This window comes from Klebsiella sp. K-Nf6 (assembly GCF_002806655.1).
Lineage (GTDB): Bacteria > Pseudomonadota > Gammaproteobacteria > Enterobacterales > Enterobacteriaceae > Klebsiella > Klebsiella variicola.
Genome location: NZ_PIBN01000013.1, coordinates 55,581 through 111,583, shown reverse-complemented (window position 1 = coordinate 111,583; position 56,003 = coordinate 55,581). Strand labels below are relative to the sequence as shown.

Sequence of the window (56,003 nt, the reverse complement as noted above, 5' to 3'; positions counted from 1 at the left end):
TAACCACATACGGAGCCAGCAGCGGGTTAGTGGTGATCATATGCGCCTCATCGGTCGGGAAGACGATCTCCCGATCCAGAAACTGGTCACGTTCGGCGATGTTGTTGATAGTATTAACCAGTGAGGTATAGGCCACGGCCAGCGGCGCTTCATAGCCTTCACGCGCCAGCGTACCCAGGTCAATCAGCGTGACATCCGCTTCCGGCCAGTTCTGCCCGGGACGGTTAAACAGTTCGCCCAGGAAGCCCTGCATAAATACGCCCAGCGATTCACCCATGTTCTGCGCCCGGGCGCGGCGAACCTCGGGGCGAGACTCATCCTGCGCGAAGGCGTAAAACGCATCCTGAAGGTCACCGGTGATCATCTGCCGGTCTTCATTCCAGGCCTTACGCGCCCCGGCCAGGATCGCCTCGCGCATCATGCCCCGATCGGCACGCTCCAGCCGTGCCTCTTCTTTGGCTTCCCCACCGGTTACCATCAGACGCGCCACAATCTCCAGCTCCCCCAGAATATCTCGCTCTTCCTCCGCATCACCGTCCGTTTCCTCCACCTCGATACGTTCACTCAGCTCACTCTCATCAATATTTTTCACCGGCGTTTCAATCAACTTGTACGCATCGGCAAACGGAGCCAGCGAAATACCACACCCCGGTTTGATACTGACCTTGTTCACCGACAACTCCAGCTCCGCGCAGTAGTCGGCAAACAGGCCAAACGAGTTACCCGCTTCAGCAATAAACAGACGTGGCCGGTGAATAGCCATCAGTTGAGCAAACAGGCTGTTGAGCGTCGCGGACTTACCCGAGCCGGTCGGGCCAAACAGTACCAGGTGCGCATTTTTAGAACGGTCGGCACTATTGAGCGGATCGAACGTCAGCGGCGCACCGCCCCGGTTAAAGAAGGTAAATCCCGGATGACCGGTGCCAGTGTCACGGCCAAACACCGGCAGCATATTTGCCATATGCTGAACAAACGTCAGGCGGGTGTACCAGTTCTTTTTATCCAGCGTCGGGTTAAAGCACATTGGCAGCGCCCGAAGGTAGCCGTTCAGCGGCGCAACGTCGTATTCCGGCTTCACCGGCTGCAATCCGGCGTTCAGGAGAATAGCCGTCAGGTCGCGCTGGCGGCTATTGAGGACTTTCAGTGACTCCCCGGAGAGAAAGAAAGTCATGCTGGCGCGATACAGTTTGTGCCGTTCACCCAGATAACTTTTTGCCGTATCGGCATCGGCGCGGACGCGCTCTGATTCGGTATTCTCGCCAATGGCGTTTTTCGCCAGGTGGTTGAAGCGCTCTTCCAGCACATCCTGCGGCTGCACGACCAGCGTCAGGGAGAACACCGTTCCTTCCGGTAGCAAATCCATCAGCGCGTTGATGTTCTCCCCTTTGCGGGTTTCGCCGGTAAGATGGCCGACCGATGGCGCTCGACGGATGCGATCGATGCTGACCGCTTTATGCGGCCGCTCATCGAACCACCACACACCGTTCTCCACATCGGATCGCGGCGGCGTAAACATCAGCGTTTCGCTGAAATCGTTAAGCACCGGCAGCTCGCCGTTGCGGGTATCAACATGTGCCGCCGTGCTGTACAACGTCTCCTTATCCACCCACTCAGGCTCAGGATTAAACCAGCGCAGCAGCCAGGCATGAATCTGCTCGCCGTTCTGCCTGGCAGTCACAATCCCCGCCCCGGCCAGCGCCGAAGATAACCTCTCGCAAACCTGATTCAGTTGCTCTTCCGGTGAATACGGCTCAGAGACACCTGGATTGACATAGCGATAAATCACCATCCGGGTACGGCGCTGCTGGCCGCGCCACGGTGCGCCGGTGACGGCTTTATCAATAAACAGGCCTTTCGGCACGGCGATGCCGCGCATATGACGCTCCATCTCATGCAGGTACGCAGCGGTGAATGCTGTTCCCTGCGCCCACGGTTTGACATAGCCACGCAGCTTATCGATGTATTCCGTCACATCGGTTTCGTCCTGACAAAAGAACTGAATGACCCACGGATGGCTGTCCCGCTCGTCAAAGCTGTCCTGAAGCGCATCCTCAACGATATCGCGGATCTCTTCCAGGCGTTCTCCGGTACGCCCTTCGGTTCCCACCGGCACCACTTCAAATACGGCGCCCACCGAAACACCATCATCGAGCAGAAGGCTCTGGCTTTCCGGCAGGTATTCCACCCACGGCAGGAAGTCGATGAACGAGGCGTTATTGGGGTACAGTGAGCGCACACCGTCCTGCGTCAGCCTGCCGCTCTTTTTCAGATCAGGGCGGGATGATTCACCGGCAACGGGCTGCGACTGTTTTTTCGTGAACAAACTGAACATCAGAGAGCCTCCAGCCGCTCGCCAGGTAACGCATACTGCACCCGGCTGTAAAAAGAGAAGACAGAGCTGTAACCCGGCACTGGCGCAGGTTCATTACCCGCCATATGCGGGTAGATATAAATCACCATATCCGGGTTTGGCAGGCGCGGGAAAAGCTGCTGGATTTCATTCTGAGCATCGCGGGTATAGCTCTCTTCCAGCGACTGACGGGTTGCCAGATCGGCATCCGTCAGCCCCCGGCGTAACACGCTACGCGCTTCGGTTGTGGTCCGGGCGCTGCTGGCCTTGTTCTGCCACATATCCAGCATGGTGCTGTCGCCGGGCGGCAGCATTTCATCTTTAGAGGTACTGCAACCGCTCAGCAACAACGCGACCAGCATGAATAAACCGTATCCTTTCATGTTCTCTCCTTAATCCAGCTCGTGTTGCTGGCTGACATCAAAATCGTATTTGACCTTACGACCCTTCTCTTCGTAATCAATCGGGATCTGACGGGTGATATGCACAGCAACATTCGCGCCAGGAGGAACGTAAATCGCATCAAACATCTGGCCGTATCGCGCCTTCACCCAGTCGGCCAGCTCGTTCGTGCCACCTGATAACGCTTTCCCCAGCGCAGCCTGTCCGGCACTGCCGGTCAGCGTACTGGTGATAGATGTCCCGTCAGTGGTTGTCGTGGTCTGACTCTCGGCCATCGCGTCCGATGCGGCACCGGCGGCAGAGAGTGCAAACAGCGTAGGGAGATAGGTTGCAGCGTTGGTTTTACGGTCGCCGGAAAGGCAGGGAATGCCGTGCTCATCGGACAGCCAGCCAATACTGCCGCCATTGGATTTCCCGTTACTGCCATCGCTGGATTTTGCCGACTGCGGCACTGTGCGTACCGTGCCGTCAGTGAAAACAAACGTAATGGAGTGAACGTCACCACGTACACAGGACAAAACCCAGTCACCAGTGGCCGTACCGGACACGATAGCGCCTTCAACATCCGGCAACTCGACGCCGTTGGCAGTCAGGTTCTCTTTACCGATAAGTACCTTGAAGGGATAGGGATCGGTGACTTTGCCATCAATCGGCACACGTCCCAGCAATGCAGTCATGGCCTGGCTACCAACCAGCGTGGAGTTCTCCGGCAGGGTATAGACGGGCAGTTCGGTTTCTTCGATGCTCTGCTGGTTTTTTGCGTTACGATCCAGTTCCGCTTTCTGGCGAGTGATCTCGTTATCATTCAGCCCACCAAACGCCGTGGGGAACTGGAATGTGCCGGTGCCATTGGTCGCGGCAGCCGCGCCGGTCACCGGTTTACCGTTACGATCCAGTTGCACACTATCCTGCGGTTCAATCCAGACCGTGCCTTGCGCCACCGTTTCAGCCTGCCCGGCATCTTCCAGCCCCAACCCGACCGGTAAGTCACTGCCGGCGGGAGTATTGCTACCCGCCCCCGAACCGGGAACCGTATTTTTCAATGATTCCAGCAGGCCAGCCAGCCGCTGCTGCTCGGCCTGAAGTTTTTGCTGTGCCTGGGTACTTTCCTGTTTGACGGCGTTAACCGCATCATTAATACGGCCATCCACGTTATTGCCCTTATTTTGCAACCGGGCATTTTCTTCGGCCAACGCGGCATTCTGTTTCTCCAGATTCTCCTGATTGGTCTGGATCGTTTTAATACGCCCGACCAGCGTACGCAGCGTATCCTGCGGCGTATCGCCCTCGATGCCGAGGATGCTCAGTTCTTCCTGGGTCAGGTCGGCAACAGTGGTATTATCCGCCGAATCCTGTGTCTGTTTCGAACCTCCACAGGATTTCACGCCGATCATAACTGCCGACAGCAACACCACCGGCACAATAACCTTCAGCAGGGTATTCGATTTAATCTGCATCGCCCTTCCCTCCTTTGCCTGTTTTTGCCTTCACTGGCTCAGGAAGAAACGCGGCATCAGGACGCCCTTTGGTTACCAGATACACCGTCGTGGTATCTTCCGGCGTTCCGCTCGCGTCCAGCCAGCGATGCTGGAATGTCGCGCTGTAGAAATTGCCCTGAAGACGGCGCGGATCGAGAACCACTTTCTCCACACGCTGATTACGCAGAGTTAGCGCCACCACGCTGTAGCCCTGCAATCCCCATGCGGCCAGCGGTTTCACCTCAACAGACTCGGACGGCAGCAATGACGTAAGCCTGTCCGGCAACGCCAGCGAAATGGAATGTACACCGGGCAGCGGCTCAATCGTGCGCGACGGTGCGTACAGGCTTTGCGCGGCATAGCGGGTTAAGGCTACCGGCAATGGCGTGGTGGATTTTTTCTCTTTCGGTTTCGATGTGGACTGCCGTTCGCCAACTATCGGGGCTTTGCTATCGGTCGTTGCAACATCACCGTTTCCCGTCGAGCTGGAGACTTCCCCCTGATACACCAGGCTTACCGGCTCCAGTACGTTTTTACCCTCTTCGGCGCTGATATCCAGCAGGATCATCTCGCCGTTCTCCACATCCTGAAGCACCAGGCGGGTACGGGCAAACTGTGCCCCGGGTTGCAGGTACACCGCGCCGCCGGTACTTTGTACGCGCAATTTCCCCTTCAGCTCAGGCGGAAATCCGACGCGCACATTGCGGTTCACAAACACAATGCGCTCCTGCCCGACATGCAGGGATACCGGCAGCGGAATACGCTCCCACTTCACCAGTTCAACCGCCTGCGCTGGTAATGCGGCAAGACAGGCCAGCGACAGTAAAAATCGTCGTAAACTCATCAGTTAAACACTCCCTTTTTCTCTTCCTTAACCACCGGGGCCGCCTCCAGACGCTGCGGCGCTTCCGAGAGACAATCCAGCGCCAGACCAAACGGGTTAGCCTCCGGATTTTTATCCCAGCGCACCACTTTCAACGGATAGCGCACCAGTGAGCGTTTAACCGGCTCGGAGTTAACATATTCATCGGTAACCAGATCCAGACGAACCTGCCAGTTATCGCGGTCAATAATGGTGACGCTGTCATCCCGATAGCCCCGCTCAGGGATCTCCGACACGCCGCGTACACGATCCCGCGATTCCCCCAGGTCCTTACGCTGCTTCGCATCCTTATGCAGCAGTTCCTTACAGGTCGGCGTCAGGTAGGCCGACAGCGTCTCGATACGATATGGATAATCAACGTCGCCATCCTTCGGCCAACTGTTCAGTTGCTGGAAGATATAAAAGCTGAAGGCATACACCGTTGAGGGAGGGATTTCCCACCACGGACGGGAGCTGCCGGAGCGGAGATCGGGGGGATTGTGAATGGTCAGATTGCGCGGAGACATCATCCAGCCAAGCATGGACAACACTAACAGTACCAACATAACCCCACACGCAGTGCGGAGCGTCCAGATATGATTGTCCCGGGCATTCAGGGCATTTTTAAACTTACTCATGAACGGCCTCCTGACGGCGAACCACAGAACGCAGACGGCGTAACGCCAGTACCTGGCTGTGTTGTATCAGCCCTTTTGTTCCCATGCCAGAGTGGCTTAACAGCAGATCCAGCCTGCGATAGAGGTAGTTTTCCGGCTTGCCGCGCTTAAAACGCGCCATTAACCTGCCGCCAAAAATAATCGTGACCAGCGGCATCAGCATCGCCACGGTCGGAAAGGCTATCCAGCCGAGAAATGGCAGAACCGGTATGGCGACCACGAGGCCGCCCAGTACGCTGAACAGCGCGGTAAATCCCAGTTCCGGCGTGGTGAAGCCACGGAACACCACCGGCTCAGCATTCAGCCTGTCAGGCATAAATTCGATAGTCGCCATACGCCATCCTTAAAGCAGAACCGTTGCGGCCTTAGACGCCAGCCAGATAACAACGACGATCAGGATCACCCCCACGACACAAAGCATCCCGAATTTAGCCCAGGTTGATTTCCCGTCACGGACTTCGGCAAAGGTCGCAATAATGGCGTTACCGACGGCCAGCATGGCAACCGCCGCAAGAATTAATCCGCCCAGCACGATACCGTCATTGAGATATCCGGAGATCTGACCGTAGAAAGAGCTATCAGTGCTGCTTTTCGGACCTTCAACAGTGGGTAACCCCGCCCGGGCAGCAGAAACCCCAGTCAGGGCAACGGCCAGACCCCGAGTACACCAGAGACGAAGAGAAAAACGCAGAGAAGATAATGCAGAGCAAAACATAGTGATTTCCTTAATAAGAAAAGCCAGGCCTAGCTGGCAAAGAGATAGATAGCGATAATGATGAGAAGGACTGAGCGGATGGCAAAACGTACCAGAGCCTGCTCTTTGATATGACCTGTCGCGTACCCCCGATAAACATGCAGAAAACCCCATCCCACCCACAAAATCAGCAGGGCAATCAGCGCACCAATAAACACGTTGCTCAGCAGTGCGGGATCGGCGTTACCGCTTGCCGCTTTAAATGCGCTGGTCTGGGCATCGTTCACGGGCGACGCTCCATCCGGTACTGACCGGTGAGAGAGGCCGAAGGCACAGGCTGAGCACGGGAAGGTTCCAGGTAGATACCGATCCCCTGGCGAATCGCCTTGATGTCCTGCGTTGCCCTCAGATAATCGAACCAGAAGCGCCCGTTCTGTCCATCCTGAACGGCGACAACACGGGCGCGTTCCAGCGCGGCCTGCACCTGATCCAGTTGCTTCATTACCAGCGCCAGCTCGTCAGACTCAGCGGCCTGAACGCCCGACGTCAGCATAATCCCCAACAGGCACCATGCCCGGGGTTGTGTCATGCGCATGTAAACCTCCTTCAATGCGATTGCATGTACGGAGGAAGAGTGGCGAAAAGCGTCCTGATGGGCAGTAAGAAAACAGAAGTGGAATTTTGAAAATTATGGAAGGGGTAAGGCGTGGCGCAGAATGCGCCATCGGGGTTCTTTGCCACCCCGGCGCAAGCAGGCTTGCGCTCCCGGCAAGGCTCCATAAGCGCAATCGAAACAATGTTTCCATTGCGCTTATGGAGCTGAAATTGCCCCCCTGTTATACTGCGTCACTGCTTCCAGTCAGGTGAATAAAAGTGGGATTAATACTTCAGGGACATAAAGTTATCGTCGATCATGATTGCCGTGACTGGCTAATTACCCGTCCACAGGGCAATCCCACCATAGAGCACTCTGGCGACCTAAAAATTTATTCCGTTTTCAAACGCCAGTTGCTCTCAGGTAAGCGCAGACGTAATCGTGAACAACGGCAACTTGGCGATAACTGCCCTTTGATTTATGCCCTGAAAGGAAAAGAAGAACTTACAACTGACATATCCAGCATTAAGAGGCTGTACGAAAGTTTTGGGATCATCCTGGAGCAGATAGTAAGACAAGAGCCTGATGGCTATCAGCTTACAATTTCCATGCCATCTGCTCATAATATCAGTCATATAGTGGCAAAACGGTTCGCCAGGAGATTTGGATCTGTTCACACGGCAAATCTTTTACGCAAAATAACGGTTGAAGAAGCATTCAGACTCTTAGATCGCGCAGATATTAGCGTCGAAGAAACCAAGAGCCTCGACTACCGTATTAAGTTGCAGGCTAAAGAAGTTGGTTTTAAGGGTAATTTCTCACTTAAAGGTATTCCTGCTGGTCTTCGTGATGCGCTCCCACCGCTATCACTGAATGTTTTACCTGAGCTAAACTTCCGACCAATGCGGATTCTTCTCGTTGACGACCTCATGGCTTCAGGTACAACGTTAGGCACAGCTGCACATATCATTTCACAGCAATATCCTGGCGCAACGATTCATGCCGCATGTTTGTTCAGTTCTATTGGAAGGTAGTACGACTTGATCAAAAATGAGCAAGCGTGTATAAAGGATGTATAGAGTGTGCTTGAGTCTCCCCGCTCTTTAAATCCAGATGAGACCCGCGTAGGCACCCTGACTGGGGTCGGCCTGTAAAGGGCAGATATCAGTTGGTTAGGCAGCGGCTAACCCTTCAACAAAAAATTGTTGTCGTAGAGTGATGTTGAAAGGAGAGCGCAGGCTCTCCTTTCGGCTTTCTGGCATATCATAAATACTTCTTAAAACTTCCCATCGTCACCGAAATCGCCAGCCCCATCAGCAATGCCGCCGGTAGCAGCAGCAAATTCGGATACACTGCGAACGGCGCAGACAGATACAGCACGCACGGTATATACATCGCTGGCTTCACTAAGCGTTTGGCATGATGGTAGAGAAAACTCGACTCATATGCTGCACCGTAGCGACGGAGATCGCGTCGTACCATCCCGTCCGCGATCCCCACAATGGCAACCAGGATAAATAACGGCACTGACAACACCAGAATGGTGACCCGCATCAGAAAGACCAGCGACACATACATTGTCGCCATCAGATATTCATATGCGACCTGCACCGCCCAGGCACTCCAGGCATTTAGCTCATCCGTAACGCCATTGCCGCTTCCGGCAGTCGGCGTCTGAATCGACTGCAACCAGCCAGTAAAGCCGCTGTTTACAAATAACCACTGATAACCCAGCACGATCCAGCTCTGTACGGTCACCACCGGCGATGACAGCAGCAAACTTTGCGTAAATCCTTCAGCAAAATAACCGCTTTCCGTCTGCATAACGGCACGACTATGTTCCGCACCCTGATCCGGCCAGAAGAACGCGATACCGATATATTCCACAATCAGGCTAAACAGCAGCGATACCAGCAGCATCCCGATAATGCGCCACGGCGTATCCCACAGCAGCACGGTGAAAAAACCATGTGGCTTTGGGGGCGTAGTGGATTGTACCGGAGCTGAAGATGTGTTCATCTGCGACATAACATCCCCTTAATGCACCGCCAGCGGCTCCATCTGGCAGTTCAGCAACATCTCTTCCTGCCCAACCCAAATCCACAGGGTAACGATATCCGTGAGCGTATCAACGGTGGCTTCATATCTCGGGCGATAGCCCAACGAAGTCAGACGCTCAATAATTTCCGGGATCTGAAGTGACGAGCAATCCTGCTCGCACAAAACATCCATCACATCACGCGGGACTTGCAGCTTATTTTGTCTTGAAGACGCCATAACCGCTTCAACCCGATAACGTTGTTTCATCATGATTTCCTTTTCAAAAAGTAGCTGCATCGTAATCTCCCGGTAACGCACTCCCCGACCACCAGGCATCGCTGGTCCGGTAATTTCGCTGCATGTAATCTGCAATTTGCCCAATACTATCCGGCATCAGGGCATCCGCGCCAGCAGCGGGCAACGGCATCCGGATCTTCCACAATCGCCCTCCTTCGAGCAAGGCAAATGCCTGTCCTTTCGGCAGATTGATCACGTTCGCGGCAGTGATCAGCGGCGTGCGCACCGTACTGACCCTGTCCTGGGTATTCGAGGTAAAATCGCTGCCCATTTCCGGATTCGAGATATCAGTGACACCGGAAACCAGCGTTTTGGTATAGACCTCCACTTCAGGCAATTGTTTAGTCATCAGCTCCGCTGTTTCCGTATGTCGTACCCGCAGCATCACCAGGCTGTTAAAGTTTCCCACTACCTGCGCCGCTTTCGCCGCATTGCCCAGTCGCGCCTCAATATCCGGCAGCGTCTGGGTATAGGCCGTCACCTCAATACCCGCCCCGCCGCCCTTGTTAATTAGCGGGATAAATTCATCCCCCATCAGCTCGTTAAATTCATCACAGTGCAGGCTGATCGGCGTCTTCTTACCCTCATCACCCGGTAAACCGTCATTTACGCCAAATTTGTAGATATGCCCCGCCACGGAGACCAGATCGGCAAACATCGAATTGCCCACCGCCGCCGCGACTTCCGGATCGGACAACGCATCAAGGCCGATATACACCACGCCCTTTTTACGGATCACCTGCTGCCAGTCAAAGATAGGACGGGGATCGGACATATCGGTGTAGTTTGGCGAAATCAGCTGTGCTGTCTTGCCGGAGGTCAGTTTCTCCAACAACGGCAGCAAGCTGGCGACAATCTTGTCGTAATACTTCTGGTCATAACGTACCGACGAGCGCAGGCCATCGAGCACAGGATCGTAAATCTTCTTCCCTTCGTCGCTGTTCAGCACCTGTTCTATCGCCACCACCCGCAACGAACGCCCTTCCATATGCCGGGGGATATCGCGCTCATCCAGAATTTGCGCCAGATTCTCCACCTGTTGCCACAGCGCCGGAGTGTGCTTCACCATCCAGGTTTCCGCATAAGTCTCAAACAGATCGCCGATATTGTTCACGTAGCGCTGGATAAGGCCAAAATCCGGGCGCTGCCCCAGCGCAACCAGCGCCCGGGCAATGATATTGACGAAACGCCAGGCGAACTCTTTGAATGCGGCGCTGTTACCTTCACTACTGAGCTGACCGGCAACACGCGAAGCCACTTCCGAGATTCGACCAAAACGCCCGACCGCGTTGTAACGGGCGCTGATATCCGGCCAGCCCAGATGGAAAACATGAAATTCACCGGCGCGACCAGCCCGGTGTGCCTCGGCATACATGCGCTTCAGCAGATCGGCATCTCCTTTTGGGTCGAAAACAATGGTGACGTTACCGCGACGGATGTCCTGGGTAATCAGCAGCTCGGCGAGGCGAGTTTTGCCGACGCGCGTGGTGCCCAGAACCAGCATATGCCCGACACGCTCACCCAGACTCATCGAGACATTGACCTCATCCGGTTCGATACCATGCAACGCCGGATGACCGCCGACCGGCGGCAATGGTCGAACGGGATTCAGCGCCGAATCACGGGCCAGCAGCTTGCACAATGCAGGAAAGCGATGCTCATAGTGCTGCTCAAAACGGCGTGCAGCCTGATACAACGCCGGGGGATTCACATACCCCGCCACCTCCGGGCGCAGGGTATCGAGCAGACGCTGGGTATGCTTTTGCTCCCACATGAACCCCTTCCCCAGAAATAACCGCTGATTGCTCACCGGCACCTCACTACTTGTCACAACATACCGCGGCAAACGCCGGATATTGCGCCGGTAACGCAATACCCGTAGTCCCTGCTGCGTGCGTTTCACCGACAGCAGGGCAAACCCTGCCGCCGTGACATAGCTGACTGAAGGTGCCAGAGCCACCGCCCACGGTGCCATCGCACAGATATAGCTGGCACAGGCGGCAACCACAGCGGTATTAAGCTCCACCGCAGGCCGCAGCATGGCTTCGATAACGTAGCGGTCGCTCATTTTTTCCTCCCGTCATTCCCGGCAAGCAAAATTAACCAGACCAGTAAATTCACCGCGATCAGAAAGAGACTGATTTCATCCACAGGTAATCCCCTCATTGCTCCAGACCTTTCTCGCTAATCAGTACCGGATAGTGAGAAATCCCCAGCCGAACGGCCAGATCGCTACCCGAAACCGGAAGCAACTCCAGCCCGTTCGCCTGGTGCTGCAAATCATCCCATGCCGCTTTGCTGACGATATTCACCACATAGCCCACGGCATTAAGCTGAACAAGCCGATCGCGCCGCAAAGCCAGCCAGTGCCGGGAAAGGTCGTCGTCGCCTATCAGGAAAATCGACCGCATTCCGGGCATAGAGAGAGAACGAGCTTCCAGCGGCCCGGGCGAAAGCTCCGGGGTACGAATGGGTAATACCGATGCTTTGTCAGGTGTTGACAGTGTCAACACTTGCGAGGTGGATAGAGCTTCCTCCTGATTGTTAATACCGGCAAAGTATTCAGCCGTTGACTGTCCGCCCAGATCGGCGACAACGGTCAGCTCTGCCTGACTTATGCCCGGAAACAGCAGTGCGAGAACCAGCGGAAAACGCATCATCATTGTGTTCCTCCCTGATTGAATGCCAGCGCCTGTACGGACGGCTGCAACGTGCCGAGGTGACGTGACACGATGGCCTTATAAGTTTGTGCAGGTTTGCCGCCTGCCGGATGGTGATAGCACCCCGCAGCCGATATCCAGCTCCCGGGACTACGCTCATAACAGGCTCGCAAAATGCGAGCGGCTACGTGCAAATTGATATAGGGATCAAATGCTTCCCAAGTGGATGTGAAATAGTGGCCGTTCCAGCCCAGATTGACCTGCGCAATACCGACATCAATACGTTTGAGCGGATAGCGCCGCATAAAACCTAACAGCGCCTGGTATGCTTCGTTCCGGGAGGTGTAGCGATACCCCTTCCCGGCAACATTAATTGTCCACGGCCACGGACGTACGCCATGCACCAGTTTGCGGGATGTCTCCGTCAGCGCCACGCTGTACAGCGCTTCGGCGGGAACATTTTCCGCCTGTGCAACCCGGTGATATCCTTCCGGAACAGATTGCGCCGCCAGACATTCCGAAACGCCAATGAGCATCGCCAGACACATCAGTTTACGCGCTGCCATCCCTGCGCCCCCTGTTGCAATACAACCGGCATCAGCCCGTTGCCATATTTCAGCCACATGCCATTGTCATGGTTCAGCGTTACCTGGCGGGATTTCACCTTTTCAGCAGGGATATTGTGTTTCTTCGCCCAGTTTCGGACCGCCTCATCCTTACCACCGCTGCCAACCAGATAGATATCCAGCGGCCGGTTCGATTTCATTAATTGGGTCAGCTTGCGATCGCAGGCCGGGCAGTTATCTTTCACAAACAGCGCCTGACGGGCGTTACTGACTTCACTCCTCAGATCCTGAACGGGCAGAACGCCGGGATAGACCCGCATCCACGCACTGTTCACTTCTCGCTGAAATGCCAGCTCCGCTTCAACCCGCTGAAATTCCTGCTTCACCGTCAGCTCGGCAAAATGACGGCGCTCTTCATCACTACGCGCCTCGATGCCCAGCATCGTCAGGGGATCTAACCCCGGAGACAGCACGCCGCGCCGTCCTTTTTTCAGCGTCTCATAACGCTGCCACTCTTCCGCTGTCAGCCCCCACTCCTGTGCACTCCGCGTCATTTGTTGCTGTTCCAGCGTCTGTAACAAGGTATCCACCGTCTGGCTGTTTCCCTGAATCACTGGCGATACGGCAAACGCGACTGTTGACACTGTCAACACTCCTGACAGCAGCACAACATTAAACTTTTTCATCCCGACCTCCTTATCGCACCGTCAACGTCTGGTTTTTCCCCGCCACGCGAAACTGGGCCTGCTGCCCTGAGATCGCCAGCAGCGTCCAGCCCTGACGGGTTTCCCCCGGTTCCATTAACGTTATTTCTGTCAGTTGCGTTGCCGATTGCGGCGCTATCGCGACAAAGGCGAGCCCTCCCCGCCGTTCGATACCGGTGAGGACGAAGGGTGCAGTAACTGGCCGCTGTGCTTTCTGTGTGGGCTTCTTCTTTACTACCACCGCGCCAGACGTTACGGCAGGAACAACGGCAGCGACGCTGGCCGGACGCTGATTCAAAACACGAACCTGCTCCTGAAGAGAAGACAGCCCGGTTTTAAGGGCGGCAACCGAAGCAGCCTGCTCACTCTGTTGCTTATCCAGCGCATCAACCTTCTGCTGCAAAGCAGCAAGCGCCGGTTTGTCAGCCATCCCTCCCAGTTGCATTCGTGACTCTTCAAAATGCTGTTGCAGCGTTGTTAGCTGTGCCTGGAGTGGCGCTATATCCGGGCTACCCTGCAACGCAGTTTTAAGCTGGCTGACCTCGGCGGAAAGCACCTGGACGGACTTCAGGCTGATAAATGTGGTTCCACCTAATGCAAACAAAACCAGCCCGCCTAAACCGTAACGGACTATCGCCCAGAGTTTGCTGCGTGCTGGTCTGACAGACTCTTTCATTTCCGGTATCTCCATGAAACTCGCGGACTCGTTCATTTCAACATCCTCTGTGGAGCCGGAGCGGTGATATTGACGGGTTGAGGAGGTAGCGGCACAGAGACCGAAGTGACCGACGTTTTCACCGCTTCCGGCGGCAAACGATAGCCATCACGTAATGAATGGCAGACGATCCGTTGAACGGAATCAACCTCAAGCTGCCAGGCCGATCCGGCCAGGATTTGTAACGCCTGACTCAGGCGCATTGGCCCCAGTTGATAATGCACAGCAGGCAACATCTGGTTGTACAGCACCCGGTTCGCCGGTGTCGTACTGCATAACGAGTACCCGGACTGGCGCAGGGCATAGCGCATGGCATCCGCCACGGTCGGCGATAATGACGCGGGGATACGGATATCAATAGTCTGTTCCAGAGGCGCACGTTGCGCAGCGCTCGGGGAAGTATCAACCAGCAGATAGCGGTCATAGCGAACAACTTCGGGAGAGGCGGCATAGACATCCAGTCGGGCTGGCTGGACGTTGCCGTTCAGTGCCGTGGGATGAGGTTGCGTATCAGGTTGCTGGAGCTTTTGCGTACAACCGGCCAGGATGCTGGCAGTCAGACAGACAGCCATTGGGATATGAAGATTCATGCAGGTTCCTTAGTCAGACAAAAGAGGTCCAACTTTGCGAAACCAGCGGTATGTCCTCAACGAACAACTGTTTTTGCAGCACAAAAAAAACGCCAGAAAAATCTGGCGCTAATGCAACTAACAAGGAGGGTTATAACGTGGAGATTAGCTTCTTTCTATTATCAATATGCGGAGTCAGTAGACTCAGGCTTTTCAGCTTTATAAACCATATTCTGCCCCACTTTGATAAAACTGATTTTTATCAGCCTCGCCCGCAGTGACGCTCTTGATTCACCCGCATGATCGCCTTTGGTCAAAGTAAACACATCGGCAGTCAGGTTGCTGAGTTTAAAGCCGATAAGTACCTTCTTCTCTTCATTCACCGCATTCTGGCAGCGTCTGATTAAAGAACTGGTCTGTTTACCCGATACCGTGACATCAAAACGCGTGTAATCCGGTTTATCCGTTGAGCCATGTAACGCGTTAATTGTACAGCTCAGGAATGAACCCGTAGCGGTGTTCATTTCGCGAATGTTACTCAGATAACCCAGCCCATCAATATGCAAATTAAAATAGCTAGATTGTGGTTTAGGTTGTGCCGGTGCCGGAGCTGCTGATTGAGCTGGAGTTGCTGATTCAGCAGGAACGGGAGCCGCGGCTTGCTTGCTGGCGCTGCCTTTTTTAGGTTTAGCGGTAGTGGTTTTAGATGCTGTAGACATGATGTTTCTCCTGGAAAAATTCGATAAACGGAGAAACATCCCAGCCGGGTGTTTTCCCGCTGGGGTGTCAGACAGATATACACGAAATAATTCGGGTTACAGGAAGGCGGCGACGCAGCGAATCCCCGGGAGCTTACTTTAGTAAGTGACTGGGGTGAGCGAGGAAAGCCAACGCACATGTAACCTGAAGAATGAAGTGTATGACGCTGACGGTCTGTTGTTGAAGTATACCTTTATCGCTGCTGCGATCCCTGCTTTCAAAGGTTAAGCAAAGTTACCGCCCAAAGGCATCGTCTCTCAGGTCACGACGATTTTGGCTGGCAAACACCCGAAGGCGTCCCTCTCAGATTGCCGGGACATTGGCTGTTGTCGGAGACAACGGGGTAAGAGTAGGCATTGTTTTGAATTGGTAGGCAAAACGCAACATGAAAATAGATGACTCTATGAGCTTAGATTTTTCTAACAATGAGATGCAAACTGTGCATATCCACATGAGATAAAAAGAGGATCTATGAGTAACGATACATATTCTTGCTTCGCCGACTTTAAAAAGGCTGAAGGTGAAAAAAGTTTTCATATTACCTGCGAAATGGAAAACCGTAGCAGAACATATGCAATTATAGCCCCGCATGGCGGCATGATAGAACCAGGAACGGCTGAAATAGCGAAATCCATCGCTGGTGATGACCTCTCATTTTATATTTTCAAAGTAATTTCCAAAAGCAAGCCAGATATTGACCCGCATATTACAAGCACTAATTTCGATGAGCCAAAATGTTTAGAATTACTAGAAAATACAAAAACGATTTTGGCAATTCACGGAGCAAAAGACCCAAAAGACACCCCAAAAGAAAGAGTCTGGGTAGGTGGAAACCTTCGTGTAGCATTTGAAACTCATTTGAAGGAGATGTTACAATCTCTCGGGTTTTTAGTTGAAATTAATCCTAAGTTCACAGGCAACTCTCCAAAAAACATTTGCAATAGAGGTACTAGCCGACAAGGGATGCAGCTTGAACTAACAAAGTCACTTCGCGACAAAATAAAAGATGATCCAGACCTTCTGAGCAAATTCACCGATGCTGTTCGTACTGCTATGATGCTCACATACCCTGTAAATTAGCAATATTGCTCACTTCTTGGAGAGTTCTCATCTCTATTAGGCAAAAAGGTCAACTGTCAATTGACCTTTTGTCATTTAAAAATTTATTCTCCAGGACCTTTATTCTTATTAATCCTAGCAATTATTTCTGCAATTCTGTCCTGATCAGAATCATAAATTTTCTTTAAGACATCCTCTATTATTTCATAAATATCAATGACATCATCAACACTAAGTTGGGTTCCTCCTTGGTGACTACCTGCATTACCATTCCATTTTATTGCCAGCAATGCGTCCTTAAAAATTTTATAATCAGAAGGGATTTGCTCTATTCTGTTATGCAGTTTAATAAATCCCCCCTGCGCAGTTTTATCAGGCACACCAAGTTCTGTCAGTAATCGCTCAACCGCAATACGAATGTTATTTGCTGCAGAACTTGGGCTTGAGAAAAATAATTTGAATGAGTCATTCAATGATTCGCTTACAGAATCAGGGCAACTTTCCGGTACAGAAATTAACTTTAAAGCTGGCTCAAAATATTTGGGAATAAAGTGGTCATCATAAATAGGGTCTGGATAACCGCCGTCATCATCAGGTTTGTACCCGATAATGCCTATAAATCCAATTCCACTGCTCGCGATAATCTCATTACAACTATGATCACGGCATCGAAACATGCAAGAATATCTGTACATAATCTCTTCTGGTATCCACTGTTCATACCTAGCCAAAATCGCATGAGATTCTTGGGTTATCTCTTTGTACAGAGAGGATTCAATTATCTCCAACGTTCCAGACTTACAGGTTGGGCACAACCAAGGGATGCTTTCAATCAGGGAAAAATAAGATGTTAATTTCTTTCTATCCACTTTATCGCTTCCTCAAACAAAAAAGGCCCGATCCCATCCTGGTATCGAGCCTCTGAACCTGTACCACGGGTTCATCGTCAATGTCACTTCTCCGGGCCAGAGCCTTTTTTGGCCGACGTGTAATTTCACGGAGGGTCACGCCTTACAACCTCATCCAGGTAACAAAATGGGTTGCCATACTGTCCAATCATTCGTCTCCAGGAGCGAAAAAACGGATTACCGCAGTCGCGGGGTACTTCAAAGCCATCAGCAAAATAGCAAATTCACGCCACGCTTCCAACCAAAAACATAAAGCCAGTCAGACACTTTTCTTTGCCGGACTTTTCCGCCGACGACCAAGCTTCTTCGCCCCGACATTCACAATCCCGTTGCAGTCAGGGTAGTTGACGCATCCCCAGAATGTACCTGATTTCCCCGTACGCTGCCGCGTTGTTCCACCGCATACCGGGCATGGCGGAGAAGGAGGTAAAGTAATCTTAACGGTCTGCTGCCGCCCTTTTGCCACCAGTCGCATTGTCCAGGCTGACTGCTTCGCCATAAAGTCATCCAGCGACATCCGGCCTTCAGCAATATCATCCAACGATTGCTCCCAGAGCGCCGTCATCCCCGGATCTTTGAGCTGTGCTGGTAGCACCGCCATCAGGTCAGCGGCGATAGGTGTCGCCAGTAGATACTTGCCTTTCTTCACCACAAAACCGCGCTTCAGTAACGTCTCAATCACGCCAGCCCGGGTCGCTTCCGTTCCCAGCCCCGCGTTCTCTTTGAGGATCTTGTTAAGGCGCGGATCAGTAACGAACTGCGCCGCATTCTTCATCGCCGCAATCAATGTCCCTTCCGTATAATGTTCCGGTGGTTTTGTCTGCTGCGATTTTGCTTCCGCGACAGTGACCTGGCATATACTCCCTTTAGTCATTGCAGGTAACCGGGCCTTGTCACCGACATCGCCTGCATCCTCTTCAGCATCCTTACCAAACAGACTCTTCCAGCCAGCAACGACCACAACTTTACCGCTGGTCTTAAATAACTGCCCACCGCAATGCAGCGAAACCCGCGTGGCATCCACTTCATGGTTCGGCAGGAACTGGGCCAGATAATGCAGCCGGATAAGCTGGTAAACGTTGCGCTCCTGCTCACTCATTTTTGCCAGATCACAGGGCTGCTTTGTGGGGATAATGCCGTGGTGCGCGGTGATCTTTTTGTCATTCCAGATGCGCGAAACATGCTGTATATCAAGCCGCGAGATGATCGCAGATAAAGCAGGATCGCTTTGCTGTATTGAGGCCATCACCTGCCCGATCTCGCCGCGCATGGATGTCGGCAGATAACCGCAGTCGGTTCGCGGGTACGTCGTCGCTTTGTGAGTTTCATACAAAGCCTGCGCAATATCCAGTACCTGCTGAGCGCCATAGCCGAAACGGCGGGAACAGGCTTGTTGTAGCGTACCGAGATCAAACGCCAGTGGAGCAGATTCGGTTTCCCTTTTGGTCTCAACCTCTGCCACCGTCGCCTGCCCGGTTTTCTGGCAAAGCTGAACCACTTGCTGCGCTGCTGACGGGTTAATACAGCGTTTTTCCTCATCACAATATGCCGCTGCTGGCACCCACTGCGCCTGAAATGCGATCCCTCCTGCCGCCAGCTGCGCCACGACATTCCAGTAAGGCTTCGGGACAAACTGCGCAATATCACGATCGCGTTCCACGATCAGGTTAAGCGTCGGCGTCTGCACCCGTCCCACGGATAACACGCTACCGTAGCCGTTCTCCCGGGCCTTGACCGAATATAGCCGCGTCATGTTCATGCCGATTTGCCAGTCAGCCCGGGCGCGGCCAAGCCCGGCTAAAAAATAGGGTAAAGTCGCACTTCCAGGCTTTATCGCCGCCAGCGCGGCGCGAACGCTGGCCTCATCCAGCGCCGAGAGCCATAATCGCTCAACCTTTCCCTGGTAATGGCAATAATCGAGGATTTCACGGGCAATCACCTCTCCTTCCCGATCCGCATCGGTAGCAATCACCACCGTATCAGACTGTTTCAGCAGCTTCTGGATGACGGAGAACTGAGCCGCAGCATCCGGTTTAACCTGCATTTGCCACGTTGTCGGCAATACCGGCAGCACGTCAGTACGCCAGGGAACGCCGAACTGTTCACCGTAGGCATCCGGGCTGGCCTGTTCCAGCAGATGACCAAAACCCCAGGTGACGCACACGCCGTTTCCGGTCTGATAGCCCGGCATTTTCTTTGTCGCACCCAGCACAGCGGCAATATCGCGCCCCTGACTGGGCTTTTCACAGAGAAAGAGCTTCATCGAATCGTCCCTTCCGCCACGCTCTTCATATTCTCAAACAGCTTGCTGGTATAAGCCGCCGTGGCATGAGAGGCCAGCCCGGAACGAAAGGTGATATGCATGCGGCTACCAGAACCGTTTTTCTCCAGCTCGACCTGAACGCTGTCGTTGGTATTCTCGCTTCCCCAGTCACGCCCCATTTTGTAGTAACTACCGGGTTGCCCGTCCCATACCCATGCCCCATCGGCTACTGAAGCGGCTGTCCACCCTCCACTTTGCGTACCGTTGTTATGTAGCTGCGCCACCTCTTCAGCCGAGATAAAGCGGTAGTAGCGTTTTACCCGCGCCGCTGCCGTATCGACATCAACGGGAACACGGTATTCCTGCTCGATTTTGTGGCTGGCCTGCGGTATGCCTTTCGACAACACCACCTGACCACTGTCTGCCGGTGCGGAACCGGCTGAGAAGATCCCACCGCTAATCTGGCTTATCGCACTGTTGACACTGTCAACACTCGCACAGCCACTCAGGCAGGTACTCAGGACGAACAATCCGGTAAAAGCTGTTTTATTGCGGATCATCCTGCACCTCCTGCTTTGCCGCTTTCTCTTTGCGTGACTGACGTTTGAAGGCGGTTTTCAGCGCCTTAATACTTTCGGCGCTTACCGGTGGAGAAAAGCGGGAACGGCGGGTTCCCAGCAGGATCGCCCTGTCCAGTTTTCCAAATTGTTCGATAGCCTGTCGGGCAATGTCGTTATCTGAGGCAATATCCTGGCGGGTAACGGGATGAGAACGGTAACGCAGGGCCACCGAGAAGATTTGGCGAATTTGATGGCTACCGCGATGTAACCAGGCTTTGCGCTCTTTCAGCGACATCAGACCGTAATGATGCGCCTGAAAGACACGCAGAATAAGCTGATCAAATCCAACAAGGAGGTAAACGCAGCGGTATCCCAGTGGGGTATGGCTGTGAACGCCGATATTTAGCGGCGCTTTGGAGGTGACCCCGGAAACAGAAGCGTTCGCTGGCAGCATCGCCATCAGGGCATCAATATCGTTCAGCCATTTCTGGAGCTGCTGACTGGCTGTCTCCAGTAATGTTTCCACTTCCACCAGAGCCGAATCTGCCCACGGATTATCCGCCAGTGAATCGCGGTTAATCCGGGAAATGAGCCGGAAAAACAGAGGCATTCCGATAAGCGACGGTTTACCCTCCGAGGCTGGTCGCCCGGTCCAGGTGTTAATGGCGTATTGAGTGTGCAGCTCGATGCGCAGCTCAGAATGCAGTGCACCGGCTTTCTTTTCTGTCTTGTCTGACATGAGAATCCATCCGTTGAAATTTAACGAGATGGAAATGGTCATGGATTACGAAGGTCAGGGACAACGAGAAACTATTTTTGCAGACAAAAAAGAATCGTGCCCTTTACTGCTTTAAATTTAACCACTGTTGACACTGTCAACAAAGAGGGGTGGCACTATCCGTACAGAAATTCTGCCCACTCTCAAATAATCATGGCCTAATAAAATGCGCTCGGGTTGTTCCAGCCGCAGAACTCTGCCAGAAACGAGACTGCATGATGGAATGGAAAGATATCCTCACATCATTGACTACTCTGGGCGCAATATGGCTTGCAGCACACTTCACGTTACGCAATTCATGGAGCGCTTATGCGTATCTTTCATCTGGCCCTGTTCTTTGGGGTACCCCTGCTCGCCAACGCGGCCGAAAAGCAGCAGAGTACCGCTCAGCACTACTTCTTTGACTATTCGGCCATGCAGCGCAATTTTAATCTCCTTCAGAATGGCATTCACCGCTACCTCTCTTCCGAGAGTGAGCAACTTTGCATGTTGGCCCCCTCTTTAATAGTCTTTCTTCGACTTTGTGAATGGCTGGAATGACGACTTTACTGCGGGGCACCAGGCTGAAATCTGATAGTGAATCATGTAGATACGTGATCGAACAAAGTCTTCTTGTCCTGCCAGATCCAGGAAAAGACAAAATTAGAGGCAATATTTTTAGCTAAAAACGTCATACGTATGACTAACTTGATAACCTCATCACAGATCGAGTCATACGTATGACTTAATATCCCGTTCAGAGAGGCATGAGATATCTCAGCAAGTCAATCGTATGACTCTAATGCTATGTGACTCATTGCCAGCAGGACTAACAGACTTGACCTGCATATTTTTTATAACATGAACTGGAGAATACAATGACTAGTCGTATTGAATGGGTTCGCGACAATTGCCGCCTTCTGAAACAGCTCTCTGCCGAATATAAAAAAACCCGTCCTTTTGAAGGACTGACCATCGGTACCGGGATCCATCTTGAACCCAAAACGGTTACCCTCCTGCTGACTCTGAAAGATGGCGGGGCACGTGTGGTGTCTACTGGCAATCTGAACAGTACGCAGAAAAGCGCTGTCGACTACCTTCGTGAACACGGCGTTGAAGTGATTGGTGAAGCTACACGTGATAAAGCTCAGCATCTTAAATATCTTCAGGCCGTTCTGGCCGAAAAACCCGATCTGCTGCTGGATAACGGTGGCGATCTGTTCGCAGAATACTTAAAAGCACCCTACGGTACGCTGCAGGGCGGTACCGAAGAAACCACTTCCGGCCGTATGCGACTGGTTGAACTGCGTAAAGAGTTAAATATGCCGATTCTGGTTATCAATGATAGCCCGATTAAGCAGTTTGCAGAGAATGAACACGCCGTTGGTCAGAGTGTTCTGGAATCCTATATGCGTATCACTAACCGCGTCACCAATGGCCAGCGTGTCACTGTTTTCGGCTATGGTGCCTGTGGTATGGGTGTCGCCTATAACTTCCGTAACGCAAACGCGAAGGTCAGTGTAGTGGATACCGATCCGCTCAAGCGCCTGCAGGCTCACCTGGATGGATTTGATACGCCGTCACGTGAAGATGCCATTCGTTCTGCGGATGTCATTGTCACCGTCAGTGGTGGTGGCCGTATTATTGGTGGAGAAGATATTCCTCTACTGAAAAACGGCGTCATCCTGGCGAACGCTGGTCACTTCCCGGTGGAAATCGATGTCGATTCGTTTGCTAAAAGCGATCAGATTGAAAACGTTACCGAATTTGAAGAAAGCATTGCGTCTTACCAGACTAAAGCGGGTAAAAACTTCAAAATTATCACTGAAGGACACATGTTTAATCTTGCCGGTCCGCGTCCACTGGGTAACTCGATCGAATCCATGGACCTTGGCTTTGCCCTGCAGTCCCTGTGCCTCGAAGCCGTGGCTCGCAAAAAAGTCAACAGTTCCCACTGTGTTGTTCCTGTTATTAGGGAAATCGACGAGAAAGTCGCGAATATGTACATCGACCTAATCTATAAAAAATAAAAACCAAGGGCGGTTCATCTTTCATGGGGATGTGGTGAACCGCCTTTTTTATTTCCGGTAGCTCTTTTCCAAAACTGTACTTCTACAAATACTCAGGGTATAACAATGAAAAAATCCGGGCTGGGAAAACTGCTGTGTATTAAAGCAACGCTTTTAATTTCATTTTCTGCTGTGGCAGATGACAGTGAATATCTTTCATCATGGTGGCACCAGAGTGTCAACGTTGTTGGTGCATATAATACTAAATTTGGTCCGAAGCCAAATAATGATATTTATATGGAGTATGAGGCTTTTTCAAAAAATTCATGGCTGGATTTTTATGGCTACGCTGATATTCCAAAAACATTTGGTGCTGGTAACAGCAACGACAGCGGCGTATGGGACAAGGGGTCCCCTTTTTTCATGGAGATTGAACCACGCTTCTCATTTAGCGGTATAACTGGCATTGACCTGAGTTCATATCTGTTTAAAGACTGGTATTTTGCCAATAATTATATTTTTGATATGGGGCAGAATAATGCTTCCCGTCAGAGTACATGGTATATGGGTCTGGGTACTGATGTGGATACTCATAGCCCATTATACCTTCAGTTAAATATCTACAAAAAATACCAGTTCCAAAATTATGGTGCAGCCAATGCGAACAGCTGGGATGGGTATCGTTTCAAAGTAAAATATCTTTATCCCATCACAGAAGTGTTAGGAGGATCGCTGAGTTATATAGGATACACCAATTTTGATTTTGGTTCACATCTTGGAGACGACTCTGCTCCGGGAACCCGTACTAATAACTCAATAACATCGAGCCATATTATTTCTCTCGCTTATAAGCATTTCCATTATGCTCTGGTTGGCAGATACTGGCACAACGGCGGGCAGTGGCGTGATGGTGCCGGACTCGACTTTGGAGACGGTATGTTTTCAGCGGAAAGCAACGGCTGGGGTTATTACGCTGTTATTGGATATAACTTCTGAACGGGTGAACCGGTTATTTCCTGATAATCGGTATTTCATTGATACGCACTACAGACAGGTTTAAATCATGAAAATACAGTCTCTGCTGAAAGTCATGTTATTTTCCCAGTATTTCATCTGGGGATGCTGGCTGGTTACATTTGCCTCATATTCCATGAGTTCACTGAAATTCACTGGTTCAGATGTAGGTTTTATTTTTAGTGCTCTGGGTCTTGCCGCTGTAGTAATGCCCCCGGTTGTAGGCATAATTGCGGATAAATGGATTAGTGCCAATAAGATCTATATTTTTTGCCATCTTATTTCCGCGGCATCGTTGTATGGCATGTCCATGATTACCGACGCTGAGTCCATGTTCTGGATGATGCTGCTGAATGCGGTAGCCTATATGCCCACTATTGCACTGTCTAATACCATCTCCTACTTCACACTGGAAAAAAATGGACTGGAAGTGCTGGATTTCCCCCGCATTCGTATCTGGGGAACGATCGGCTTCATCATCGCCATGTGGCTTATCAGCTTCCTTGGTTTCGAAGTCAGTCGTAACCAACTCTATATCGCTTCCGGTGCATCTGTATTCCTGGCGATATTCTCTCTGTCACTCCCCCGCGTGGTAGCTCCGGCGAAGAGCATAAAAACAACGTGGCTGCAGAAAACCGGACTTGATGCTTTTGTCCTTTTCAAACAGAAAAACATTGCGCTGTTTCTGTTATTTGCAACACTGCTGGGATCCATTCTGCAGATAACTAACACGTTCGGTAACCCTTTTCTTCACCATCTGGCGGCTCTTCCCGGGGCTGAAAACAGCGTTATTGCCCGGTATCCGTCAGTACTGCTGTCCATCTCTCAGATATCTGAAGTCGTGTTTATTCTGACTATTCCGTTCCTGATGAGCCGACTGGGCCTGAAACGCATCATTCTCCTTAGCATGATCGCCTGGGTAGCTCGTTTTGGCCTGTTCGCCTATGGCGATTTTACGTCAGTTTCCGGCGTCTCAATGCTACTGCTTTCGATGATCGTCTATGGCTGCGCTTTCGATTTCTTCAATGTATCCGGCTCCATGTATCTGGCACGAGTGGCCGGTGAAGAAATGCGCGCCAGCGCTCAGGGCCTGTTCATGACCATGGTGAATGGAATAGGACTTTATATCGGCTCTATCATCAGTGGCCACGTCATTGATTATTTCACCGTCGATGGGGTTCAGAACTGGTCTTCCTTCTGGCTTGTGTTCAGTGGTTACGCACTCATTCTGGCCGCTGTTTTCTGGTTAGTTTACCGGGGTGAACCGCAGGAAACAGTCCAGGTATCTTCAGTCAATCACTAAGGGTTACTTAAACGGCATCCACATTGTTGAGCAGCCCTGCGAGTCCGGTGTTCGTCACCGGACTTATTATGTTAAGGCCTAAATATTGAGGTAAGGTTAAATGAGAAAAAAAATATTCATCCTGGGTTCTTACAATGTGGATATTGTGTCGTATCTAGACCGGTTTCCGGTACCAGGAGAGTCAGTTGCCGCAACATCCAGTTCAACATTTCCGGGAGGAAAAGGGGCTAACCAGGCACTGGCGGCCAGCCGCGCTGGGGGCATGGTCAATTTTGCTGTCAAAGTTGGGCAGGATGCATTTGGCCGCAATGCGGAAAAAGAGTTACCAGAATCACCCATTGCTTCTCTTGATGTCTTTGTCTGCAACAGCAAGCCCACTGGAAAAGCGCTGATCATGATTAATCAGCGTTCCGGTGAAAACATTATCACCATCGATCTGGGTGCCAACGCAGCATTTACCGACACCGATATTAAATCCCTCAGCGATAAGATTGGCGAGTCTGGTTACTTCCTGACGCAGCTGGAAAATAACTGGGATGCCACACTAAAAGCGATTCAAATCGCCAGGGATAAAGGCACTACCATCATTCTTAATCCGGCCCCCTTCAGTGAGGAAATCATGGGAGTCCTGGAACTCATCGACATTATCACGCCTAATGAAACAGAGGCAGAACTGATCAGTGGTATCAAGATTGAAACGACAGCGGATGCGATCAAAGCAGCGCGCAAGATCAAGAGCATGGGCGTTAAAAATGTCCTTATTACCCTCGGAGCGAAAGGGGGGGTTCTGGTGAATGATGAGTTTATGGGGGACTTGCCTGTATTTCCTGCAAAATGCGTGGACACTACTGGTGCAGGGGATTCATTTAACGGCGCATTTGTCGCACGCCTTGCCGCCGGAGATCCCATCATTGATGCAGCAATTTACGGTAGTGCTTTTGCCTCCTGCGCCACTGAGTTGATGGGAGCATCAAGCCATCCTTCCCTTGCGGATGTGGAAACCCGACTAAAAAGTCGGGCTGTTTGATAAAACCGTCCATACACGAGTTTGTGTATGGACTTCTTTTTATATTCCCGGCTATGGGCCGGTTCAGCCCGACATGATACTGGTTATTATTCTTGAGAATCTTGGATTGTTAACGACAATATCATCATGTACTGACACCCATGCAAATGAGTGAGACTCATCATTAATATCGATCTGCCAGGAACTGGTGCTCATTGCATAGCACAGGTCTGCATGCCAGTGAGAAGGTTCGGACCGCGCTGTATTTTCACCGATCCTGTGAACATCAAAATCGACTGGCTCCGCGAACAACAGGGTCAGATGGTCGTTCCTGAGTCCTGTTTCCTCATTAATTTCTCTGCAGGCCCCCTGCAGTGGGGTTTCCCCGGACTCCAGATGGCCTCCAGGCTGAAGCCAGAGATTAAGCCGTCGATGCCTGAGCAATAGTATCTCGCTGTGAGTGGGAGAAAGAATGAGGGCACTTGCAGTAACATGCACCGGAAACGAACATCGTGATGACAAAGGGCTGACACCGTCAAAAAGCGCCTGAAAAAGGTTGTGTTGGTCTGTACACGCTGGCACACGGGATACACATCCGGAGATTTCATTAAGGATGCAAGCGGTATGGCTGCTGGCGGTGCTCAGGTGGGTGAACATGTTGAATTTCGAACGACGAGTTCTAACTCAAGGAGCCTGGGTTCAGGGTGCCCGGAACCATTCAGAACATGCTCAAAAAACATATCCAGCGCCATGGTACCAATGCCAGCCGCAGGGATAGCAACTGTTGTCAGTTCAGGGTAAAGCATGCGAGCCATTTCAATGTCGTTAAACCCGACCACAGACATATCCTCCGGAATGCGAAGCCCTGCCTGACGGCAGGCCCTGTAAACCGCACCAGCGAGAAGATCATCATCACAGAAAATAGCTGTCACATCCATTTTAACCAGCCTCAGCGCCTTTTCAGTAGCAAAGTCCAGGTCAAAAGTTGAACCTACATACCAGCGTTCATCAGCCGGAAGATTGTGGTGCGCGACTCTGTCCGCGAATGCTTTGAAACGATAGCGGAAAAGGGATTTATTGTACTGTGCGGCAAAGTAGCCAATTTTCTCGTGTCCGAGGGTTGTCAGATGCTGCAGAACCTGCTCTATACCACTGCTCGCATTCAGATCGATGTGGCACAGACTGGCATCTTCGGACTCAATATGGATTATTTTATTTCCTGTGCGAGCAAGGATCTTATCTGACCCCCTGTCACACGCATAAACAATGCAGCCGGCAATGGTCATACTTTCAATCATCTGTACGATACGCTCAGCCCATAACGGATCAGCAGAGGTATCGACAAGGATGACAGAGTACCCTTTCGATGCTGCCAGTTTCTCGGCCGCATAAAGCACTTCGCCAAAGAAGGGCTGTTTCACGTCGGGAACCGCAAGGGCTATGGTCATTGAGACCCCTGTACGCAGGGTGCGGGCGCTCAGGTTTGGCCGGTATCCCATTCGCCGTGCCGTTTCCTCAACCAGTTGACGTGTTTTGAGTGAGACTCGCCCTTCAGCCTTACCGGATAAGACCAGAGAAACCGTAGACTGGGAAACATTCGCTTCACGAGCAACCTGCTTACTGGTGACCTGCTGTTCATCCGCGGAAGACTCATCAAGCCTTAACTCATTATTATCTTTATTATTCAATTGGTAACATCCGTAATACAGTCGCTTTCGTCTTACGATTGACTATCCGCCAAACAGATCATATAGTCAAGTCATACGATTGACTTGCCAGAGATATTTGAGGTAGGTGTCGGCTTGTCCGGCACTTTGACACTGAATAATCTGATGGCAACCCGATGAAAGAAAAAATCATTATTGATACCGATCCTGGTCAGGACGATGCAATTGCAATCCTTATGGCCCTGGCAAGCGAAGAACTTGATGTTCTTGGGATCACCACTGTGGCTGGCAACGTTTCTGCTGAGCTGACTGAAATAAATGCCCGGAAAATATGCGAACTTGCAGGTCGTCATGATCTTCGGGTTTATAAAGGAGCAACAAGACCGTTGCTGAAAACGCTTGTCACCGGTGAGCATGTCCATGGCAGTAGTGGAATGGATGGTCCTGTTCTGCCCGAACCGGTCATGCCTTCTCAGGAACAACACGCCGTTGATTTCATCATTGAGACGCTCAGAATGCAGCCTGCAGAGCACGTTACACTCTGTACGTTAGGCGCGCTGACGAATCTTGCTCTCGCTTTCTCAATAGCACCGGACATTGTCAGGCGGGTGAAGCGTATTATCATGATGGGCGGGGGATTTTTTGAAGGAGGCAATATTACGCCGACAGCAGAATTTAACTTCTTCGTCGATCCTCATGCAGCCAAAGCGGTACTGAGTCTCGGGATCGATATCACTATCATTCCACTGGATATTACACATAACGTACTGACGAGTAAGAGCAAAATAGCGAAGTTTAAAACTCTGGGCTCGTGCGTTGCCGAAGCCTGCGTGACCTTGATGGAATATCACGAACGTTTTGACGTCGAGAAATACGGCAGCGATGGTGGTCCACTTCATGATCCTAACGTTATTGCCTGTCTTCTCAAACCTGAGCTGTATCAGGGCAAACTGGTGAACGTTGAAATCAATACTGATGAAGGACTGGCACACGGTATGTCCGTAGTAGACTGGTGGCGGGTGACTGACCGGAAACCTAATGCGACATATCTTACCAGTGTGGACAGCGACGGATTCTTTGAACTTTTATATTCAAAAATTGCGTTGTATTAGTCTGTGCGACCCCATGCCAACCGCATAGAGAACTTCATTTGAAATAGTCCCCTGATATTGTTCAGGGGAAATTAGCAGCAATGAACATGATGAAGAACATAGACACTATGCTCAGATCACCAATGAGCATCATTGAACAAATGGAATTAAAGCAAACCGTACATTTCTATTTTTGCCTGCTGATTGCTGTGAAAATAGATCGACGGTACGCACCACAGAAAAGTGATATTGACCGTAGGCTGTTTATTCAGCGTTGGTTGGCTAATGCACAAAGAAGAAAACTATTCAGTAAACATCTTATAGACGATATCAGATGGTTGAAAGGTGAAATAAACAAAGGTCAAAATTACGTGGAAATTGAATTTCTTATTTTTAACGCTTATAACCTTTATCGATATAGCCTTGATAAGGCCATATTATATTGTTGATTTTTTTGCTGAAAATATCAACGCGGCTTATGTTATGACGATGTAATAAAAAACCATTAAATCTATCTGTTACCTGGAGAACGGTACTCCTGAAAAAAGCATTTAAATGCTTTTGTAAACTTCAATCATTATCAGACAATAAACCTATATCAAAAACAAGGAGAGATGACCATCATGAAGATTGACTTATCTATAGCTATTACCACAGCCTTATTTTCTGCAATTTGGGTTATCCTGGCTACGACTTTAAATATTCCTGCATGGGCTGGTTTTCTGGGGTGTACAACCTACTTTGCCATAAATCAACATAGCCGAAAGGCTTTTTTAATTTGCGCACTGTCGCTTATTTCCGGGAGCTTCTGGGCATGTATGTCCCTTGAACTTACACAATTTTGCTCCGGCTCGTTGTTTGTACTTTTCATTGCGACAGGTTTAATTGCTTTTTTTATGTGTATCCAGGCAAGGTTGATCATTTTATCTTTCATTCCTGCGGCCTTCATTGGGTCCTGTACGGTATTTGCAGGAGCCAACCAGTTAACAAGTTCGTTAGAAGCATTATTTATTGGCCTGTTAACTGGATATTTAATGAAATCGTCTGGTTATAAACTACATGAATTAACAGAATCTGAGAAACAGAAGCCTTGAATTTCCTATGCTGGTACCAGACCTCAAGGATGAGGCGTGGTGCCAACTCTATCTCCCGTATATCATTTACTACCATAATCGCGCATTACTTCAGAAATAATCGTCAGCGCATTGGCACTGAATGAATTAAATTCCCAACTCATTCAGGCAGTCAGTAACCTTGATGCTATGATCTACAATGCAGATTTTGACGCTGAAACTATCTAAATTAATCCGGGAACTGTATCCACTTACAAATTATGCCCGCAGGTAACAGCTATGCTGATGCTGTATCGTGGTACTCGCGTCAGTGACGTTGTTAGAACGCTCTGCTGCACCCGTTCCTCGAGGTTTCGTCGACTGAGGCCAGCTAAAGTCGAAAGGTCAAAAATTAGGTTTCACGTACAAAAATTTTCAATATCCAAACTGACGCCATTAAGAATCCACCAATAATGACATATATTAAAGCAAGAAATATAATTTACACGTTCATACCCATTAACTGACCTCTTTATTACTGATAACCTTCCTACATTCTATTCAAAATAACGGTTGTACCTAAACTCACAAACAATGTTGACACTGTCAACACTGTTCACGTTATGACCTGAAATAATGCTCCCGGATCTCAGCCATCACACCGGATACAAACTCTCTTCGGGCACGTTTGACCTCTTTTTTCCCAGCAAATGGTGGCACTACAACCGATTTTGGCTTTGCAGGCGGATGTACTGCCCCCGTATCACCAACGTTAAACTGCCCTTCCCTTGCCCGTTTAAGGTTCGCCAGCAGGTAGGCCGTGACGTTCCTGACCTCTGTCGCTTTCATGCGGCCAGCCAGATCGTCCAGCATCCGCTGTCCCAGCCCGTCAGGTAACGCGCTAAGTTGCTGCTCCAGCATATCCTGGTCGGTCGTGTTCAACCGCTCGATCACAGCCGTCGGCCACGACAACCGACTCTCGCCCCCTACGTACGTATCTTTTACACTCTGTGTAAAACTACGTACGTAACGGTTCGATTTTCGAACTAAGACGCCACCCCTTGATTTCCGGCTTAGTTCGGAATCCGAACCCGGTAAAATATCCCCCTTTAGAACACTAAGTTCGGATTCCGAACTCTGTAGTTTTTGACCTGGTTCGGTTTCAGAACCGGCGGTTTTCTTCTGTCGAGATGACACCATTTCCTGCGGAGTTTGTGGCGCGGATAACCGTGCTTCTATCAGCGCAACGCGTGAGTGCCGGTGGCGCATACCGGTATCGGCTTTGATATCCTGCAAAACGGCCAGCGCCGTCAGGCGTATTGTTTTATTGGTGTGTCGGCAGGCATCGGCAACAGCATCAAGCCAGCAGGGATCGAAGTATTCCGCGTCAAACAGCCCCAGCGGCTCATCATGCTGGGCATAGATATTGCCGCGAATGCGCCCGGATTTATCTCTGACACGTTTGCACAGACTCAGCCACCCGGTCAGACGCAGCATTAACAGTGCCCTGCTGACCGTCTCCCGGGAGGCTTTATCCGAATGAGGTAACGCCAGCTGGCACTGCAACTCGTCGTAGGTTGGAAAAACTGCGCCCTCATTCTGCTGGGCATACAGTCGGATCATCACCCAGGCCATCTTATCCAGCGGCGATAACCGGCTATCCAGAAATAAACGCCGGGGAACGGCGTCATGCACGTTCCCCAGAAAGAGCAATCCGCTCTGCTCATTACTCTGCTCACCGGACTGCACCTTTTGCTCAATCCGGTTTTGCATCTTCGCCAGCGTACGCTGGATAACATCATCGACGGGAACAACGGTCATCAGGCGGCACTCCATCCTTTGGTTAGCGTCCAGACTGAAGTTAACGAAATGTCCTGCTGCTCAGCGATTAGCATCATGGCCTCCAGCGCATCCAGCGATTCCAGGTTGTCAACGTTCGATGCCTTCCACTGCTGCCACACCGCCAGCTCCTGCTCTTCTGTGGGGATCTGGCTGCGCCCCTGCCGGGTTACAACACCGACCAGGCGTCGCCGGGAACTGACTTCCGACGCCGTCAGACCGAAAAAATGCTGCATCAACTCGATAGATCCTCCCAGCGTTAACGCCCTGTCGATACGCTGTGTCCGGGTCTGTTCACGACGAGCCTGCGCCAGCATGGTGTTAAGGTTGGTATGGTTAATGCGGAAGGTCAGAAGCGAGACCGGCGTATTCACCAGATAATGCAGATCCTCGACGGTCAAACTGTTTAGCTCCTGAATCTCTTCCAGGGTCAATCCCATCGCCTCACAACGGCGGATATTGCCCGACTTCAGCTCCATAACTATCTGCGTTAACAGTGCATTCATTGCGCACGCCCTCCATAAATAATCGCAATATCAACAGCCCATGCCAGAAAACAAAGCAGAATAACGATCCATGATGTGGCTTCAGCTTTCATCGTTTCCTCCATATCTAACACGCCGCCGAAACTCGGCAATGGTCTGGCAATCAACGCACAGCCTGACGCCCGGAACAGCTCTGCGGCGGGCTTCCGGGATCTCATGTCCACAGAGTTCGCATTCAGAGGACGATATCGCCGGTGATATCAACGAAGAGCGAATACGTTCTACCTGGCTATCAACCATCAGTTGAGTCACTTCCTGCGCCTCATCAACCCAGTCAGCTTTCATGCTGTCTCCTCCCCGAATGTCTGGCGTTGCAGCTCGCGCAACCGGCGCACAACTCTGATCAACCGCAGGAATTTCGCCGCATACACATCATTGAGTAAGGGTTCATCAAATGGACTGGACGCCCCGAGAAGAAATCCGGTTAACGTCGATAACGGGGTATAAGATCCGCCACCGTACAATGCGGCCAGCAGTTCACCGTTCGCATTTGGTGGGAGAGAATAGCCTGCGCCTAAGAGAGATTTATCTTCCTGAATAACATCTTCAATCCCCATCACTTCCGCCAGTTCGAACGCCAGACGAAACGCGATGTCCTGTAGATGTTCAACATCATCCTGTAACGCCGGGATATGCCAGATATCGGTGACCGGCTCCAGCCCGTTCGCGGCAAAAGTGATGGTATTTGCAGGCGGTTCCAGAAGCGGATCGTCACCATCAACAGGCTCTGGCTCAGCGCCAAGAAGAGTGTCGGATAAGTCAGATGTTGAATCTCCAGATATATTCCCAGCATAAAGATCCAGCTGTTCTTCATCGGGCGGTAGATCAATATGATCAGAGGAGTCACCCCCGGTAATGACAGGCTTTTTCCTCGTTGATCCGGAATCAGTGGTGACGGAGGGCGGCTCAGCATCCGGTGGTGGTGAAGGCTCATCATGGGTTTTATCTGCATCCAGAACATGCTGGGGAAGCGGCTCCGGCGCTCCAAACAGTTTGCGCCGGTTCTGTTCCTGCGGGTCAAGCTCAATCAGCCAGCTATCATAGGTCAGTTGCGGATCGGGCATTGCCTTCAGCAGGGCCGCAATCAGCTCTTCTTTAAAGATATCGGCTGAGTAGTGATCCGGGTCGTCAAAGGCACGGCAGACACCGCCAAAGATATCATTAAATTCCTGTTCCGGAGGTAACTCGACGCTCTGGCTGAAAGTCTGCCAGGCTTTTTCCGCCGCAGTTCGTAGCGCGATAAGCTGAGTTATCTGGGGCCGTCCCATCCCCGAATTAAGCAGGTTGGGCATCCACGGCCAAAGGTATTCGATTGTTGCCACCATACGGCTGATATTCGAATGGTGAACCGGATAACCGGCCTCTTTCAGTAGATCGGCCAGCTCACGCTGACTCACTTCACGCCCCAGTTGTTCCTCGTAAATATCCCGCGCCTTCTCGATGCCAAAGGCTTTCTCAATAAATGACAGCTCGCCACGCACATCATTCTCGGCCAGATGGCCGAGAACGCACTGCAAACGCCCCGGCCACGGTTTCACGATGCACTGAACACGGCGAAAACGCTCATCGCCAGTCTCTGCATACAGTTCCGTCAGGATGGAATAGCGAGTGTTGCCACCGTCGCTGAAGATATAAACCTCTTCGGGGCTTTCCGGATCTCTGGTGACTTTTGGCACCGAATCCAGCCCCCGGGCGCGGATCGACGCTTTGATATCTTCATACTTTGGATTGCGGGAGGTACGGGGGTTATCCGGATTGGGGCGTAGCTGCTCCAGCGTCAGAACCATCGGCATTTCATTCACCGGCAGCACTACGGCGGTGCTTTCAATGTTTGGGGTACGACCACGCTGGAGCAGCTTTTCGCCCAGTTGGCTGGATTTCTTAGAAGTCATAGCGACCTCCTGTAAAATCCTCGAAACAGGTAATCTCCGCCTGATACTGCACTTTTATGGTGCCAATCGGGCCGTTACGCTGCTTGCCAAGAATAATTTCGGCCACACCCGGCTCATGCGTATCGGCGTCATACACTTCGTCCCGATAAACAAACATAATCAGATCGGCATCCTGCTCCAGCGCCCCGGAATCGCGCAGGTCACCATTATTCGGACGCTTATCCGCCCGGCTTTCCAGTGAGCGGTTAAGCTGTGACAGCGCTACTACCGGACAACCAATTTCTTTCGCCAGCGCTTTGAGTGAGCGGGATATCTCCGCGATCTCCTGCGTCCGGTTCTCCTGTCCTGGACAGCGCATCAGTTGCAGATAGTCCAGCAGGATCAGGGATGGATGGCCATATTTACGGATATTTTTTCTCACCCGGGAGCGCAGGAGCGCCGGTGTCATATAGCTGGAATCATCAATCACCAGCCTGCCTTTCCAGTCCTCAAGCAGAACTTTCATTGCTGCACTGACCCGCGCCCAGTCTTCATTCTGCATATCGCCATTGCGCAGGTGTTGAAGAGGGACACGCCCCAGCATGGCGGTGAAGCGCATCAGTAACTGCTCGGTAGGCATTTCCAGGCTGTAGACCTGCACCGCCATATCCGGGCGCTCGTTCAATGCCCCTTCGCAGAATGCCAGCCCCAGCGCTGTTTTCCCCATTGATGGGCGACCAGCCAGTAAAATCAGGTCACTGGGCTGGAAGCCACTGGTCATCGTATTCAGTTGAACAAAACCGGTAGGCGTACCGGTAATGAGATCTTCACTACCGCAACGTTGCTCTAATCGGTTGAGGAAGAGTTCCAGTGAGGCAGGCAGATCAACATCTCCATCCGGAGATTGCTGTTCGGCAATAGCAAAAATCCGGCGCTCAGCTTCATCCAGTAATACTATCAGGTCACTTCTGGCGTCGCTGGCCTGCCCGACCAGATCGTACCCCAGCGCCAGTAACTGACGTTTCTGGCCGTAGCTGGCAACATACTCCGCATAAGCCACAATATTCGCTGCACTGGGCGTATTTTTGGAAAGTTCGGCAAGATAGGCAAAGCCACCGCACTGTTCCAGCGTCCCTTGCTGCTCCATTGATTCAGCCAGGGTTATCAGGTCGATGGGCTTGTTCTGAAGCAACAACGTCTGCATGGCGGAGAAAATCACGCCATGCGGTCGCGAATAAAAGCGGTCAGCAGAAACAATCGTTGCAATATCATCCCAGCGATCGTTATCCAGCATCAGACCGCCAAGGACGGCTTGCTCGGCGCTGATTGAATGCGGAGGCAATATCTGTTCGGCGTTATTCATGCTGGCCTCCGGCGCTACGACATTCGACCAGAGCTTTATTCAAACGGGCCAGCCAGGACGGGGAGACAAGAAACAGCGGCCAGCCATCACGTTCGACATCAAGATAAACAGCAGAACCAGCGGAATAACCGACCTCAAAGAAACGCCACTCCCGGGGAGAATCAATCTCCATATCCATGCTGAGATCAACAATCTGGTTATCCGGCATCAGACCCCATACTTCGAGCTGGAATTCACAACATTCCCACATCGCCTCCAGTAGGCCAGGGATTTTTTCCAGAGCGTCAGAATAGGTTTTGGCTTCAAAAAAAACCCATTGCTCATCAACTTTTACCCGACCATCGCGAGCTACGAGACTGTAATTTGCACGATAAAGTGTCATTATTTATCCCTCTTCGGCTGGTTTTGCAGTACCGCACCAAAGCGGTCACGCCATTCGGGGAATAATTCACAGGCCAGATCGTGCATGGTTTGCGCAGCTGGCAGACTCTTACGGTCAGTATGGTATTCAAGGCGGTGAGCGGGTTGCCCCCGTGTATGGCCTAGCTTGTAGACTTCAAGGTCGTAGATTTGGGTTTCGAGCAGAGTGACAGGAGGAATATCTGCTTTGCTATACGTTCCATCAGCAATAATCGTGGTTAACGCACCCAGCGCTTCTTCAGCCAGCAGGGTGTAATCCATGCAATTTACCAGGACTTTCATTGGCGGCAATGTGAGGCCAAACCCACGGTAGGGAAGAAGTTCCTCCATTAGCGTTACCGTCCCTCGCAGGAACTCCCGGACATCTGGCACAACAGGTTTTACCATCGCCACCGCCGTATGCGACGTTGCCAGCAGCACCAGTTCCAGCATGATGGAACGTGCGCCCTGTGAATCGATGATGATCACATCGTAAGCAGCAAACAGTGGATGCTGGAGTAAATTACGCAGACGAATACGGCCATCCGGCGCGTGCATCATGGCTGTCTTGAGTTGTTCATGGGGATCGTTAGAGATAATTAGGTCAAGGTTATCGATGCAGGTCTCGGAAATCAGTTGCCCGGGACGGTTGAGCTCTACGGTCTGCATCAGCATCTCGTAAAGACCGCATGGCGCTTCATAGCGTAAAGAATAGTAACTGGAGGCAGTTGGCTGGGCGTAGTCGCCGTCAATCAGAAGGGTTTTGAGACCGGCGTCGGCACAGAAGCCAGCCAGGTTGGCGGAGTGAGTGGATTTACCTTCACCGCCTTTGGTAGAAATTACTGAAATTACATGCATATAAGTCACCTGTGTACGGTTTACAGGTAACAAACGTTCTATGCGTGTTTAAATCAGGGATTGAAAATCCCCGTGTCCTTGGTTCGATTCCGAGTCCGGGCACCACTTATTCAGAGAACCCAGCCTATGGCTGGGTTTTTGCTTTTCTGCGACCGGACTCTCCATCGAACTGCGTTCGATTATTCGCCGCACAGCGGCTCACCCCTTCGGGGCCAACGCGACAAGCGCGCTGTTCAACGCCTGCGGCGTTAGTCCGAGTCCGGGCACCACTATTTAAAGAACCCGCCCAAAAGGCGGGTTTTTGCTTTTCTGCATCCGGACTCTCCATCGAACTCCGTTCGATTATTCGCCGCACAGCGGCTCACCCCTTCGGGGCCAACGCGACAAGCGCGCTGTTCAACGCCTGCGGCGTTAGTCCGAGTCCGGGCACCACTATTTAAAGAACCCGCCCAAAAGGCGGGTTTTTGCTTTTCTGCGCCCTCTATCCGTGGGTTTCTACCACGCCGTATCCTCTGTGCCATTAAGGCCTGTTCCCCATAGAATCTTTTCGAAAATACATTTTCAGATATCAGATAACACGCTGATTCAAATCGCCATTTTATCGCTAAAAGCGGCTAAAAACGCCCTTTTCTGGAAATCGATCCGCCCAGGTGGCTACCCTGCTTTCCCTCCAGATGGCCAAATAGCATCTTATATTCCATTTGACGCTAAAAGACAGAGAAATGTTCTTTAAATTACCGTTTTCACAGCTCTACCATGCAAAAATATCTTAAACGAGTGGGTAAATGGTTATGTCACTGTTTCATTCCGTGAGCGACCTGATCGGTCATACTCCCCTGCTCCAGTTGCACAAACTGGATACCGGCCCCTGCAGTCTGTTTTTAAAACTGGAAAATCAGAACCCGGGTGGATCAATTAAAGACCGGGTTGCGCTGTCGATGATTAATGAAGCCGAGCGCCAGGGAAAACTGGCGCCCGGAGGAACGATAATCGAAGCCACCGCCGGCAACACCGGCCTCGGGCTGGCGCTGATCGCGGCGCAGAAAAATTACCGGCTGATCCTGGTGGTGCCGGACAAAATGAGCCGCGAGAAAATCTTTCACCTGCGGGCGCTGGGCGCGACGGTGCTGCTCACCCGTTCCGACGTCAATAAAGGCCACCCGGCCTATTATCAGGATTATGCCCGCCGCCTTGCCGATGAAACGCCGGGCGCCTTTTATATCGACCAGTTTAATAACGACGCCAATCCGCTGGCCCATGCCACCTCCACTGCGCCGGAGCTTTATCAGCAGCTGGAGGGCGACATTGACGTCGTCGTTGTCGGCGTCGGCTCCGGCGGCACGCTGGGCGGGCTTCAGGCCTGGTTTGCTAAACACTCGCCAAAAACGGAATTTATTCTCGCCGATCCGGCGGGTTCGATCCTTGCCGATCAGGTTGATACCGGTCGCTATGGCGAAACGGGATCCTGGCTGGTCGAAGGGATCGGCGAAGATTTTATCCCGCCGCTGGCCAGGCTGGAGGGGGTGCATACCGCGTATCGCGTCAGCGACCGCGAAGCGTTCCAGACTGCGCGTCAGCTGCTGCAGGTCGAGGGCGTGCTGGCCGGCTCCTCCACCGGCACCTTGCTCAGTGCCGCGCTGCGCTACTGCCGGGCACAAAGCCGTCCGAAACGGGTGGTGACCTTCGCCTGCGATAGCGGCAATAAATACCTGTCAAAAATGTTCAACGACGACTGGATGCGCCAGCAAGGACTGATCGCCCGGCCCGAACAGGGCGATCTCAGTGATTTTATCGCCCTGCGTCATGATGAAGGCGCCACCGTCACCGCCGCGCCGGACGACACCCTGGCCGCGGTCTTTGCCCGCATGCGGTTGTATGACATCTCCCAGTTGCCGGTGCTGCAGGATGGTCGCGTCGTTGGCATCGTCGATGAGTGGGATTTAATCCGCCACGTACAGGGCGATCGCCAACGCTTCTCCCTGCCGGTCAGCGAAGCGATGAGCCGCCATGTTGAAACCCTCGATAAGCAGGCGCCCGAGAGCGCGCTGCAGGCCATTTTCGATCGCGGCCTGGTAGCGGTGATCACAGATAACGCACGTTTTCTTGGTCTGGTCACCCGTAGCGATGTACTGACCGCCTGGCGTAACCGACTTGCACAATAAGGAATTTTTTATGTCATCTATCCACACCCTGAGCGTACATAGCGGAACCTTCACCGACAGCCACGGCGCAGTGATGCCGCCGATTTATGCTACCTCCACTTTTGCTCAGCCGGCGCCGGGGCAGCATACCGGCTATGAATATTCCCGCAGTGGGAACCCTACCCGCCACGCGCTGGAGACGGCGATCGCCGACCTGGAAAACGGCACGCGCGGCTACGCGTTCGCCTCCGGGCTGGCCGCCATCTCCACCGTGCTGGAGCTGCTGGATAAGGACAGTCACCTGGTGGCGGTCGATGATGTGTATGGCGGCACTTACCGCCTGCTGGAAAACGTTCGCCGCCGTAGCGCTGGTCTGCAGGTGAGCTGGGTGAAACCCGACGACCTGAAGGGGATTGAGGCGGCGATCCGCCCCGATACGCGCATGATCTGGGTGGAAACGCCCACCAACCCGCTGCTGAAGCTGGCCGATCTCAGCGCCATCGCCGCCATCGCGCGACGCCATAACCTGATCAGCGTCGCCGATAACACCTTCGCCTCGCCGGCGATCCATCGCCCGCTGGAGCATGGATTTGATATTGTGGTGCACTCCGCAACCAAGTACCTCAACGGCCATTCCGATGTCGTCGCCGGCCTGGCGGTGGTTGGCGATAACTCCGAGCTCGCGGAAAAGCTTGGCTATCTGCAGAATGCGGTAGGCGGTGTACTCGACCCGTTCAGCAGCTTCCTGACGCTACGTGGTATCCGTACCCTGGCGCTGCGGATGGAGCGCCACAGCGCGAACGCGCTGCAGCTCGCCGAATGGCTGGAACAGCAGCCGGAAGTGGAGCGAGTCTGGTTCCCCTGGCTGGCCTCGCACCCGCATCATCAGTTGGCGCGCCAGCAAATGGCGCTGCCCGGCGGCATGATTTCGGTGGTGGTGAAGGGCGATGATGGTTACGCCGAGCGCATCATCAGCAAGCTGCGCTGGTTTACGCTTGCGGAGAGCCTGGGCGGCGTGGAGAGTCTGGTGAGCCAGCCCTTCAGCATGACCCATGCCTCGATCCCGCTGGAGAAACGTCTGGCGAACGGCATCACGCCGCAGTTGATCCGCCTGTCGGTGGGGATCGAAGATCCCAACGATCTGATTGCCGACTGGCAGCAGGCGCTGCGGGAAGAGTGATTATTCCGACGCGCGGCTCGGGGTCAGCGCGTCGGCCATTCCCTGCTGAAGGTGGGCGATAAACTGCGTCAGCTTCGGCAGGGGCCGACGATCCTGGCGCCAGAGCAGATGCACGGGTCTCGGCTGCGGGGTCCAAGCCTCCAGCACCCGCACCAGGCTGCCGCTGGCCAGCGCATCGGCCAGTAGCACCTCCGGCTGCATCAGCAGCCCGGCCCCGGCGATCGCCGCCTGGCGCAGCGCGTAACCATCATTACAGCGTAAAATCGCATCGCGTTTCCAGCGCACTTCCCCCTCCATGCCCGGCAGCCGCCACTCGTTGCGGGCGGTCCAGACCGTATGGGACAGGCAGAGATGATCGGCGAGATCCTCCGGCGTCCCGGGGGTCCCGTAACGCGCCAGATAAGCCGGCGCGGCGCAGATCACCATCCGATACGGCGCCAGATAGCGGGCCACCAGATCCTCCTGATGGATCTCGCCAATGCGGATCGCCAGATCGACCCCCTCATCCACCAGATCGACCATCCGGTTAGTCAGATCCAGTTCCACCCGGACCGCAGGCCAGGCCTGCAGGAAGGTGGCGGTCAGGGGCGCGATCACGCTGGCGCCAAACGAGGTGGGGGCGCTCACCCGCAGAGTGCCGGCGGGCGCCAGCCGCAGCCGCTCGACCGCGCTTTCGGCGATGGAGACCTGCTCCATCACCCGTTTCGCTTCGTCAAAATAGACCCGCCCGGCGTCGGTGAGGCTCTGGCGTCGGGTGTTACGCTCCAGCAGACGCGTCGCCAGCTGGCTTTCCAGCTGGGCGATATATTTCCCGACCATCACCGCCGACAGCCCCAGGCGCGACGCCGCCCCGGTAAAGCTGCCGCACTCCACCACGGCAATAAACGTCTCCATCCCTCGCAGCTTATCCATATTGCTAACCTCTGGTTAGTAATGTTCTAACTTTTAGCCAGTTTATCCGATATTCGTTTTATTAAAGAATAGCCTCTCACCTCATCAGGAGACAGCCATGAAAATTATCGTTATCGGTGCCAGCGGCACCATCGGTCGCGCGGTCAGCGAAGAGCTGAGCCAGAGACATGACGTTATCCGCGTCGGCCGCACCCGGGGAGATTATCAGGTGGATATCACCTCGCAGGAGAGCGTCGAGGCGCTATTTGCCCAAACGGGCGAAGTAGATGCCATCGTCTCCACCACCGGCAATCTGCACTTTGGGCCGTTAAGCACCATGACCGACAGCCAGTTCAACCTCGGGCTGCAGGACAAGCTGTTGGGGCAAATTCGCCTGGCGCTGATCGGGCAGCATTTCCTGCGTGACGGCGGGTCGATTACCCTGGTCAGCGGTATTGTCGCCCAGGAGCCCATTGCTCAGGGGGTCAATGCCACGACGGTCAACGCCGGTCTGGAAGGCTTTGTGCGCGCCGCCGCCTGCGAACTGCCGCGCGGGATCCGCATCAATCTCATTAGCCCCACCGTACTCAGCGAGTCGCTGGCGGCCTACGGCGACTTTTTCCCGGGCTTTGCCAGCGTCCCCGCTGCCGCCGTGGCGCAGGCCTATCGTCGCAGCATTGAAGGCGTTCAGACCGGCCGCATCTACCCGGTTGGCTACTAGCCTGTGCCGGCCCGCCGGGGCCGGCGCTTACATCAGGCCGTCATTGCAGGTACACTTACCGCTGATTGTCTCCGGCCGAAAAACTGATGTTGAAAAAATTACCTTTTATTATCCCGCTTTTAGCGCTTATCGCGCTGCTGGTCTGGTGGTTCACCCCGCATTACACCGCAGATGAAGAAGCCTACTACCGGGCAGTCTTTTGCATGATCGATCATGACGACAGCCGCCAGTTCCTCCACGATATGCAAAATATCGTCGAAGGGGGAAATTCTGACTATGCGTTGCATAAAACCCATTACCTGCCGGCGCTGGGGCAGCGGATGCTGGACACCTGGCACCAGCTCAGCGCACAGGAGCAGCAAATATTGGGCGAAGATCGGCAGCGCTGTGGCGAGATATTGCGCGAAAAACAGCAGGGAAAATCATCCTGACGGGGGGCGAAATCGCAGTATATCTTCAGCGTCGAATGAGATTGTGCTGTTGATGACCAGATGACTGCCACAAAACACCCCGCCCTTGCGGGGCCGCGATATGACGTTTTTTTCTGCAGCGACATACTATAAAAAGTAGTTGATCTGGTACGAACTAACTCTTATTTTGCTTCTCAGTTTTCAAAATGAGATAAAACTGATGCCAGTCATTATTGCCAGTAGTATTAAAGAAGCCAAAGCGTTGATTAACGGTGGGAAATACAGAGAAATTATTCTCAACTTCGATATTGATGCCGATGACTTTTTCTCTCTCGCCAGCCATTCTGCTGGGACAAAAATCTCCATCTCCGACCGAAACGATCGCTCTCCGGTAAACTCAGAAAAATAATTAACCCGCGAGGGACGTTTATGTGGTTGTTTATTGGCACCTTTGCGGTTGCTTTTCTCGCATCGCTGATGCTGGTCTGGCTGGATGACCGGATCGCCGAAACAGATTGATCCTGGGGCTGGACGCTAACGTCAGTTCCTCCCGCTCTCGTCGCGAAGGGCTGTGCGCCGTCGTTAAGCGGCGCACAGCAGAGTCGTTACAGGGAGGCCGCCAGCCGCTCTACGGCCGTCAGCAACCCGGCCTCTGACACCGTGGAGTAGGAGAGACGCAGAGTACGGGTATCCGGCTTATCGTGATAGAACGCTTCGCCAGGAACGTAGACCACGCCGTTTTCCAGCGTTTTCTTCATCCATTCCATGGTATCGAACGGATAGCGGAAACGCGCCCACAGGAACATGCCACCCTGCGGGCGGCTGAATTCCAGGTGCTCGCCAAGGCGGCTTTCCAGCGCGTCGGCCAGCGCCACACACTTCTTGCGGTAGTCTTCGCGAATCAACGCGATCTGGTTCTCCAGCCGGTTCATGCCGAGGTACTCCGCGGTAATCACCTGCGACAGCATATTGGTATGCAGATCCGCCGCCTGCTTCACGATCACCGTCTGCTGCGCCAGCCAGTCCGGCATCACGACCCAGCCTATGCGCATCCCCGGCGCGAGGATCTTCGAAAAGGTCGAGGTGTAGACCACCTGATCTTCACAGCCCAGCTCAACCGCGTGCTGATAGAGCGGGCGTCGAACGGCGTCAGTGAAGCTAATTTCGCCATAGGGATCGTCTTCCAGAATGACGAAGTCATATTTTTTCGCCAGCTCAACCAGGCGACGACGACGCGTCTCGCTCAGCGTTTTGCCGCCGGGGTTGCCGAACGTCGGCACCAGATAAACGGCTTTGACGCGGGTGGTCTCCAGCAGGTCGGCCAGTTGCTCCACCAGCATCCCGTCATCATCGGTGTCGACACTGAGAATATTGGCCTGCGCCAGCTGAAACACCTGCAGCGCCGCCAGATAGGTGGGACGTTCAACGACGATAGTGTCACCTGGATCGAGCAGCGTACGAGCAACGATATCCAGCGATTGCTGCGAGCCGGAGGTGATATAGACCTGAGCGGGAGAACAGGTCACGCCACGGGAGTGACAGATTTCACTCACCGCCTGACGTAGCGGCGGGTAGCCCTCCGTCAGACCATACTGGAATGCGTCATGAAAACGTTCGCTCATCACCTTCTGCACCGCCAGCTCCAGGCCTTCGGTATCAAACAGTTCCGGGGCCGGAATGCCGCCGCCAAGCGAGATCACGCCGGGCAGTTTACTGTGCTTGAGAAGTTCGCGGACGGCGGAGGGCTTGAGTTCACCCGCGCGGGCGGCGAGACGCCGATCGTGCATACTATTTTCCTTTTCTGTCTTGTTGTTGTGTTAATTATCTTCGCTTCGTTGCAGGTGTTCCCCGGCGGCGCGTACCATGCCGGGGCTATCCTTTTCAGTACGTTGTCATCCGGACAGGGGTATGCCGCTACCCGGGTTTCGCACGTCATGCTTTGTCTTTCAAAACGATTAACGGCTCGATATCGCTCTCTTTTTTCACCACCAGCGACGAATCGCCGCGCAGGCAGGTACCGCCGTAATTACCGCCAACGGTAAACGTGCACACCTGAATGTACTTACCGTCGACTTTCGGCAAGCACCACAGCTGCTGGTAGATATTCTTTCGATCGACAAACTGGCCGCTGGTCTTATCCAGAACCTCATCCTGAGGACCGATCAAATCGATATTGTTCCCGCAACGTCCGGAAATGGGCTTAACCGCGTAGCCGGTTTTCGCCAGCTCCTCGTTAACCACAAAATCGGTATCCAGCAGATAGCGATGATGCGGGAACAGCGACCACAGCACAGGCAGAATCGCTTTGTTGCCCGGGATCACCGTCCACAGGGGTTCGAATACCAATACTTCAGGACGCAGCAGGACGTCAATCAGCCGCACCTCATTCTGCGGATGTCCGGTACGAATCGGCACCGCCGCGTACTCATCGGCGCTGACTTCGCGCACCTGCTCAATGGCGGTTTCCCATGCCCAGGTTTTCCAGACGCAGTTGACCAGCCGCCCGTCAGCGTCAATCAGCTGGCCGGCGGCGTCCCAGCGCAGCTCATCAAGGCCAAAGAGAATTTTGCTCTCAAAACCGGCCTGGGTCAGCGAACGCTGGATAAATTTCGCGTGGTAATTCTCTTCCAGATCCTTGTCTTGCATGATGTGCACGAAAGGCCGCGCCCGGCTGTGTTTCCACGCCCCCGCCAGCTCATCGAGCAGACCTTCCGCCGGATTGTGGCCGGTGCCGTAGTAGCCCTGCTTCAGCCATTGCTCAAGGATCAGCCCGCCTTCGGTATGGCAGGAGGCGGAGTCGGCATTGTACTCGTACACCTTCAGCCCGCGCTCGTCCATGCAGAAATCCATGCGCCCGGTGATCATATGATGACGACGGCGCTGCCAGGAGAGACGCAGACGCGGCCAGAGGATTTTCGGGATATCAAACAGCGCCAGCAGGTTATCATCCTTCATCACCTTATCAGTGGCGTGCAGATACATCAGATGCAGCTCGTTAGTGGCTTTGATCAGCTCCTGTTCGGCGCTTTCGCTGATGGTGAAATACTGGTAGGGATCCTGGTTGATGAAATGGCCGTTGGCCGCCACGTAGGCTTTTTGCAGCGGATCTTTCTCGTTCAGCCATTTGCCGCGGAACTGGCCGTTGTTCGGCAGCCGCGCGCCTTTGATCGCCATCGCCTCGCCAGGCAGCACCGGCTGCGGCAGGCTGTGTTCGGTATCGGCGGTCTGGATCATCCAGCCTAAAATTTCGGTATCGGTAAAGGTATCTTTGATGGTGTACCGGCCGGCGTTGACCTCGAGGGTCAGCTCGCGGGTCCACTGCTGGCCCTGCGGCAGCGGCGAGTGAATGACGTTCTGCTCGGCGATACGCACTTTATTGCCGACAAGCTGGGTGATCACCGCGACGTGGCCGGTGTGCTTAAACTCGCCTCCCTTCTGCCAGATCAGTAACGAACCGGCGATGGGCGGACGGCGGGAACCGTTGGCGAAGGCCTGCAGCGGCAGAATGTTGTCATTGACCACTTCACGCAGGAAACGCAGGGAGAAGATTTCATACGCCATCCCCACATCGGTAAAGACAAACCCGTAGGTCAAGAACAGGAAGCGGCGTGCAAACTCGACGCACTGCCATTTATGTCCCATATACTCATTATCGATGTAGCTGCGAAACGTCGCGTCATCCGGATAGTCTTGCGGATTTAAGCTACTGTAATTCGATGAATAAATCGCCACGCCGCCGGGCGCGTAGCCTAACAATGTCCCAAACGGGGCGTCACTGCTTGTCGATCCTTTGCTCATTTAGCCTGACCTCAAATTAATGCAGCCCGGGCAGTTGGCGAAACAAAACTCCCTCTTCTTATCCTGCCGCAGGCACTTACCAGACAGAGGTGTAACGATGATACCACTCATTCGTTTCGCTAATCGTGCCGTTAAGGAAAATAACCCTGCAGCCGGAAGCAAAAGTGATATCGTTATCGGTGATATAACAAAAAAACAACGCAACATCAGGAGTCGACAATGAGCACACCCTCGCATCTGAATGCCCAACCGCTGGTCTGGGGACACGGCCCGCGGACGTTTGAGGTGTTCCTTGAGCCCACCTGCCCCTACTCTGTCCGCGCGTTTAATAAACTCGACGACCTGCTTGATGAGGTCGGCGCCGATAACGTTACCATCAAGATACGCCTGCAGTCGCAGCCGTGGCATCTGTTCTCCGGGGTTATCGTCCGCTGCATCCTCGCCGCGTCCACCCTGCCGCACGGTAGAGAGCAGGCGCATAAGGTGATGCAGGCCGTGGCCGACCATCGGGAAGAGTTTGAGTTTACCGATCACTGCAGCGGGCCGAACATGAACGCCACGCCGCAGCAAATCATTGAACGCATTGAACGTTACAGTCACGTGCTGCTGGGGGCCGCCTTTGCCCGCCCGGAGCTGCAGGACGTGATCAAGTGGCACAGTAAATACGCCCGTCAGAACGGCATCCACGTCTCGCCGACCTTTATGGTCAATGGCCTGGTGCAGCCGGATCTGGGCAGCGGCGATGATGTCAGCGTGTGGGCTGCGCGCATTATGGCCTGAGGTCACCTGCTACACTTTTTGTACATCCACGAAAAAGGCAAACCAGCATGTCAGAGCAAAACTACCAGCCACCAAAAGTGTGGGAATGGAAGCAAAACAGCGGCGGCGCGTTCACCAATATCAACCGTCCCGTTTCCGGCGCGACCCATGAACGCGTCCTGCCGGTCGGTACCCATCCGCTCCAGCTATACTCACTCGGTACACCCAACGGCCAGAAGGTGACCATCATGCTGGAAGAGCTGCTGGCGCTGGGCGTCAGCGGCGCGGAATACGACGCCTGGCTGATACGCATCGGCGAAGGCGATCAGTTTTCCAGCGGCTTTGTCGACATCAACCCGAACTCGAAAATCCCAGCCCTCAGCGACCACTCCACCACGCCGCCGACCCGGGTATTTGAGTCCGGCAACATTCTTCTCTATCTGGCGGAAAAATTTGGCTTCTTCCTGCCGAAAGATCCTGCCGGTCGCACCGAAACCCTCAACTGGCTGTTCTGGCTGCAGGGCGCGGCGCCGTTCCTCGGCGGCGGCTTCGGCCACTTCTATAACTATGCGCCGGTGAAGATCGAGTACGCGATCGACCGCTTTACGATGGAAGCCAAACGCCAGCTCGACGTGCTGGACAAACAGCTCGCCCGTGGTCGCTATGTGGCTGGAGAGGAGTACACCATCGCCGATATGGCTATCTGGCCGTGGTATGGCAACGTGGTGCTGGGCAATGTCTATAACGCGGCGGAGTTCCTCGACGCCGGGAGCTATAAAAACGTGCTGCGCTGGGCGCAGGATGTCGGCAACCGTCCGGCCGTCAAGCGCGGACGCATCGTCAACCGCACCAACGGCCCGCTCAATGAGCAGTTGCATGAGCGCCACGACGCCCGCGACTTTGACACCCAAACGGAAGATAAGCGCCAGGCGTAAGGTCTTTACCCTTTCCCGCTGACGGGAAAGGGCACACACCACAGGACGGCTCCGCCTGCGAAGCCGTCCTGTTTAGCTTTCCAGCCGATACCCCGCCAGAAAATAGCGCATCGCCATACCCGAATCCCCTTCTTTGAAGAAATCCATCACCATATCTCTGTCAAGGCCATAGCGACGGGTCAGGATCCCCGCCTCCCACGCGCTGAGCTGGCGGTCGCCGGTTTTTTCAAACATGCGGTGCGAATAGCCGAGCACAAACCCGCGTTTATAGTCGGCGCAAAAATTCGCCGCATGCGCGGCGGTGTCAGCATAGGATGCCTGTAGCCCCGCCATTAAGCCTTTTCCAAAATGATTTTCCATCGCGCCCCCTAATCGTTATATAATAAATTATATAGCGTTTTTTTGAGCGAGCGGTAGCGCTATTTATGTCGTTTGCGCTAGTGTAAATACTTCTCAAACCATGCCAGCGTGCGTTGCCAGGCCAGATCAGCCGCAGCCCGATCGTAGCGCGGCGTGGAATCATTATGAAAGCCGTGATTCACGCCCTGATAGAGATAGGCCTCGTAGATTTTATGGTGTTCCTTCAACGCCTGTTCATAGGCGGGCCAGCCTTCATTAATGCCGCTATCGAGGCCGGCATAGTGCAGCAGCAGCGGCGCTTTAATTTTATCGACCTCCTTCAGCGGCGGCTGGCGGCCGTAAAACGGCACCGCGCAGGCTAGCTCCGGGATCGCCACCGCCGCCGCGTTGCTGACGCCGCCGCCGTAACAAAAACCGGTGATACCGACCTTCCCCGTCGCCTGTGGATGCTTCGCCATAAACGCGACCGCCGCAAAAAAATCATTCATCAGCTTCACGGGATCGACTTTCTGCTGGAGCGCGCGGCCTTCATCATCATTCCCCGGATAGCCGCCGACGGAGCTCAGGCCATCAGGCGCCAGCGCGATATATCCCGCTTTCGCTACCCGCCGGGCTACGTCTTCAATGTAGGGATTCAGGCCTCGGTTCTCATGTACCACCACAACGGCGGGCGCTTTGTCGGCTATTTTCGTCGGCGTCACCAGGTAAGCCCGCACTTCGCCGTGGCCGTCAGGAGAGGGATAATGAATATACTCCGGACGGATATCCGGATCGGTGAACAGTACCTGCTCTGCCAGGGCATAGTCGGGCTTCAGCAGATTAAACAGCGCCAGCGCGGTCATCCCGCCGACAGTATATTTCCCCGCCAGCTGGAGAAACTCGCGTTTGCTGATTTTGCCGTGGGCATAGTAGTCATAATACTCGAGCAGCTGCTGCGGGAAATCTTTGGCCGTTAATCGCGTCATCACCCTGCCTCCGTTGTTAAGCGCCCTTTAAGCAAAGCAGAAGCCCGGACATACGCCAGCGCAGAGAAGCAGAAACGGGGGAGAAAAAAGCCCAGCGGCTAACACCGCCGGGAGAGAAGAGATCAGTGTTTCACTTTGTTCAGACGATCAAGATAGCCCATCACAAAGGCCGAAAGGACGAAGGTCAGGTGGATAATCACGTACCACATCAGCTTGTTGTCCGGCACGTTTTTCGCATCCATAAACACCCGCAGCAGGTGGATAGATGAGATCGCCACAATTGACGCCGCGACTTTATTCTTCAGGGAGGTGGCATCCATTTTACCGAGCCAGCTCAGCTTCTCTTTCCCTTCATTGATATCCAGCTGCGACACGAAATTTTCATAGCCCGAGAACATCACCATCACCAGCAGGCCACCCACCAGGGTCATGTCCACCAGCGACAGCAGCGTCAGGATCAATTCCGACTCGCTGACGCTGAAGATATGCGGCAGAACGTGGACGATCTCCTGAAAAAATTTGATGGTCAGCGCAACCAGCCCCAGCGAAAGGCCAAAATAAACCGGTGCCAGCAGCCAGCGCGAAGCGTACATAGCGTTTTCCAGAAAGCGTTCCATATAATCCTGTTAGTTAACAAAAAGAAGCGACATTATATCTCAGACAGATAACGTGATGGCAACGCCAGGCCAACACGTCGCCGACAAACGGCCATAAAAAAGGCCGGCGCGTGGCCAGCCTTTTCAGGAAAAGAATCGGGTTATTTGGCTTTGACGGTCTCTTCGCCCACCAGCCCGATCTTGAGATAGCCCGCCTGATGCAGGGTATCCATCACTTTCATCATCGTCTCGTAATCGACGGTTTTATCCGCGCGGAAGAAGACGGTGGTATCTTTTTTGCCGGCAGTCAGGCTATCCAGAGCGTTAATCATATTCGCTTCGGTCACCGGGTCGTTGCCGAGGAACATGCTCTTATCCGCCTTCACCGACAGGTAGATAGGTTTTTCCGGTCGCGGTTGCGGCTGGCTGGAAGAGGCCGGCAGATTCACCTTTACGTCAACCGTCGCCAGCGGCGCAGCCACCATAAAGATAATCAGCAGAACCAGCATGACGTCGATAAACGGCGTCACGTTGATCTCATGCATTTCGCCGTTATCGTCCAGATTTTCATTAAGACGCATCGCCATAGCCGATCAACCTACCCGTAATTTCTGCGCGCTGCGCACCGGCTTCACGCCGCTGGCGCTGAGGTCCAGGTCGCGACTTTGCAGCAGCAGCACCTGAGCGGCGATGTCGCCGAGCGAGGCCTTATAGCTGCCGATCATGCGGGCGAAGATGTTATAGATGACTACCGCCGGGATGGCGGCGAACAGGCCGATGGCCGTCGCCAGCAGCGCTTCCGCGATGCCCGGGGCTACCACCGCAAGGTTGGTGGTCTGCGTCTGGGCGATACCGATAAAGCTGTTCATGATGCCCCAGACGGTACCAAACAGCCCCACGAACGGCGAAATGGCGCCGATGGTGGCCAGATAACCGTTGCCGCGCCCCATATGGCGACCGACGGCCGCGACGCGACGCTCAAGGCGGAAACCGGTTCGTTCCTTGATGCCTTCGTTGTCTTCTGCACCGGCGGAGAGTTCAAGTTCGTTCTGCGCTTCATTGATAAGCTGGGTGGTCAGGCTTTTCGCTTCAAAGGCGCTGGCGATATCGCTGGCCTGATCGAGAGAGCGGGCTTCTGCCAGCTGCTGCTGTTCACGTTTGAGGCGGCGCTTGCTGGCGAGGATTTCCGCCCCCTTGCCGAAAAAGATGGCCCAGGTGACGACCGACGCCAGAATCAGGCCAATCATCACCACCTTAACGACAATATCGGCATGATGATACATACCCCAAACGGAGAGATCCGCCTGCATCAAATTATTACCCACGCTCTATCTCCACGACGATAATCACAAAATCTGCCCACAATAATATCAAAACGACATCGAATTGATAGTGGTTCTCATTAGTATTTACACTGTGCAGCAAATCACGTTTATTTTCCTTGCGCTCACGCAGTAAAAAAGCGGCTTACCGCGGGCCTGGTAAAATTTTCGCCTGTATCGGCGCCGCGCTGGTACAGAAAAGAAGATTCATGCTAGTTTAGACGTCCAGACGTATAAAAACAGGTTCATCAACATGGCTGATAAACATCTTGATACCGCGCTGGTCAACGCCGGGCGGAGCAAAAAATATACTCAGGGCTCAGTGAACAGCGTGATCCAGCGCGCTTCATCGCTGGTTTTCGACACCGTAGAAGCCAAAAAACACGCCACCCGCAACCGGGCCAACGGCGAGCTGTTCTACGGACGCCGCGGCACCCTGACTCACTTCTCGCTGCAGGAAGCGATGTGCGAGCTGGAAGGCGGTGCCGGCTGCGCCCTCTTCCCCTGCGGCGCGGCCGCGGTGGCCAACACCATCCTGGCGTTTGTCGAGCAGGGCGACCATGTGCTGATGACCAATACCGCCTATGAGCCAAGCCAGGATTTTTGTACCAAAATTCTCGCTAAACTCGGTGTCACCACCAGCTGGTTCGATCCCCTCATCGGCGCCGATATTGCCCATCTTATTCGGCCGGAGACCCGCGTGGTGTTCCTTGAATCGCCCGGCTCCATCACCATGGAAGTGCATGATGTGCCTGCGATTGTCGCCGCCGTGCGTAAGGTCGCTCCGGAAGCGATTATCATGATCGATAACACCTGGGCGGCGGGGATCCTGTTTAAAGCGCTGGATTTTGGCATCGACATTTCCATTCAGGCGGCCACCAAATACCTGATCGGCCACTCAGACGGCATGGTCGGCACCGCGGTGGCGAATGCGCGCTGCTGGGCGCAGCTGCGTGAGAATGCCTACCTGATGGGGCAAATGCTGGACGCCGATACCGCCTATATGACCAGCCGCGGTCTGCGCACCCTGGGCGTGCGCCTGCGTCAGCACCATGAAAGCAGCCTGCGCATCGCCGAGTGGCTGGCGCAACATCCGCAGGTGGCGCGGGTAAACCACCCCGCCCTGCCCGGCAGTAAAGGCCATGAATTCTGGAAGCGCGACTTCACCGGCAGCAGCGGTCTGTTCTCGTTTGTGCTCAACAAACGTCTTAGCGACGCCGAGCTGGCAGAATACCTCGACAATTTCAGCCTGTTCAGCATGGCCTACTCGTGGGGCGGCTTTGAATCGCTCATTCTGGCCAATCAGCCGGAGCAAATCGCCCATATTCGGCCGGAGGCTGAAGTGGATTTCAGCGGCACGCTGATCCGCCTGCACATTGGTCTCGAAAATGTTGACGATCTGCAGGCGGATTTAGCAGCGGGCTTCGCGCGTATCGTGTAAAGTGACAGTCAGTGGCAACAATGGCGGACGTTTTTTATCGAAGCGGCCGCTTTTGTTGCGCCCGGGATCAAGGTGCTCGGGTCTCTTCAGGAGTACACTAGTCAACAATACGGTACCACTTAGGAAAGTCCATGGTTGTCATTCAAGAGATTGTCGCCGCGCTGTGGCAACATGATTTTGCCGCATTGGCGAACCCTCACGTTGTGGGCGTTGTATATCTGGTTATGTTCGCCACCCTGTTTCTGGAAAACGGGCTGCTGCCCGCGTCCTTTTTACCGGGAGACAGCCTGCTGCTGCTCGCCGGCGCGCTGATTGCTAAAGGCGTCATGGACTTTGTGCCTACTATCGCCATTCTGACCGCCGCCGCCAGCCTCGGCTGCTGGCTGAGCTATGTGCAGGGGCGCTGGCTGGGCAATACGCAAACGGTGAAAGGCTGGCTGGCGCATCTGCCGCATAAGTACCATCAGCGCGCCACCTGTATGTTTGATCGCCACGGTCTGCTGGCGCTGCTCGCTGGCCGCTTTCTGGCGTTTGTCCGCACTCTGCTGCCAACCATGGCGGGGATTTCCGGCCTGCCGAACCGCCGCTTTCAGTTCTTCAACTGGCTGAGCGCCCTGCTGTGGGTTGGCGTGGTCACCGGTCTTGGCTATGCGCTGAGCATGATCCCGTTTGTGAAGCGCCATGAAGATCAGGTGATGACCTGCCTGATGATCCTGCCGATTGTCCTGCTGCTCGCGGGCCTGCTCGGCACGCTGTTCGTGGTTATCAAAAAGAAATACTGCAGCGCCTGACGGCCACCTGCCGGGGGGCCTGCGCCCGCCCGGCCTGCCCTCCCGATATTACACGCCCTGCATCGTGCGAATACGTGCAGCATCTTCCCCGGGCGTCATACCGAAGTAGCGCTTAAACTCACGGCTGAACTGCGAAGGGCTTTCATACCCCACCCGCATCGCCGCCGCGCTGGCCTTCATGCCGTCATGGATCATCAGCATGCGCGCCTTGTGCAAACGGTAGGTTTTCAGATACTGCAGCGGTGAGGTACTGGTCACTGATTTAAAATTATGGTGAAACGCTGACACGCTCATATTCGCTTCCGCCGCCAGCTGATCGACGCTCAGGTTTTCAGTGTACTGGCTCTCAATATGTTTCAGCACGCGGCTTATCAAACTGAAGTGGGTCTGCCGACTGACCAGCGCCAGCAGTGCGCCGCCGCAGGGGCCCGTCAGCACATAGTAGAGGATTTCACGGATAATCTGCTTGCCAAGAATGCGCGCGTCCAGCGGACGATCCATGACGTCGAGCAGCCGTTCGGCAGCGCATAAAATATCTTCGGAAAGCACTGCCGAATTTATTCCGCTGGAGGCGACGGCGGGCTGAAACAGCGGATCCTCGCCAATATCCATCAGCAGCTCCTGCAGCTGCAGGATATCGACGTTCAGACGCATCCCGGCGAGGGGCACCTCAGGGGTCGCAAAGGTTTCGCACTCGAAGGGCAGCGGCACGGTCAGCAGCAAATATTCATTTGTGTCGTAGCGAAATGTCCGTTCATTGATATAACCAATTTTATGGCCGGAAAAGAGAAAAACGATCCCCGGCAGGTACATCACCGGCGTCCGGGTACCCGGCTGCGTCCCATACAGCAGGCGGACGTCAGGCAGCAGCGAACTTAACAGTTCGTGCTTATCTTTCAGCTGGTTAACTTTCTCCGTCAATATCTGGCATATCTCTGCATGTTGCATTGCCACCGTCTCCCCCGATGTTTCTTCACCCGTACATTGTGCGCAGGCTGGCGAGAATTCTCCAGCTACATGGAGAAATAGGCAAGACATCGGCAGAAATGTGCATTGAGGGTCAACGGTGCCAGGACCACAATAACCGTCATCTGGCAGCGGTATCGTCCCTGTCGGCGGTTTTACTCTTTTGAGGACACTAGCAATGAATAATTTTGACCTGCATACCCCAACCCGCATTCTGTTTGGCAAAGGCGCGATTGAAAAGCTGCGTGAACAGATCCCGGCGGAGGCTCGCGTACTGATCACCTACGGCGGCGGCAGCGTGAAAAAAACGGGCGTCCTGGATCAGGTACTCACCGCCCTGAATGGCCTGGATGTCCTTGAATTTGGCGGCATCGAGCCGAACCCGTCTTACGAAACCCTGATGAACGCCGTGAAGCTCGCCCGTGAAGAGAAGGTCACTTTCCTGCTGGCGGTCGGCGGCGGTTCAGTCCTGGATGGCACCAAGTTCATCGCCGCGGCGGCCCATTACGACGTCGCTATCGATCCGTGGGAAATTCTGGAAACTTATGGCAGTAAGATCGCCAGCGCCATTCCAATGGGTTCGGTTCTGACTCTTCCGGCGACCGGTTCTGAATCAAACAAAGGGGCGGTCATTTCGCGGAAAACCACCGGCGACAAACGCGCGTTTATGTCTTCGCACGTTCAGCCGCAGTTCGCAATCCTCGATCCGGTTTACACTTATACTCTGCCGCCGCGCCAGGTCGCCAACGGCGTGGTTGACGCCTTCGTCCATACCGTTGAACAGTACGTCACCTACCCGGTTGACGGCAAAATTCAGGACCGTTTCGCCGAAGGCATTCTGCTGACGCTGGTGGAAGATGGCCCGAAAGCGCTGCAGGAGCCAGAGAACTACGATGTGCGCGCCAATATTATGTGGGCGGCGACGCAGGCGCTGAACGGTCTTATCGGCGCAGGCGTGCCGCAGGACTGGGCCACGCATATGCTCGGCCACGAACTGACGGCGATGCACGGCCTGGATCACGCCCAGACGCTGGCTATCGTTCTGCCGGCGCTGTGGAATGAGAAGCGCGACAGCAAACGTGCGAAACTGCTGCAGTATGCCGAGCGCGTGTGGAATATCACAGAGGGTTCCGACGACCAACGTATTGATGCCGCCATCGCCGCGACGCGCCAGTTCTTCGAGCAGATGGGTGTGCCGACCCGTCTCTCCGATTACGGTCTCGACGGTAGCTCCATCCCGGCGCTGCTGGCGAAACTGGAAGAGCACGGCATGACCAAACTGGGCGAACATCAGGATATCACGCTGGACGTCAGCCGCCGTATTTACGAGGCAGCCCGCTAATTTATCCCCGCCTGATTCACCTCTCCTTACGTTAAACAAACGTCGGGGAGAGGTGTTTTTACTACCGTTTTTAGCTATTTCGTCCAGACTTAATGCTACCCCTCGGCGGATTCTGCCTCGCCGAGTTCATTAACAGGAGGAAGGCATGACACATCCAACCGTTATAAAACTACACGACGGCAACCTGATGCCGCAGCTGGGTCTCGGCGTGTGGAAAGCTGGCAACGAGGAAGTCGTCTCTGCCATTCATAAGGCGCTGGAAGTCGGTTATCGCTCTTTTGACACCGCCGCCGCGTACCAAAATGAGGCTGGCGTCGGCAACGCGCTGCACAGCGCAGGCGTCAATCGCGATGAGCTCTTTATCACCACCAAACTGTGGAACGACGATCAAAAACGGCCGCACGAGGCGCTGAAAGAGAGTCTCAGCAAGCTGAAGCTCGACTATGTGGATCT

At 53.5% G+C, this 56,003-nt stretch carries 62 protein-coding genes and 1 pseudogene (2 of these 63 cut by a window edge); 22 read left to right on the top strand and 41 right to left on the bottom strand.

From position 1 onward, the window contains the following. The 9 genes in view from CWM61_RS20245 to CWM61_RS20205 are tightly spaced (at most 29 nt apart) and all read right to left on the bottom strand, a layout consistent with a single transcriptional unit that may run on beyond the window. Positions 1–2,335, bottom strand: the 5' portion of a protein-coding gene (locus tag CWM61_RS20245; RefSeq protein ID WP_165785293.1) for a conjugative transfer ATPase. It extends 434 nt beyond the left edge of the window; 2,335 of the gene's 2,769 nt are visible here — the first part of the coding sequence; it begins with the start codon at positions 2,333–2,335; its stop codon lies beyond the left edge, outside the window. Continuing rightward, a complete protein-coding gene (locus CWM61_RS20240; protein WP_100631809.1) occupies positions 2,332–2,733 on the bottom strand; it encodes a TIGR03751 family conjugal transfer lipoprotein in 402 nt (133 codons plus the stop codon). Before CWM61_RS20240 ends, CWM61_RS20245 begins: the two co-directional genes overlap by 4 nt. Before the next feature lie 9 nt (positions 2,734–2,742). Beyond that, on the bottom strand, positions 2,743–4,209 hold the full coding sequence (locus CWM61_RS20235; RefSeq protein WP_100631808.1) for a TIGR03752 family integrating conjugative element protein: 1,467 nt from the start codon (positions 4,207–4,209) through the stop codon (positions 2,743–2,745). After that, entirely contained in the window at positions 4,199–5,074 is an 876-nt protein-coding gene (locus tag CWM61_RS20230) for a TIGR03749 family integrating conjugative element protein (protein ID WP_100631807.1), read from the bottom strand. Before CWM61_RS20230 ends, CWM61_RS20235 begins: the two co-directional genes overlap by 11 nt. Then, complete coding sequence (locus tag CWM61_RS20225) at positions 5,074–5,730, bottom strand: PFL_4703 family integrating conjugative element protein (protein WP_023157808.1); 657 nt, start codon at positions 5,728–5,730, stop codon at positions 5,074–5,076. The genes CWM61_RS20230 and CWM61_RS20225 overlap by 1 nt, the downstream gene beginning before the upstream one ends. Then, complete coding sequence (locus CWM61_RS20220) at positions 5,723–6,103, bottom strand: TIGR03750 family conjugal transfer protein (RefSeq protein ID WP_100631806.1); 381 nt, start codon at positions 6,101–6,103, stop codon at positions 5,723–5,725. The genes CWM61_RS20225 and CWM61_RS20220 overlap by 8 nt, the downstream gene beginning before the upstream one ends. A gap of 9 nt (positions 6,104–6,112) precedes the next feature. Further along, positions 6,113–6,484 (bottom strand): TIGR03745 family integrating conjugative element membrane protein, encoded by a 372-nt coding sequence (locus tag CWM61_RS20215; protein ID WP_087605485.1) that lies wholly within the window; start codon positions 6,482–6,484, stop codon positions 6,113–6,115. Between the two features lie 29 nt (positions 6,485–6,513). Beyond that, on the bottom strand, positions 6,514–6,750 hold the full coding sequence (locus CWM61_RS20210; RefSeq protein WP_100631805.1) for a TIGR03758 family integrating conjugative element protein: 237 nt from the start codon (positions 6,748–6,750) through the stop codon (positions 6,514–6,516). After that, complete coding sequence (locus CWM61_RS20205) at positions 6,747–7,058, bottom strand: RAQPRD family integrative conjugative element protein (RefSeq protein WP_023218694.1); 312 nt, start codon at positions 7,056–7,058, stop codon at positions 6,747–6,749. Before CWM61_RS20205 ends, CWM61_RS20210 begins: the two co-directional genes overlap by 4 nt. A 338-nt stretch (positions 7,059–7,396) precedes the next feature. On the opposite strand from CWM61_RS20205, the gene CWM61_RS20195 reads away from it, so the two are divergent. Then, entirely contained in the window at positions 7,397–8,092 is a 696-nt protein-coding gene (locus CWM61_RS20195; protein ID WP_410341942.1) for a phosphoribosyltransferase, read from the top strand. 229 nt (positions 8,093–8,321) lie between these two features. Here CWM61_RS20195 and CWM61_RS20190 read toward each other — a convergent pair whose 3' ends face one another. The 9 genes from CWM61_RS20190 to CWM61_RS20150 all read right to left on the bottom strand — a co-directional run bounded on the left by CWM61_RS20190 (position 8,322) and on the right by CWM61_RS20150 (position 15,328). Then, a complete protein-coding gene (locus tag CWM61_RS20190) occupies positions 8,322–9,086 on the bottom strand; it encodes a TIGR03747 family integrating conjugative element membrane protein (RefSeq protein ID WP_064407024.1) in 765 nt (254 codons plus the stop codon). A gap of 9 nt (positions 9,087–9,095) precedes the next feature. After that, complete coding sequence (locus CWM61_RS20185; RefSeq protein WP_100631803.1) at positions 9,096–9,395, bottom strand: hypothetical protein; 300 nt, start codon at positions 9,393–9,395, stop codon at positions 9,096–9,098. Continuing rightward, the gene (gene traD, locus CWM61_RS20180) at positions 9,379–11,463 is read right to left on the bottom strand and encodes a type IV conjugative transfer system coupling protein TraD (protein ID WP_100631802.1); all 2,085 of its coding nucleotides are present in this window, start codon (positions 11,461–11,463) and stop codon (positions 9,379–9,381) included. The genes CWM61_RS20185 and traD overlap by 17 nt, the downstream gene beginning before the upstream one ends. A gap of 94 nt (positions 11,464–11,557) precedes the next feature. After that, positions 11,558–12,058: an integrating conjugative element protein gene (locus tag CWM61_RS20175; protein WP_100631801.1), complete on the bottom strand. Its 501-nt coding sequence runs from the start codon at positions 12,056–12,058 to the stop codon at positions 11,558–11,560. After that, positions 12,055–12,603: a transglycosylase SLT domain-containing protein gene (locus tag CWM61_RS20170; protein ID WP_406565086.1), complete on the bottom strand. Its 549-nt coding sequence runs from the start codon at positions 12,601–12,603 to the stop codon at positions 12,055–12,057. The genes CWM61_RS20175 and CWM61_RS20170 overlap by 4 nt, the downstream gene beginning before the upstream one ends. After that, positions 12,603–13,202: a TIGR03759 family integrating conjugative element protein gene (locus CWM61_RS20165; protein ID WP_413773466.1), complete on the bottom strand. Its 600-nt coding sequence runs from the start codon at positions 13,200–13,202 to the stop codon at positions 12,603–12,605. The genes CWM61_RS20170 and CWM61_RS20165 overlap by 1 nt, the downstream gene beginning before the upstream one ends. A 115-nt stretch (positions 13,203–13,317) precedes the next feature. Continuing rightward, positions 13,318–14,037 carry a hypothetical protein gene (locus tag CWM61_RS20160; protein ID WP_100631799.1) on the bottom strand — a complete coding sequence of 240 codons (720 nt, stop codon included), beginning with the start codon at positions 14,035–14,037 and terminating at the stop codon, positions 13,318–13,320. Next, positions 14,034–14,630, bottom strand: coding sequence for a PilL N-terminal domain-containing protein (locus CWM61_RS20155; protein ID WP_100631798.1), 597 nt, complete (start codon positions 14,628–14,630; stop codon positions 14,034–14,036). Before CWM61_RS20155 ends, CWM61_RS20160 begins: the two co-directional genes overlap by 4 nt. 161 nt (positions 14,631–14,791) lie before the next feature. After that, positions 14,792–15,328: an STY4534 family ICE replication protein gene (locus tag CWM61_RS20150; protein WP_100631797.1), complete on the bottom strand. Its 537-nt coding sequence runs from the start codon at positions 15,326–15,328 to the stop codon at positions 14,792–14,794. Positions 15,329–15,839: 511 nt separating this feature from the next. Here CWM61_RS20150 and CWM61_RS20140 point away from each other — a divergent pair. After that, positions 15,840–16,448, top strand: coding sequence for a poly-gamma-glutamate hydrolase family protein (locus CWM61_RS20140; protein WP_100631796.1), 609 nt, complete (start codon positions 15,840–15,842; stop codon positions 16,446–16,448). Between the two features lie 83 nt (positions 16,449–16,531). Here CWM61_RS20140 and CWM61_RS20135 read toward each other — a convergent pair whose 3' ends face one another. From CWM61_RS20135 to CWM61_RS20120, 4 genes are all read right to left on the bottom strand, one after another. Beyond that, positions 16,532–17,296 carry a DUF4145 domain-containing protein gene (locus CWM61_RS20135; RefSeq protein WP_133122467.1) on the bottom strand — a complete coding sequence of 255 codons (765 nt, stop codon included), beginning with the start codon at positions 17,294–17,296 and terminating at the stop codon, positions 16,532–16,534. A gap of 298 nt (positions 17,297–17,594) precedes the next feature. Continuing rightward, on the bottom strand, positions 17,595–19,598 hold the full coding sequence (locus CWM61_RS20130; protein ID WP_100631794.1) for a DNA topoisomerase III: 2,004 nt from the start codon (positions 19,596–19,598) through the stop codon (positions 17,595–17,597). Beyond that, positions 19,595–20,158, bottom strand: a complete 564-nt coding sequence (locus CWM61_RS20125; RefSeq protein WP_100631793.1) for a hypothetical protein — start codon at positions 20,156–20,158, stop codon at positions 19,595–19,597. Before CWM61_RS20125 ends, CWM61_RS20130 begins: the two co-directional genes overlap by 4 nt. Next, positions 20,145–20,897, bottom strand: a complete 753-nt coding sequence (locus CWM61_RS20120; protein WP_100631792.1) for a PFL_4669 family integrating conjugative element protein — start codon at positions 20,895–20,897, stop codon at positions 20,145–20,147. The genes CWM61_RS20125 and CWM61_RS20120 overlap by 14 nt, the downstream gene beginning before the upstream one ends. Before the next feature lie 348 nt (positions 20,898–21,245). Here CWM61_RS20120 and CWM61_RS20115 point away from each other — a divergent pair, with 348 nt between their 5' ends. The 5 genes from CWM61_RS20115 (at position 21,246) to CWM61_RS20095 (ending at position 26,268) form a co-directional block, all read left to right on the top strand. Continuing rightward, entirely contained in the window at positions 21,246–21,476 is a 231-nt protein-coding gene (locus CWM61_RS20115) for an RAQPRD family integrative conjugative element protein (protein ID WP_100631791.1), read from the top strand. Positions 21,477–21,793: 317 nt separating this feature from the next. Further along, positions 21,794–22,945, top strand: coding sequence for an adenosylhomocysteinase (locus CWM61_RS20110; RefSeq protein ID WP_100631790.1), 1,152 nt, complete (start codon positions 21,794–21,796; stop codon positions 22,943–22,945). A gap of 105 nt (positions 22,946–23,050) precedes the next feature. Next, a complete protein-coding gene (locus tag CWM61_RS20105; RefSeq protein WP_100631789.1) occupies positions 23,051–23,920 on the top strand; it encodes a nucleoside-specific channel-forming protein Tsx in 870 nt (289 codons plus the stop codon). A gap of 67 nt (positions 23,921–23,987) precedes the next feature. Then, positions 23,988–25,241: a nucleoside permease gene (locus CWM61_RS20100; RefSeq protein ID WP_100631788.1), complete on the top strand. Its 1,254-nt coding sequence runs from the start codon at positions 23,988–23,990 to the stop codon at positions 25,239–25,241. Between the two features lie 100 nt (positions 25,242–25,341). Next, a complete protein-coding gene (locus tag CWM61_RS20095; RefSeq protein WP_100631787.1) occupies positions 25,342–26,268 on the top strand; it encodes a ribokinase in 927 nt (308 codons plus the stop codon). Positions 26,269–26,331: 63 nt separating this feature from the next. On the opposite strand, the gene CWM61_RS30195 is transcribed toward CWM61_RS20095, so the two are convergent. Both CWM61_RS30195 and CWM61_RS20085 read right to left on the bottom strand, forming a co-directional pair. Further along, the gene (locus tag CWM61_RS30195; protein ID WP_100631786.1) at positions 26,332–26,904 is read right to left on the bottom strand and encodes an NUDIX domain-containing protein; all 573 of its coding nucleotides are present in this window, start codon (positions 26,902–26,904) and stop codon (positions 26,332–26,334) included. Beyond that, entirely contained in the window at positions 26,889–27,935 is a 1,047-nt protein-coding gene (locus tag CWM61_RS20085) for a LacI family DNA-binding transcriptional regulator (RefSeq protein WP_227521393.1), read from the bottom strand. Before CWM61_RS20085 ends, CWM61_RS30195 begins: the two co-directional genes overlap by 16 nt. A 155-nt stretch (positions 27,936–28,090) precedes the next feature. Between CWM61_RS20085 and CWM61_RS20080 the strand changes: the two genes are divergently transcribed. The 4 genes and pseudogenes from CWM61_RS20080 to CWM61_RS29950 form a co-directional block, all read left to right on the top strand. Next, positions 28,091–29,026 carry a nucleoside hydrolase gene (locus tag CWM61_RS20080; RefSeq protein WP_100631784.1) on the top strand — a complete coding sequence of 312 codons (936 nt, stop codon included), beginning with the start codon at positions 28,091–28,093 and terminating at the stop codon, positions 29,024–29,026. An 86-nt stretch (positions 29,027–29,112) separates the two neighbouring features. Next, the gene (locus CWM61_RS20075; RefSeq protein ID WP_133122466.1) at positions 29,113–29,454 is read left to right on the top strand and encodes a hypothetical protein; all 342 of its coding nucleotides are present in this window, start codon (positions 29,113–29,115) and stop codon (positions 29,452–29,454) included. Positions 29,455–29,628: 174 nt separating this feature from the next. Next, the gene (locus CWM61_RS20070; RefSeq protein WP_165785291.1) at positions 29,629–30,099 is read left to right on the top strand and encodes a DUF1097 domain-containing protein; all 471 of its coding nucleotides are present in this window, start codon (positions 29,629–29,631) and stop codon (positions 30,097–30,099) included. 235 nt (positions 30,100–30,334) lie between these two features. Beyond that, positions 30,335–30,426 (top strand): annotated as a pseudogene (locus CWM61_RS29950) (hypothetical protein); the annotation flags it as partial. A gap of 252 nt (positions 30,427–30,678) precedes the next feature. Here CWM61_RS29950 and CWM61_RS20065 read toward each other — a convergent pair. The 7 genes from CWM61_RS20065 to CWM61_RS20035 form a co-directional block, all read right to left on the bottom strand. Then, positions 30,679–31,878, bottom strand: coding sequence for an STY4528 family pathogenicity island replication protein (locus CWM61_RS20065; protein ID WP_100631781.1), 1,200 nt, complete (start codon positions 31,876–31,878; stop codon positions 30,679–30,681). Next, entirely contained in the window at positions 31,878–32,402 is a 525-nt protein-coding gene (locus tag CWM61_RS20060; protein WP_100631780.1) for a DUF2857 domain-containing protein, read from the bottom strand. The genes CWM61_RS20065 and CWM61_RS20060 overlap by 1 nt, the downstream gene beginning before the upstream one ends. Before the next feature lie 81 nt (positions 32,403–32,483). After that, on the bottom strand, positions 32,484–32,726 hold the full coding sequence (locus CWM61_RS20055) for a TraR/DksA C4-type zinc finger protein (RefSeq protein ID WP_100631779.1): 243 nt from the start codon (positions 32,724–32,726) through the stop codon (positions 32,484–32,486). Next, positions 32,723–34,333, bottom strand: coding sequence for a ParB family protein (locus CWM61_RS20050; RefSeq protein WP_100631778.1), 1,611 nt, complete (start codon positions 34,331–34,333; stop codon positions 32,723–32,725). Before CWM61_RS20050 ends, CWM61_RS20055 begins: the two co-directional genes overlap by 4 nt. Then, complete coding sequence (gene dnaB-PI / locus CWM61_RS20045; RefSeq protein WP_100631777.1) at positions 34,323–35,675, bottom strand: SPI-7-type island replicative DNA helicase; 1,353 nt, start codon at positions 35,673–35,675, stop codon at positions 34,323–34,325. Before dnaB-PI ends, CWM61_RS20050 begins: the two co-directional genes overlap by 11 nt. Next, positions 35,668–36,057 carry a hypothetical protein gene (locus CWM61_RS20040; protein WP_087605504.1) on the bottom strand — a complete coding sequence of 130 codons (390 nt, stop codon included), beginning with the start codon at positions 36,055–36,057 and terminating at the stop codon, positions 35,668–35,670. Before CWM61_RS20040 ends, dnaB-PI begins: the two co-directional genes overlap by 8 nt. Next, positions 36,057–36,932 (bottom strand): ParA family protein, encoded by an 876-nt coding sequence (locus CWM61_RS20035; protein WP_100631776.1) that lies wholly within the window; start codon positions 36,930–36,932, stop codon positions 36,057–36,059. The genes CWM61_RS20040 and CWM61_RS20035 overlap by 1 nt, the downstream gene beginning before the upstream one ends. Positions 36,933–37,717: 785 nt before the next feature. Between CWM61_RS20035 and CWM61_RS20020 the strand changes: the two genes are divergently transcribed. Both CWM61_RS20020 and CWM61_RS20015 read left to right on the top strand, forming a co-directional pair. Next, positions 37,718–39,094, top strand: a complete 1,377-nt coding sequence (locus tag CWM61_RS20020) for a pyridoxal-phosphate dependent enzyme (RefSeq protein WP_165785082.1) — start codon at positions 37,718–37,720, stop codon at positions 39,092–39,094. A 10-nt stretch (positions 39,095–39,104) separates the two neighbouring features. Then, positions 39,105–40,253, top strand: coding sequence for a trans-sulfuration enzyme family protein (locus tag CWM61_RS20015; protein ID WP_100631774.1), 1,149 nt, complete (start codon positions 39,105–39,107; stop codon positions 40,251–40,253). On the opposite strand, the gene CWM61_RS20010 is transcribed toward CWM61_RS20015, so the two are convergent. Then, a complete protein-coding gene (locus CWM61_RS20010; protein ID WP_061153316.1) occupies positions 40,254–41,165 on the bottom strand; it encodes a LysR family transcriptional regulator in 912 nt (303 codons plus the stop codon). Between the two features lie 97 nt (positions 41,166–41,262). Between CWM61_RS20010 and CWM61_RS20005 the strand changes: the two genes are divergently transcribed. From CWM61_RS20005 to CWM61_RS19995, 3 genes are all read left to right on the top strand, one after another. Beyond that, positions 41,263–41,865 (top strand): short chain dehydrogenase, encoded by a 603-nt coding sequence (locus CWM61_RS20005; RefSeq protein WP_012540553.1) that lies wholly within the window; start codon positions 41,263–41,265, stop codon positions 41,863–41,865. Between the two features lie 86 nt (positions 41,866–41,951). After that, a complete protein-coding gene (locus tag CWM61_RS20000) occupies positions 41,952–42,296 on the top strand; it encodes a hypothetical protein (RefSeq protein ID WP_074387704.1) in 345 nt (114 codons plus the stop codon). Between the two features lie 199 nt (positions 42,297–42,495). Beyond that, positions 42,496–42,684, top strand: a complete 189-nt coding sequence (locus tag CWM61_RS19995; RefSeq protein WP_032733814.1) for a hypothetical protein — start codon at positions 42,496–42,498, stop codon at positions 42,682–42,684. 196 nt (positions 42,685–42,880) lie between these two features. Here CWM61_RS19995 and CWM61_RS19990 read toward each other — a convergent pair whose 3' ends face one another. The 3 genes from CWM61_RS19990 to CWM61_RS29395 form a co-directional block, all read right to left on the bottom strand. Then, positions 42,881–44,062: a PLP-dependent aminotransferase family protein gene (locus CWM61_RS19990; RefSeq protein WP_008806493.1), complete on the bottom strand. Its 1,182-nt coding sequence runs from the start codon at positions 44,060–44,062 to the stop codon at positions 42,881–42,883. A 145-nt stretch (positions 44,063–44,207) separates the two neighbouring features. Beyond that, positions 44,208–46,073 (bottom strand): bifunctional glutathionylspermidine amidase/synthase, encoded by a 1,866-nt coding sequence (gss, locus tag CWM61_RS19985; protein ID WP_100631773.1) that lies wholly within the window; start codon positions 46,071–46,073, stop codon positions 44,208–44,210. Between the two features lie 76 nt (positions 46,074–46,149). Further along, on the bottom strand, positions 46,150–46,272 hold the full coding sequence (locus CWM61_RS29395; protein ID WP_046881918.1) for a hypothetical protein: 123 nt from the start codon (positions 46,270–46,272) through the stop codon (positions 46,150–46,152). 20 nt (positions 46,273–46,292) lie between these two features. On the opposite strand from CWM61_RS29395, the gene CWM61_RS19980 reads away from it, so the two are divergent. Further along, positions 46,293–46,853, top strand: a complete 561-nt coding sequence (locus tag CWM61_RS19980) for a DsbA family protein (protein ID WP_004150918.1) — start codon at positions 46,293–46,295, stop codon at positions 46,851–46,853. A 47-nt stretch (positions 46,854–46,900) separates the two neighbouring features. After that, positions 46,901–47,767, top strand: coding sequence for a glutathione-dependent disulfide-bond oxidoreductase (gene yghU / locus CWM61_RS19975; RefSeq protein ID WP_100631772.1), 867 nt, complete (start codon positions 46,901–46,903; stop codon positions 47,765–47,767). A gap of 72 nt (positions 47,768–47,839) precedes the next feature. Here yghU and CWM61_RS19970 read toward each other — a convergent pair whose 3' ends face one another. The 5 genes from CWM61_RS19970 to exbB form a co-directional block, all read right to left on the bottom strand. Continuing rightward, complete coding sequence (locus CWM61_RS19970) at positions 47,840–48,127, bottom strand: DUF2623 family protein (protein ID WP_074387583.1); 288 nt, start codon at positions 48,125–48,127, stop codon at positions 47,840–47,842. 77 nt (positions 48,128–48,204) lie between these two features. Next, positions 48,205–49,092 carry a YghX family hydrolase gene (yghX, locus tag CWM61_RS19965; RefSeq protein ID WP_100631771.1) on the bottom strand — a complete coding sequence of 296 codons (888 nt, stop codon included), beginning with the start codon at positions 49,090–49,092 and terminating at the stop codon, positions 48,205–48,207. 122 nt (positions 49,093–49,214) lie between these two features. Then, positions 49,215–49,709 carry a TIGR00645 family protein gene (locus tag CWM61_RS19960; protein WP_061153309.1) on the bottom strand — a complete coding sequence of 165 codons (495 nt, stop codon included), beginning with the start codon at positions 49,707–49,709 and terminating at the stop codon, positions 49,215–49,217. Positions 49,710–49,849: 140 nt separating this feature from the next. Further along, complete coding sequence (gene exbD / locus CWM61_RS19955; RefSeq protein WP_002916785.1) at positions 49,850–50,275, bottom strand: TonB system transport protein ExbD; 426 nt, start codon at positions 50,273–50,275, stop codon at positions 49,850–49,852. A gap of 6 nt (positions 50,276–50,281) precedes the next feature. Continuing rightward, positions 50,282–51,013: a tol-pal system-associated acyl-CoA thioesterase gene (gene exbB, locus CWM61_RS19950; protein ID WP_061153308.1), complete on the bottom strand. Its 732-nt coding sequence runs from the start codon at positions 51,011–51,013 to the stop codon at positions 50,282–50,284. Between the two features lie 250 nt (positions 51,014–51,263). On the opposite strand from exbB, the gene metC reads away from it, so the two are divergent. Both metC and yghB read left to right on the top strand, forming a co-directional pair. After that, positions 51,264–52,451, top strand: coding sequence for a cystathionine beta-lyase (metC, locus tag CWM61_RS19940; RefSeq protein WP_074387580.1), 1,188 nt, complete (start codon positions 51,264–51,266; stop codon positions 52,449–52,451). Positions 52,452–52,582: 131 nt separating this feature from the next. After that, positions 52,583–53,242, top strand: a complete 660-nt coding sequence (yghB, locus tag CWM61_RS19935; protein ID WP_061153306.1) for a DedA family general envelope maintenance protein YghB — start codon at positions 52,583–52,585, stop codon at positions 53,240–53,242. Positions 53,243–53,290: 48 nt separating this feature from the next. On the opposite strand, the gene CWM61_RS19930 is transcribed toward yghB, so the two are convergent. Beyond that, complete coding sequence (locus CWM61_RS19930; protein WP_100631770.1) at positions 53,291–54,190, bottom strand: AraC family transcriptional regulator; 900 nt, start codon at positions 54,188–54,190, stop codon at positions 53,291–53,293. Positions 54,191–54,386: 196 nt separating this feature from the next. Between CWM61_RS19930 and yqhD the strand changes: the two genes are divergently transcribed. Together yqhD and dkgA are read left to right on the top strand one after the other, a co-directional pair. Continuing rightward, positions 54,387–55,550 carry an alcohol dehydrogenase gene (gene yqhD, locus CWM61_RS19925; protein ID WP_074387578.1) on the top strand — a complete coding sequence of 388 codons (1,164 nt, stop codon included), beginning with the start codon at positions 54,387–54,389 and terminating at the stop codon, positions 55,548–55,550. Between the two features lie 145 nt (positions 55,551–55,695). Beyond that, on the top strand, positions 55,696–56,003 hold the start of the coding sequence (dkgA, locus tag CWM61_RS19920; RefSeq protein ID WP_061153303.1) for a 2,5-didehydrogluconate reductase DkgA. The gene runs 520 nt beyond the window's last position; 308 of the gene's 828 nt are visible here — the first part of the coding sequence; the start codon lies at positions 55,696–55,698; the stop codon falls past the right edge of the window.

Bases quoted from the DNA above. Each gene is read 5' to 3' on its own strand.
- CWM61_RS20240 (WP_100631809.1), bottom strand. From the start codon at position 2,733: ATGAAAGGATACGGTTTATTCATGCTGGTCGCGTTGTTGCTGAGCGGT.
- CWM61_RS20235 (WP_100631808.1), bottom strand. From the start codon at position 4,209: ATGCAGATTAAATCGAATACCCTGCTGAAGGTTATTGTGCCGGTGGTG.
- CWM61_RS20230 (WP_100631807.1), bottom strand. From the start codon at position 5,074: ATGAGTTTACGACGATTTTTACTGTCGCTGGCCTGTCTTGCCGCATTA.
- CWM61_RS20225 (WP_023157808.1), bottom strand. From the start codon at position 5,730: ATGAGTAAGTTTAAAAATGCCCTGAATGCCCGGGACAATCATATCTGG.
- CWM61_RS20220 (WP_100631806.1), bottom strand. From the start codon at position 6,103: ATGGCGACTATCGAATTTATGCCTGACAGGCTGAATGCTGAGCCGGTG.
- CWM61_RS20215 (WP_087605485.1), bottom strand. From the start codon at position 6,484: ATGTTTTGCTCTGCATTATCTTCTCTGCGTTTTTCTCTTCGTCTCTGG.
- CWM61_RS20205 (WP_023218694.1), bottom strand. From the start codon at position 7,058: ATGCGCATGACACAACCCCGGGCATGGTGCCTGTTGGGGATTATGCTG.
- CWM61_RS20190 (WP_064407024.1), bottom strand. From the start codon at position 9,086: ATGTCGCAGATGAACACATCTTCAGCTCCGGTACAATCCACTACGCCC.
- CWM61_RS20185 (WP_100631803.1), bottom strand. From the start codon at position 9,395: ATGCAGCTACTTTTTGAAAAGGAAATCATGATGAAACAACGTTATCGG.
- traD (WP_100631802.1), bottom strand. From the start codon at position 11,463: ATGAGCGACCGCTACGTTATCGAAGCCATGCTGCGGCCTGCGGTGGAG.
- CWM61_RS20175 (WP_100631801.1), bottom strand. From the start codon at position 12,058: ATGATGATGCGTTTTCCGCTGGTTCTCGCACTGCTGTTTCCGGGCATA.
- CWM61_RS20170 (WP_406565086.1), bottom strand. From the start codon at position 12,603: ATGTGTCTGGCGATGCTCATTGGCGTTTCGGAATGTCTGGCGGCGCAA.
- CWM61_RS20160 (WP_100631799.1), bottom strand. From the start codon at position 14,037: ATGAACGAGTCCGCGAGTTTCATGGAGATACCGGAAATGAAAGAGTCT.
- CWM61_RS20155 (WP_100631798.1), bottom strand. From the start codon at position 14,630: ATGAATCTTCATATCCCAATGGCTGTCTGTCTGACTGCCAGCATCCTG.
- CWM61_RS20150 (WP_100631797.1), bottom strand. From the start codon at position 15,328: ATGTCTACAGCATCTAAAACCACTACCGCTAAACCTAAAAAAGGCAGC.
- CWM61_RS20140 (WP_100631796.1), top strand. From the start codon at position 15,840: ATGAGTAACGATACATATTCTTGCTTCGCCGACTTTAAAAAGGCTGAA.
- CWM61_RS20130 (WP_100631794.1), bottom strand. From the start codon at position 19,598: ATGAAGCTCTTTCTCTGTGAAAAGCCCAGTCAGGGGCGCGATATTGCC.
- CWM61_RS20125 (WP_100631793.1), bottom strand. From the start codon at position 20,158: ATGATCCGCAATAAAACAGCTTTTACCGGATTGTTCGTCCTGAGTACC.
- CWM61_RS20120 (WP_100631792.1), bottom strand. From the start codon at position 20,897: ATGTCAGACAAGACAGAAAAGAAAGCCGGTGCACTGCATTCTGAGCTG.
- CWM61_RS20115 (WP_100631791.1), top strand. From the start codon at position 21,246: ATGCGTATCTTTCATCTGGCCCTGTTCTTTGGGGTACCCCTGCTCGCC.
- CWM61_RS20110 (WP_100631790.1), top strand. From the start codon at position 21,794: ATGACTAGTCGTATTGAATGGGTTCGCGACAATTGCCGCCTTCTGAAA.
- CWM61_RS20105 (WP_100631789.1), top strand. From the start codon at position 23,051: ATGAAAAAATCCGGGCTGGGAAAACTGCTGTGTATTAAAGCAACGCTT.
- CWM61_RS20100 (WP_100631788.1), top strand. From the start codon at position 23,988: ATGAAAATACAGTCTCTGCTGAAAGTCATGTTATTTTCCCAGTATTTC.
- CWM61_RS20095 (WP_100631787.1), top strand. From the start codon at position 25,342: ATGAGAAAAAAAATATTCATCCTGGGTTCTTACAATGTGGATATTGTG.
- CWM61_RS30195 (WP_100631786.1), bottom strand. From the start codon at position 26,904: ATGTTCACCCACCTGAGCACCGCCAGCAGCCATACCGCTTGCATCCTT.
- CWM61_RS20080 (WP_100631784.1), top strand. From the start codon at position 28,091: ATGAAAGAAAAAATCATTATTGATACCGATCCTGGTCAGGACGATGCA.
- CWM61_RS20075 (WP_133122466.1), top strand. From the start codon at position 29,113: ATGATGAAGAACATAGACACTATGCTCAGATCACCAATGAGCATCATT.
- CWM61_RS20070 (WP_165785291.1), top strand. From the start codon at position 29,629: ATGAAGATTGACTTATCTATAGCTATTACCACAGCCTTATTTTCTGCA.
- CWM61_RS20065 (WP_100631781.1), bottom strand. From the start codon at position 31,878: ATGACCGTTGTTCCCGTCGATGATGTTATCCAGCGTACGCTGGCGAAG.
- CWM61_RS20060 (WP_100631780.1), bottom strand. From the start codon at position 32,402: ATGAATGCACTGTTAACGCAGATAGTTATGGAGCTGAAGTCGGGCAAT.
- CWM61_RS20055 (WP_100631779.1), bottom strand. From the start codon at position 32,726: ATGAAAGCTGACTGGGTTGATGAGGCGCAGGAAGTGACTCAACTGATG.
- CWM61_RS20050 (WP_100631778.1), bottom strand. From the start codon at position 34,333: ATGACTTCTAAGAAATCCAGCCAACTGGGCGAAAAGCTGCTCCAGCGT.
- dnaB-PI (WP_100631777.1), bottom strand. From the start codon at position 35,675: ATGAATAACGCCGAACAGATATTGCCTCCGCATTCAATCAGCGCCGAG.
- CWM61_RS20040 (WP_087605504.1), bottom strand. From the start codon at position 36,057: ATGACACTTTATCGTGCAAATTACAGTCTCGTAGCTCGCGATGGTCGG.
- CWM61_RS20035 (WP_100631776.1), bottom strand. From the start codon at position 36,932: ATGCATGTAATTTCAGTAATTTCTACCAAAGGCGGTGAAGGTAAATCC.
- CWM61_RS20020 (WP_165785082.1), top strand. From the start codon at position 37,718: ATGGTTATGTCACTGTTTCATTCCGTGAGCGACCTGATCGGTCATACT.
- CWM61_RS20015 (WP_100631774.1), top strand. From the start codon at position 39,105: ATGTCATCTATCCACACCCTGAGCGTACATAGCGGAACCTTCACCGAC.
- CWM61_RS20010 (WP_061153316.1), bottom strand. From the start codon at position 41,165: ATGGATAAGCTGCGAGGGATGGAGACGTTTATTGCCGTGGTGGAGTGC.
- CWM61_RS20005 (WP_012540553.1), top strand. From the start codon at position 41,263: ATGAAAATTATCGTTATCGGTGCCAGCGGCACCATCGGTCGCGCGGTC.
- CWM61_RS20000 (WP_074387704.1), top strand. From the start codon at position 41,952: ATGTTGAAAAAATTACCTTTTATTATCCCGCTTTTAGCGCTTATCGCG.
- CWM61_RS19995 (WP_032733814.1), top strand. From the start codon at position 42,496: ATGCCAGTCATTATTGCCAGTAGTATTAAAGAAGCCAAAGCGTTGATT.
- CWM61_RS19990 (WP_008806493.1), bottom strand. From the start codon at position 44,062: ATGCACGATCGGCGTCTCGCCGCCCGCGCGGGTGAACTCAAGCCCTCC.
- gss (WP_100631773.1), bottom strand. From the start codon at position 46,073: ATGAGCAAAGGATCGACAAGCAGTGACGCCCCGTTTGGGACATTGTTA.
- CWM61_RS19980 (WP_004150918.1), top strand. From the start codon at position 46,293: ATGAGCACACCCTCGCATCTGAATGCCCAACCGCTGGTCTGGGGACAC.
- yghU (WP_100631772.1), top strand. From the start codon at position 46,901: ATGTCAGAGCAAAACTACCAGCCACCAAAAGTGTGGGAATGGAAGCAA.
- CWM61_RS19970 (WP_074387583.1), bottom strand. From the start codon at position 48,127: ATGGAAAATCATTTTGGAAAAGGCTTAATGGCGGGGCTACAGGCATCC.
- yghX (WP_100631771.1), bottom strand. From the start codon at position 49,092: ATGACGCGATTAACGGCCAAAGATTTCCCGCAGCAGCTGCTCGAGTAT.
- CWM61_RS19960 (WP_061153309.1), bottom strand. From the start codon at position 49,709: ATGGAACGCTTTCTGGAAAACGCTATGTACGCTTCGCGCTGGCTGCTG.
- exbD (WP_002916785.1), bottom strand. From the start codon at position 50,275: ATGGCGATGCGTCTTAATGAAAATCTGGACGATAACGGCGAAATGCAT.
- metC (WP_074387580.1), top strand. From the start codon at position 51,264: ATGGCTGATAAACATCTTGATACCGCGCTGGTCAACGCCGGGCGGAGC.
- yghB (WP_061153306.1), top strand. From the start codon at position 52,583: ATGGTTGTCATTCAAGAGATTGTCGCCGCGCTGTGGCAACATGATTTT.
- CWM61_RS19930 (WP_100631770.1), bottom strand. From the start codon at position 54,190: ATGCAACATGCAGAGATATGCCAGATATTGACGGAGAAAGTTAACCAG.
- yqhD (WP_074387578.1), top strand. From the start codon at position 54,387: ATGAATAATTTTGACCTGCATACCCCAACCCGCATTCTGTTTGGCAAA.